Genomic DNA, 51,355 nt, shown 5'->3' with positions numbered 1-51,355 from the left:
GGCCCCGCCCGCGCCCGCCGACCCGGCCCCGGCCCCGCCCGCGCCCGCCGACCCGGCCCCGGCTGCCGACGCCGAACCGGCCCCGCTAGCCGCCTCGGCGGCTCCGCGGCGGGTGGTGCTCTGGCCCGACACCTTCACCGAGCACCTCGCCCCCGAGACGGGCCGGGCGGCCGTCACGGTCCTGCGCGCCGCCGGGCTCGACGTGGCCCTGCCCCCGCAGGGGGTCTGCTGCGGGCTCACCTACGTCTCCACCGGCCGCCTCGACCGCGCCCGCGCCGTACTGCGCCGCACCCTCGACGCCATGGGCGACGTACGAGGGCCCGTGACGGTCCTCGAACCCAGCTGCGCCGCCGCCCTGCGCACCGACCTCCCCGCCCTCCTCCCCGACGACCCGCGCGCGCGGCGGCTCGCCGACGCCGTGCGCACCTTCGCCGAGACGCTGGAGGAGTGCGCCCCGCACTGGCGCCCGCCCCGCCTGGACCGCCCGGCCGTCGGCCAGACCCACTGCCACCAGCACGCCGTCCTCGGCGACGCCGCCGACCGGCGGCTGCGCGAGCGCGCCGGGCTCACGGGCGACCTCAGCGGCGGCTGCTGCGGCCTCGCCGGGAACTTCGGCTTCGAGCCGGGCCACCGCGAGGTCTCCGTGGCCTGCGCCGAGGAACAGCTGCTCCCCGCCCTGCGCGCGGCCCCGCCCGGGGCGGCGGTCCTGGCGGACGGGTTCTCCTGCCGTACGCAGATCGCCCGGCTGTCGGACGGCGGCCGGGCCCGCCACCTGGCCGAGCTCCTGGCTGACGGTTTGGCCGAGGGCCTACCCGAGGGCTTGGCCGAAGGGCCGTCCGCGGGCCCGGACCGCGGCTTGCCCGAGGGCGGGTCCGGGGAGGAGCAGGCCGACCGACACGTGTAAGCCAACACGCGCCGCCGCGGCCCTTACGCACCCCTTAGTCTGGATTGATGCCCGCAACTTCCCCCACGTCCGACCGCGCCGCGCCGCCCGCCGACCTCACGACGACTCCGGTGCCTTCGAGGCCCGCCGCCCCGTCCCGCTTCGGCCCCGTCGCCCTGGTCATCGCCGCGGGTGTCTCGGTGCAGTTCGGCGCCGCCCTCGCGGTCATGATCATGCCGCGGACGGGCGCCGCGGGCGCGGTCACGCTGCGGCTCGCGGCCGCCGCGCTGGTGCTGCTGCTCCTGTGCCGCCCCAAGGTCCGCGGGTACGCGCGCGCCGACTGGGGCACGATCGTCGCCTTCGGCGTGGCCATGGCCGGCATGAACGGGCTCTTCTACCAGGCCGTCGACCGGATCCCGCTCGGCCCGGCCGTCACCCTCGAAGTGCTCGGCCCCCTCGCCCTCTCGGTGATCGTCTCGCGCCGTCTGGTCAGCCTCCTGTGGGCCGGCCTGGCCCTCGGCGGCGTCGCTCTGCTCGCCGGTCACGGTGGTGGCGAGGGCTTCGGCGGCCTGGACCTCCTCGGCGCCGCCTTCGCCCTCGGAGCGGGCGCGATGTGGGCGGTGTACATCGTGTTCAGCGCGCGTACGGGCCGCCGCTTCCCGCAGGCGGACGGGCTGGCCCTGGCCATGGCGGTGGCGGCGGTGCTCTCGCTCCCGCTCGGCGTGATCGAGGCCGGCCCGGCGCTCCTGGTGCCGAGCACGCTGGCGCTGGGCGTCGGCGTCGCCGTCCTGTCCTCCGTCCTGCCGTACACCCTGGAGCTGCTGGCGCTGCGGCGACTGCCCGCCCCGACGTTCGCGATCCTGATGAGCCTGGAGCCGGCGATCGCGGCCACGGCCGGGTTCCTGCTCCTGAACCAGGCGATGTCGGCGCTCGACGCGCTCGCGATCGCGCTGGTCATCGCGGCGAGCATGGGCGCGGTCCGCTCGCAGACCCGCACGAAATCCGACTGACGCGGACGCACGGCGCACGACGCACGCGCGGGCCGTACGCCCGGCCCGCCGGCCACGGGGGTGCTCGGCGGGGCGGGCGCCGGGCGCCCGGCGCTCAGCCCAGGGGCAGGTCCAGGTACGAGGGCGTGGCCTCCGGGGAGGTGAACGCCAGCGTCGCGCGCGGCAGGTTGGCGTCCCCGTAGAACGGATCGCGGGCGTCGATCACCAGCATCAGCCGGTGCCCGCGCGGGACGTCGTACGCCGTCGCCTGGAGCTCGATGTCGGCGCTGACCAGGCTGTCGGGGGCCGCGTCGAGGTGCGCGTACGGGGCGTGCGTGACGATGTGGGCCGTACCGTCGGGCGCCACCGCGAGCAGGTACGCGACGAACGAGGAGTCGGGGTTCGCGGCGCGGTACGTGACGCGCAGCCGCGGCGTGCCGCGCAGCCGGGCGGTCTCCGCCTCGGGGTCGGCGCTCCACACGGCGGCGACGGTGCGGTCGATGTCGCCCGTCCGGTAGGTCTTCGGGCGGCCCGCGATCTCGTCGTACCCGGAGCGGACGATCTCGTCGGCGACGGTCGCCGGGGTGTCCACCCCGCACAGGATGTCCGTGCTCCAGCCGGCCTCGGGCCGCTCGCTGAACTCCCCGCCGCTCGCCAGGTGCAGCCGGCGTACCTGCTCGGTGACGGAGTCCCAGGTGGGGCGGGGTTCCAGGGTCTGGCCCCACATCACCTCGCTGAGCACCTGGCCCTCCTCGGCCATGCCGTTGTCGACGCCCTTGAGGTGCTGGTCGAACCAGCGGTGGGCGTTCGTCCAGATCCGGTTGGGCAGGCCGATCATGCCCGTCATCTCGGGCCCGGAGTGGTCGCCGATGGAGAGGTCGAGGCGTTTGGGCCCGGTCAGCTCGTTGAACAGCTTCAGCGTCTGGTTGCCCGGGAAGAGCGTCTCGTGCCAGGCGTGCGAGAAGTAGACGGGGACCTGACGGCGGTTGAGCTCCTTGACGTGGGTGAAGGGCGAGCGCTGCTCCGCCCAGCGCAGGGTGCCCTGGATGTCGCGGCCCGCGAGGACGTTCTCGAAGACGCTCTGGGTCTGCGGGCTCAGCCTGGCCTTCGCGGCCGCCTTGAGCAGCGCCTCGACGGCGGCCACGTGCCGCGTCCGGTTCTCGTAGAAGGCCTCGCCGAGGTCGCCCCAGGTGCTGAGCGCGACCACCGCGTCGACGCGGGTGTCGTGCGCGGCGACGAGCTGGCCGATGCCCGATCCGTACGAGTCCCCCAGGAAGCCGATCTTGGTGACCGGGCCGGCGGTGCGGTCGATGAGGTGGTCCAGGGCCCGGCTGCCGTCGGCGACGTCGAGCGGGCCGGCCACGTCGACCTGGCCCTCGGAACCGGCGAAGCCGCGGGTGCTGTAGGCGAGCACGTTGTAGCCGCGGGCCGCGAACACGCCGGCCTGGACGGCGTACGGGAGCCAGCCGTGGTTCGTCCACGGCGAGGGCATCACGATCACCGGCCGCGGCTGGGCCCCGCTGTGCCGCCACAGGGCGGCGTCGAGCAGGTCCCCGTCGCAGCCGGCGACCTTGGTGCGGCTGAAGACGGCGACGGAGCGGGCGTTGGCGACCTCGGCGGCGCGGGCGGGGGCGAGGCCCGTGACGTCTCCGGTTTCGAGTGCGGCGACGAACGCGGTGAGGGCGTGCGCGTCGAGTTCGGGATAGAGCGAGAAGGCGGCTGAGATCACGTCGGTTCATCCTCTTCGTCGGGTGACGTTCGGCGACTGTCTGCTGCGCGTGGGGGCGGCTCCGCGGGACTTCGCTGGCGACGAAGCGTTCAGTATCGGCGCGACGCCCGGCGGGGATCCCGCGCTTTGCCGCGTACGGCCAGAATCGCGCCCTCCGGCCCCGGTGTCCCGGGCCTCACTGACCTGGGATGAGATGCAGCCCGACGTCAAATCCCGCCCTGTCCGGGGGACTTGGCGGCGCTGGCGGGAAGGGTGCGCAGGAGGAATCGCCGTTCGGCCAAATCATGCAAGCATGCTTGATTGTTTTGTGCGCGGCTGCCAGTCTTCCCCTCACGCCGAAAGGGGAGCCCGCCGTGCCCGATCCGTCAGCTGCCGCCGTCCTGGCCGTCTACGCCGATCTGCGCGAGGAAGGCCTCGCGCTCGAAACCCTGGTGCGGGACCTGCCCGACGCCGGCTGGGCCGAGCCCACGCCCGCGCCCGGCTGGACCGTCGCCCACCAGATCGCCCACCTGCACTGGACCGACCGGGCCGCACTGATCTCCGTCACCGATCCGGAGGGTTTCACCGCCCTGGTCGAGGAGGCCGTCAAGTCCCCCGACTCCTTCGTGGACGAGGGCGCGGAGGAGGGCGCCGCGCTGGCGCCCGCCGAGCTGCTGGCCCGCTGGCGGGCCGGGCGCGGCGCCCTCGACGCGGCGCTCGCCGCGGCGTCTCCCGACACCCGGTTCCCCTGGTACGGGCCGCCGATGAAGGCCGTTTCCATGGCCGGCGCCCGCCTCATGGAGACCTGGGCACACGGCCAGGACGTCGCGGACGCCCTCGGCGTACGCCGTACCCCGACCGCGCGGCTGCGGCACGTGGCGCGGATCGGCGTACGGGCCCGCGACTACGCCTTCGCCGTACGGGGACTGCCCGCGCCCGCCGCGGAGTTCAGGGTGGAGCTCGCAGCGCCGGACGGCGGGGAGACGTGGAGCTACGGTCCGCCGCAGGCTGCGGACCGGGTCACCGGACCGGCGCTCGACTTCTGCCTCCTGGTGACCCAGCGGGCCCACCGCGCCGACCTGGACCTGACCGCGACCGGTCCCGGCGCCGACCGCTGGCTGGACATCGCCCAGGCTTTCGCGGGACCGGCGGGCCCGGGCCGCGCCCCGGGGACGGCCCGATGAGCCGCGGCCGGCGGCCGCTGCGCATCGGCAATGCCTCGGGGTTCTACGGGGACCGCTTCAGCGCCTTCGAGGAGATGCTGACCGGGGGCCCGCTGGACGTGCTGACCGGCGACTACCTCGCCGAGCTGACCATGCTGATCCTGGGCCGCGACCGGCTGAAGAGCCCCGAGCTCGGCTACGCGAAGACCTTCCTGCGCCAGCTGGAGCAGAGCCTGGGCCTCGCGCGGGAGCGGGGCGTGCGGATCGTCGCCAACGCGGGCGGCCTGAACCCGGCCGGACTGGCCGACGCGATCCGCACGCTCGCCGCCGGGGCCGGGGTCCCGGTCTCGGTCGCCCACGTCGAGGGCGACGACCTGATGCCGTTCGCGGAGGGTGCGCTCACGGCCAACGCCTACCTCGGCGGGGCGGGGATCACGGCCTGCCTGCGGGCCGGAGCGGACGTGGTGGTCACGGGCCGGGTCACCGACGCGGCCCTGGTCAGCGGGCCGGCGGCCTGGTGGTTCGACTGGGCGCCGGACGATCACGACCGGCTGGCCGGTGCGGTGGTGGCCGGGCACGTCCTGGAGTGCGGAACCCAGTCCACCGGCGGCAACTACTCCTTCTTCACGGCGCACGACGTCCGCCGCCCCGGTTTCCCGCTGGCGGAGATCGCGGAGGACGGTTCGTCGGTGATCACGAAGCATCCCGGTACGGGCGGGGTCGTCTCGGTGGGCACGGTCACGGCCCAACTCCTGTACGAGACCCAGGGCCCCCGCTACCTGGGCCCGGACGTGACGGCCCGCCTGGACACGGTCCGCCTGGCGCAGGAGGGCGAGGACCGGGTGGCGATCACGGGCGTCGTCGGGGAACCCCCGCCGCCCACCCTCAAGGTGGGCGTGACCCGCATCGGGGGCTGGCGCAACGAGGTGGTCTTCGTCCTGACGGGCCTGGACATCGAGGAGAAGGCGGCGCTGGTCCAGGCCCAGTTGGCGGACGCGCTGTCGCAAGTGGCCACGGCGGACTGGACGCTGGGCCGTACGGACCACGAGGACGCGCGGACCGAGGAGACGGCGAGCGCGATGCTCCGCCTGGTGGTGCGCGACCCGTCTCCGGACCGGGTGGGCCGCACGCTCACCTCGGAGGCCGTCGAACTCGCCCTGGCCAGCTACCCGGGCTTCCACGTGACGTCCCCGCCGGGTCCGGCCCAGCCGTACGGCGTCTTCACCTCCTCGGCCGTCCCCTCGGCCACGGTCCCCCACGTGGCGGTCCTCCCGGACGGCACCCGCCACCCGGTCCCCCCGGTGCCGGCCCTTCCGGTCCCGGCTCCTGCGGTCCCGGCCCTTCCGCTCCCGGGCGCCCCGGCCGTACCGGTGAGCGGAGCCGAAGGCCGGCCTACGGCCGTGGCCGGGGCCGCCCCCGCCGGACCCACCCTGCGCGTGCCCCTGGGGCGGCTCGCCGGGGCCCGCAGCGGGGACAAGGGCGGCGACGCCAACATCGGGGTCTGGGTCGAGAGCGACGAGGCCTGGGAGTGGCTCCACACCACCCTCACCGCCGAGGAACTCCAGGTCCTGCTCCCCGAGACGGCGGGGCTGGCGGTCACCCGCCACCTCCTGCCCCACCTCCGCGCGCTCAACTTCACCGTCACCGGGATCCTCGGCGACGGCGTCGCCTCCGCCCACCGCTTCGACCCCCAGGCCAAGGCCCTCGGCGAATGGCTGCGCGCCCGGCACGTCGACATCCCCGCCCGCCTCCTGCCGACGCACCTCCCGCTCACCCCGGAGGGGACCGCCCCATGACCCGCCTCACCACCACCGTCGATCCGCACGCCCCCGACCACCTCGCCCACCGCGCGGCCGCCACCGCCCGTCTCGCCGAGATGGACGCCGAGCACGCCAAGGCGCTCCTCGGCGGCGGCGAGAAGTACACGGCCCGCCACAAGGACCGCGGCAAGCTGCTCGCCCGCGAGCGCATCGAGCTGCTCCTCGATCCGGACACCCCCTTCCTGGAGCTGTCCCCGCTCGCGGCCTGGGGCAGCGACTACCCCGTCGGCGCGTCCATGGTCACCGGCATCGGCACGGTCGAGGGGGTCGAATGCCTCGTCACCGCCAACGACCCCACCGTCCGCGGCGGCGCCTCCAACCCCTGGACCCTCAAGAAGGCCCTCCGGGCCCATGAGATCGCCCGGCAGAACCACCTGCCCTGCGTCAGCCTCGTCGAGTCCGGCGGCGCCGATCTCCCCTCCCAGAAGGAGATCTTCATCCCGGGCGGCGCGATCTTCCGCGACCTGACCCGGCTCTCGGCGGCCGGCATCCCCACCGTCGCCGTCGTCTTCGGCAACTCCACCGCCGGGGGCGCGTACATCCCGGGGATGTCCGACCACACCATCATGATCAAGGACCGCTCCAAGGTGTTCCTCGGCGGTCCGCCGCTCGTCAAGATGGCCACCGGCGAGGAGAGCGACGACGAGTCCCTCGGCGGAGCCGACATGCACGCCCGCACCTCCGGACTCGCCGACTACTACGCCCTCGACGAGCACGACGCGATCCGCCAGGCCCGCCGCGTCGTCGCCCGCCTGAACCACCGCAAGGCGCACCCCGATCCACAGCCCGCAGAGGAACCGAAGTACGACCCGGAGGAACTCCTCGGCATTGTCCCCGCGGACCTGAAAACCCCCTTCGACCCCCGCGAGGTCATCGCCCGCATCGTCGACGGCTCCGACTTCGACGAGTTCAAGCCCCTCTACGGCACGAGCCTGGTCACCGGCTGGGCCACCCTGCACGGCTACCCGGTCGGCATCCTCGCCAACGCCCAGGGCGTGCTGTTCAGCGCCGAGTCGCAGAAGGCCGCCCAGTTCATCCAGCTCGCCAACCAGCGCGACATCCCGCTCCTGTTCCTCCACAACACCACCGGCTACATGGTCGGCAAGGAGTACGAGCAGGGCGGCATCATCAAGCACGGATCGATGATGATCAACGCGGTCGCCAACTCCCGCGTCCCGCACCTGTCCGTGCTCATCGGCGCCAGCTACGGAGCCGGCCACTACGGCATGTGCGGCCGCGCCTACGAGCCCCGCTTCCTCTTCGCCTGGCCCAGCGCCAAATCGGCCGTGATGGGCCCGGCCCAGCTGGCCGGGGTGCTCTCCATCGTGGCCCGGCAGTCCGCCGCCGCGAAGGGGCAGCCGTACGACGACGAAGCCGACGCCGGGATGCGCGCCTTCGTGGAGGCGCAGATCGAGTCCGAGTCCCTGCCGATGTTCCTGTCCGGGCGGCTGTACGACGACGGGGTCATCGACCCGCGCGACACCCGTACCGTCCTCGGCCTGTGCCTGTCCGCCGTCCACAACGCCCCCGTCGAGGGCGCCCGCGGCGGCTTCGGCGTCTTCCGGATGTGAGCCCGCACATGACTCAGCAGCCCATCACCTCCCTCCTCGTCGCCAACCGCGGCGAGATCGCCGTACGGATCTTCCGTACCGCCCGCGCCCTGGGCCTGGCCACCGTCGCCGTCCACTCCGACCCGGACGCCGGCGCCCTGCACGTGCGGGAGGCCGACGCGGCCGTGCGCCTGCCCGGCGCCGCCCCCGCCGACACCTACCTGCGCGGCGACCTCCTCATCGAGGCCGCCCTCGCCGCCGGCGCGGACGCCCTCCACCCCGGCTACGGGTTCCTCTCCGAGAACGCCGGCTTCGCCCGCGAGGTCGCCGCCGCCGGACTCGCCTGGATCGGCCCGCCGCCCCGGGCCATCGAGGCCATGGCCTCCAAGACCCGGGCCAAGGAGCTGATGCGCGCCGCCGGGGTCCCGCTCCTGGAACCCGTCGACCCGGCGGCCGCCACCGCCGCCGACCTGCCCCTGCTCCTCAAGGCCGCCGCGGGCGGCGGGGGGCGGGGCATGCGCGTCGTACGGGACCTCGACGCCCTCAAGGAGTCCCTCGACGCCGCCTGCGCCGAAGCGGCCTCCGCCTTCGGCGACGGCGAGGTCTTCGCCGAGCCCTACGTCGAGCGGGGCCGCCACGTCGAGGTGCAGGTCCTCGCCGACTCGCACGGGACCGTCTGGGCCCTCGGCACCCGCGACTGCTCCCTCCAGCGACGCCACCAGAAGGTCATCGAGGAGGCCCCGGCGCCCGGCCTGCCGGACAGCCTGCGCGAGAGCCTGCACGCGGCCGCCGTCGCCGCCGCCCGCGCCGTCTCCTACCAGGGCGCGGGCACCGTCGAGTTCCTCGTCACCGCCGAAGGGCGCCCGTACTTCCTGGAGATGAACACCCGCCTCCAGGTGGAACACCCCGTCACCGAGGCCGTCTTCGGCCTCGACCTCGTCGCCCTGCAACTGCGCGTCGCCGAGGGCGCGGCGCTGCCGCTGACGCCCCCGGAGCCCGCCGGGCACGCCGTCGAGGCCCGCCTGTACGCCGAGGACCCCGCCCGCGACTGGCGCCCCCAGAGCGGCGTCCTGCACACCCTCGACGTCCCCGGTGCGGTCCGCGTGGACACCGGCTTCGCCGACGGGGACGCCGTCGGCGTCCACTACGACCCGATGCTGGCCAAGGTCATCGCCCACGCCCCGACCCGGGCCGAGGCCGTCCGGACGCTGGCGGACGCCCTCGCGCGGGCCCGCGTCCACGGCCTGACCACCAACCGGGAGCTCCTCGTACGCTCCCTGCGGCACCCGGAGTTCGCCGCCGGGCAGCTCGACACCGGGTTCTACGAGCGCCACCTCGCCGCCCTCACCGAGCCCGCCCCGGACGCCGCCGCCCGGACCGCGCTCGCCGCGCTCGCCGGAGCCCTCGCCGAGGCGGCTCCGGCGCCGGGCGCGCCGCTGGCCCGGCGGCTCGGCGGCTGGCGCAACCTCCGCTCCCGGCCGCAGACCCGCCGCTACACCGTGGCCGGCACCGAGCACGAGGTCCGCTACCACCCGGTGGACCCCGAGGAGCACCCCGGCGTCCGCGTCCTGTCGGCCGAGCGCCACCGGGTCGCCCTCGAAGTCGACGGCGTCCGGCGGTTGTTCCACGTGAAACACAATTCGAACAAGCCCGAGGTGTACGTGGATTCGCCGTTCACCGGCGCCCACACCCTCACCCCCGTCCCCCGGTTCGCCGATCCCCAGGACCGCACCGAACCCGGATCCCTGCTCGCCCCCATGCCCGGCACCGTCGTCCGCGTCGCCGAGGGCCTCGCCCCCGGCGACACCGTCACCGCCGGGCAGCCCCTGCTCTGGCTGGAGGCCATGAAGATGGAGCACCGCATCGTCTCGCCCGCCTCCGGCACGCTCACCGCGCTCCACGCCGCCCTCGGCCGCCAGGTCGAGTTCGGCGCCCTGCTCGCCGTAGTCCAGGAGGAAACGCCAGCATGAGCCCCGCCATCGCCACCACCGTCGAGACCGAAGAGCACGAGGCCCTGCGCGCGGCCGTCGCCGCACTCGGACAGCGGTACGGACGCGAGTACCTCGCCCGCGTCGCCCGTGAGGGCGGCCACCCCGACGAACTGTGGGCCGACGCCGCCAAGCTGGGCTACCTCGGGGTCAGCCTCCCCGAGGAGTACGGCGGTGGAGGCGGCGGCATCGCCGAACTCTCCATCGTCCTGGAGGAACTGGGCGCCGCCGGCTGCCCCCTGCTGATGATGGTCGTCTCGCCCGCCATCTGCGGCACGGTCATCTCCCGCTTCGGCACGGACGCCCAGAAGCAGGCCTGGCTGCCCGGCCTCGCCGACGGCAGCCGCACCATGGCCTTCGGCATCACCGAGCCGGACGCCGGCTCCAACTCCCACCGCATCACCACCACCGCCCGCCGCGACGGCGACACGTGGGTGCTGAGCGGACGCAAGGTCTTCATCTCCGGCGTGGACATCGCCGACGCCACCCTCATCGTCGGACGGACCGAGGACGCGCGGACGGGGAGCCTCAAGCCCTGCCTGTTCATCGTCCCCCGCGACACCCCCGGCTTCTCCCGTTCCGTCATCGACATGGAACTCCACGCGGCGGAGAAGCAGTTCGAACTGGTCCTGGACGAGGTACGGCTGCCCGCCGAGGCCCTCGTCGGCGACGAGGACGCGGGCCTGCTCCAGCTCTTCGCCGGGCTCAACCCCGAGCGGATCATGACGGCCGCCTTCGCCATCGGAATGGGCCGTTACGCCCTCGCCAAGGCCGTCGACTACGCCAAGACCCGCCAGGTCTGGAAGGAGGCCATCGGCACCCACCAGGCCATCGCCCACCCCCTCGCCGCGGCCCACATCGAGCTCGAACTCGCCCGCCTGATGATGCAGAAGGCCGCCCACCTGTACGACGCGGGCGACGACATGGGCGCCGGCGAGGCCGCGAACATGGCCAAGTACGCCGCCGCCGAGGCCTGCGTGAAGGCCGTGGACCAGTCCGTCCACACCCTGGGCGGCAACGGGCTCACCCGCGAGTACGGGCTGGCCGCTCTCATCACGGCCTCCCGGGTGTCCCGCATCGCCCCCGTCAGCCGCGAGATGATCCTGAACTTCGTCTCCCACCAGACCCTGGGCCTCCCCAAGTCTTACTAACCTGGGCGACGGAGCCGCCGCCCGGCCGCCATCCGTCCCGGCGGGCACCGCCACCCCGCTCGCCGGACCCGCACGACCTCCGGAGGATCCCGCATGACCCGCCCCGTCGGCGCCGCGCGAGCGCTCGGCATCACCACCCTCACGCTCGACTCCCCGGCCAACCGCAACGCCCTCTCCGCGGACCTCGTCGGTGAGCTGCGTGCGGCCCTCGCCGCCGCGGCGGCGGACCCCGGGACGCGGGCCGTCCTCCTCACCCACACCGGCAACACCTTCTGCGCGGGCGCCGACCTGAAGTCCCCGTGCGAGCCGGCCGACTTCCTCGCCCTGCTCCGCGAGATCGCCGAGCTCCCCAAGCCGGTCGTGGCCCGCGTCACCGGCCACGTCCGGGCGGGCGGCCTCGGCCTCCTCGGCGTCTGCGACATCGCCGCCGCGGGTCCCGCCTCCACGTACGCCTTCACCGAGACCCACCTGGGCGTGGTCCCGGCCGTGATCTCCGCGCCGCTGCTCCCGCGCCTGGACCCCCGCGCCGCGGCCCGGTACTTCCTCACCGCCGAGGCCTTCGACGCCGCCGAGGCCGTCCGCATCGGCCTGCTCACCCTGCACGCGCAGGACGTGGACGAGGCCCTGGCCCCCGTACTCGCGGGCCTGCGCAAGGCGGGCCCGGGGGCCCTCGCCGCCACCAAGGAACTGCTCACCGCCCCGGTGCGGGCCGTCCTGGCGGCCGAGGGCGGCGCGCTCACCGAGCTCTCCGCGCACCACTTCGGCTCGGCCGAGGCCCGCGAGGGCATCACCGCCCGCTTCGAACGCCGGGACCCGTCATGGGCCCTGTGACCGGCACCCGCCCGTCCGGGGACGCCCGGCCCGCCGAGGAGGAGCCGGCGTCACCCGACACCCCGTCCGGCCCCAAGCAGGCCCGCAGCCGCGTCACCCGCCGCCACCTCCTGGAGGCGGCCGTGGCCTGCCTCGCCGAACAGGGCTGGGCCGGCTCCACCGTGGCCGTCGTCGCCGAACGCGCCGGGGTCTCCCGCGGCGCGGCCCAGTACCACTTCCCGACGCGCGAGGACCTGTTCACCGCAGCCGTCGCCTACGTCTCCGAGGAGCGGTCCGCCGCCCTGCGCGACCTCTTCCACGCCGGACCCGCCGCCCGCCCCGCCGTCGTCGAAGCCATCGTCGACCTCTACACCGGAGCCCTCTTCCGCGCGGCCCTCCAGCTGTGGGTCGCCGCCTCCAACGAGGAGCAGCTGCGCCCCCAGGTCACCGAACTGGAGGCCCGCCTGGGCCGCGAGACCCACCGCATCGCCGTGGAGCTCCTCGGCGCGGACGAGTCGGTCCCCGGCGTCCGCGAGACCGTGCAGGGCCTCCTCGACATGGCCCGGGGCCTCGGCCTGGCCAACGTCCTCACCGACGACACGGCCCGCCGTGCCCGGGTGGTCGCCCAGTGGTCCCGGATCCTGGACGCCGCCCTCGGCTGAGGCCGGGGCCCCGCGCACACCGAGGGCGCCGCCCCCCGTGTTCCCACGGGAAGCGGCGCCCCTGACCGGTGTGCGCCGCGGACTCAGGCCGTGTCGGCGATGTCGGCGTAGCCCTCGATCTCGCGCGGGTCGCGCCGCCCCGGTCCGATGTAGCGCGCCGACGGCCGCACCAGACGGCCCGTGCGCTTCTGCTCCAGGATGTGCGCCGACCAGCCGGCGGTCCGGGCGCAGGTGAACATGGACGTGAACATGTGCGCGGGGACCTCGGCGAAGTCCAGCATGATCGCGGCCCAGAACTCCACGTTCGTCGCGAGCACCCGGTCGGGGCGGCGCGCGTGCAGCTCCTCCAGCGCGGCCTTCTCCAGCGCGGCGGCCACCTCGTAGCGCGGCGCGTCCAGCTCCTTGGCCGTGCGCCGCAGCACGCGGGCGCGCGGGTCCTCGGCCCGGTACACGCGGTGCCCGAAGCCCATCAGCCGCTCGCCCTTGTCCAGGGCCTTCTTCACGTACGCCACGGCGTCACCGGTGCGCTCGATCTCCTCGATCATGCCGAGGACGCGGGAGGGCGCACCGCCGTGCAGCGGCCCGGACATGGCGCCCACGGCGCCGGAGAGGGCGGCGGCCACGTCCGCACCGGTCGAGGCGATCACGCGCGCGGTGAACGTCGAGGCGTTCATGCCGTGCTCGGCGGCCGAGGTCCAGTACGCGTCGACGGCCTTGACGTGCTTGGGGTCCGGCTCGCCCCGCCAGCGGATCATGAACCGCTCGACGACGGACTCGGCCTTGTCGATCTCGCTCTGCGGAACCATCGCCCGGCCCTGCCCGCGGGCGGACTGCGCGACGTACGACAGCGCCATCACGGCGGCGCGCGCGAGGTTGTCGCGGGCGGTCTTCTCGTCGATGTCGAGCAGCGGTTTCAGACCCCACACGGGGGCGAGCATGGCCAGGGCGGACTGCACGTCGACGCGGATGTCGCCCGAGTGCACGGGGATGGGGAAGGGTTCGGCGGCGGGCAGGCCGGGGTTGAACGCCCCGTCGACCAGCAGGCCCCAGACGTTGCCGAACGAGACGTGCCCGACGAGGTCCTCGATGTCGACCCCGCGGTAGCGGAGCGATCCGCCTTCCTTGTCCGGTTCGGCGATCTCGGTCTCGAACGCGACGACCCCTTCGAGCCCGGGTACGAAGTCGGACATCAGGCGGCTCCTCAGATAGTGCGAACACGCGCGGCTCCCGGCGTGACTCGCGGTCCGGCGCGGTCATCCCCGTTGATGCCCGGCACGGCCGTAGGTCACCCGTGTGGGGACCTCCGGACCGGCCCCAAGATTTTGGCTGTTCCGGATGGCAGGCGGAAGCGTGACATACGGCACACTGCCGCGAGCACTCCTGCGGCAGGATGGCACGCGTGACCGATCAGGACATTGACCCCGCCACGATGCGCAAGCAGTACCGCTCGGAGATCGTCCTCGAGGAGGGACTCGCCGAGGACCCCATGCGGCAGTTCGCCGAGTGGTTCCGGCAGGCCGCGGACTCGCACCTCTTCGAACCCAACGCGATGGTCGTCTCCACCGCGACCCCCGACGGCCGCCCCAGTTCCCGCACCGTGCTGCTGAAGCAGTTCGACGAGCGGGGATTCGTCTTCTACACGAACTACGGCTCCCGCAAGGGCCGCGAGATCGACGCGAACCGGCACGTCGCCCTGCTCTTCCCCTGGCACCCCATCTCCCGCCAGGTCATCGTCACCGGCACGGCCTCGCGGACCGGCCGCGACGAGACGGCGGCCTACTTCCGCTCCCGCCCGCACGGCTCGCAGCTGGGCGCCTGGGCGAGCGAGCAGTCCCGGGTGATCGGCTCCCGCGCCGAGCTCGACCGGCGCTACACGGAGCTCGCGGAGCGCTATCCCGAGGGCGAGCAGGTCCCCGTACCGCCCGAGTGGGGCGGCATCCGGGTCGTCCCCGACGGGATCGAGTTCTGGCAGGGCCACGAGAACCGCCTGCACGACCGGCTGCGCTACGTCCTGGAGGACGGGAAGTGGCGCCTGGAGCGGCTGTGCCCGTAGCGGTGCGGCGGCGTGCCGGCCGCGTCACCGGCGGGCGTGCCGGCCGCCGTCACCGGCGCCGACACGCAGACGACCCGCGAGCTCGGGTTTCTCTCCTGCAGTGAGAGAAGCCGGCCGGACGTACCGGCGAGCTCGCGGGTCGGGTGACTGCTTGGGATTGGCGCCTGGCTACCCGCCGGGCACCGCACTGGGTGCGTGCGACGACGGGCCCTTAGCCCGCAGCCACCTCACGCGTCCGGTTTCCGTACATTTCGGGAACCACCTCCCTTCTCGTGTAATGCAGAGCCTAGAACCGCTCCCCGGGGTCCTCAAGTGATTTATTTCGGGGCGATTCGGGGAATGCGGTGTGGGCTGCGTCACGTTCCAGTTGAATGATCCGACGTGCCGCACACGCGAACACCTGCAGGGGGTGCCAGGTGAGTGCTTCCGGACGTGGTGAGACCACCGACGATCTGCTCGCAGCGCTGCTCGACGGGATGGACGCGGCCCTGTGCGCGTTCGACGCCGACGGCGTGATCACGCACTGGAACCGCGAGGCCGAGCGGATCCTGGGCTGGAGCGCCGCCGAGGCGGTCGGGCGCAAGGGCTTCGCCGGGTGGGCCGTGCGCGCCGCCGACGCGCAGGACGTGGAGGAGCGGCTCATGTCCGCCCAGGACGTCCCCGGGCGGCAGGTGCACGAGTTCGCCCTGCTGACCAAGGAGGGCGGGCGGGTGCTGGTGCGCACCCAGTCCGCCGGAGTGCCCGGCGCGGACGGGAAGCCCGCCGGGGTGTACTGCGCCTTCAGCGAGGTGCACGCCCAGATCGACCTGGAGCGCTCCATCGCGCTCAGCGAGGCGCTGATGGACGACGCCTCGTGGGGGGTCGTCCTCGTCGACGTGGACCTGCGGCCCGCCGTGGTCAACGCGCACGCGGCCCGCGCCTTCGGCTCGGGGCGCACCGCGCTGCTCGGGCGGCCGCTGGGGGAGCTGCTGGCCCAGGGCGTCGAGGAGCTGGAGGGGGCCTTGCAGCACGTGCTCGCCGAGGGCTCCCCGCCGCCGGCGCCCATGGAGCTGTGGGTGTCGGTGCGTACCCCCGAAGGGGTGCGGCGGCGGTGCTGGCGGTCCGGGTTCCTGAGGCTGGGCTCGCCGCTGGCGGAGGAGCCGGTGCCGCTGGGCGTCGGCTGGCTGTTCCAGGACATCACCGAGGCCCGGCAGGCGGCGCTGGACACGGCGCAGCTGCGCTTCCGGGCGGGCCAGCTGCACCGCTCGGGCCGGGCGGCCGCCGAATGCGAGGACCCGGTCGAGGCGGCCGCCGTACGGCTGGACTTCGCGCTCGCGGGCTTCGCCGAGCACGCGCTGCTCGACGTGCTGGAGAGCTCGGGCGATCCGGACCGGCCCCGGCTCGTGCGGACGGCGGCGTCGCCGCCGCTGCTGCCGGGCGCGGGGGCGGGCGCGGCCCGCTACGCGCCCGGGCACCCGGCGCTCCAGGCGCTGGACCGGATCGGCTCGGTGCGTACGAGCGCTCCGCGCGGGGAGCCGGCCGGGGACTGGGCGCGGGAGCGGCAGTGGCCCGAGGACGCGGTGCACGCGCTGTGCACGGTGCTGCGCAGCCGCGGGCGGACCGTGGGCGCCCTGACCTTCGTACGGGCCGCCTCGCGGGCTCCCTTCGAGCAGGCGGACGCGGCGTACGCGGAGGAGGTGGCGGCCCGGGTGGCGGCCGACCTCGACCTGGCGGCCTGCCCCCGCCCGCCCAAGGACGGGGACACCCCCTAGGGTCCGGGGCGCCCCCGGGGTGTCAGTGGCGGAAGAAGATCCGGTCGCCGTACTCCTTGAGGACGCGGCCGTTCCATTCGTGGCCGCCGTCCACGTTGCCCGAGCGCAGCAGCGGGGGCTCCAGGCCGCGGGCGGCGAGCTCGCCGGCGGCAGCCGCCATCACGGCCTGCATGATCGCGCTGGTCACGACGGTGGAGGCGGGGGCGAACGGGGCGTCGATGCCGTCCAGGCTCAGCTCGGCGTCGCCCACCGCGATCTTGCTGTCGAGGACGATGTCGCAGTGGTCCTTCAGGAAGGTCCCGGAGGCGTGCCGCGACTTGGTCCCCGTCGCGTACGCCACCGAGGTCACGCCGATCACCTTCAGGCCGATCGCGCGGGCGTTCATGGCCATCTCGACCGGCAGCGCGTTGCGCCCGGAGAGGGAGATGATCACGAGTACGTCCCCGTCGGCGGCCGGGCTGCTGTCGAGGACGGCCCCGGCGAGGCCGTCCACCCGCTCCAGGGCGCTGCCGAGGGTGGCCGGCATGACGTCGATCCCGACGGTGCCGGGAACCGCGAGGAAGTTCACCAGCGCGAGTCCGCCGGCCCGGTAGACCACGTCCTGCGCGGGGAGCGAGGAGTGCCCGGCGCCGAAGGCGAAGAGCCGGTTCCCGGCGGCGACGGCGTCCGCGACGGCGGCGCCGGCCTCGGCGATGTGCGCGGCCTCCTCGGTCCGCACCCGCTCCAGCAGCCCGATCGCGGCGTCGAGGAACTGACCGGCCAGCTTGCTCTCGCTCATACGCCGATGGCCCTTCCAGAGGTGGGGTTCGTCCGTGTCCGCCGCTCACCGTGCGGTCTGGACCAAGGGCGTGTCAATACGAACGTCAATCCCGGGGCCGGGCTGTCCGGGGATGTCCTGTGCGGGGCTTGACGTCAGGCACGGGACGGTTGTCGGCGCGATGCGTCAGAATTGGGTGCAGGGCCAGCGCACGATATCCGAGGGGCACGAATGTCCGGACTGATCGATACCACGGAGATGTATCTCCGCACCATCCTCGAGCTGGAAGAGGAAGGCGTGGTCCCCATGCGCGCCCGCATCGCCGAGCGGCTCGACCAGAGCGGCCCGACGGTGAGCCAGACCGTGGCGCGCATGGAGCGCGACGGCCTGGTGGCCGTGGCGAGCGACCGCCACCTGGAGCTGACGGAGGAGGGGCGCCGGCTGGCGACGCGCGTGATGCGCAAGCACCGGCTCGCCGAATGCCTCCTCGTCGACGTCATCGGCCTGGAATGGGAGCAGGTGCACGCCGAGGCCTGCCGCTGGGAGCACGTGATGAGCGAGGCGGTGGAGCGGCGGGTGCTGGAGCTGCTGCGCCACCCGACGGAGTCGCCGTACGGGAACCCGATCCCGGGGCTGGAGGAGCTGGGCGAGAAGGCCGAGGCCGATCCGTTCCTGGAGGACGGCATGGTCAGCCTGTCGGAGCTGGACCCGGGCGCCGACGGCAAGACGGTGGTCGTGCGCCGGATCGGGGAGCCGATCCAGACGGACGCCCAGCTGATGTACACGCTGCGGCGGGCGGGCGTGCAGCCCGGCTCGGTGGTCAGCGTGACCGAGTCGCCGGGCGGGGTGCTGGTCGGCAGCGGCGGCGAGGCCGCCGAACTGGATGCGGAGATCGCCTCGCACGTGTTCGTGGCCAAGCGCTGACGGTCTCGACGCGGGCGGGCACGCGGCACGGTCGGTGGCGGTACTGCCGATGGTGGGTGTGGGTGGTCCCGGCGCCTTGCGGCGCCGGGACCGATCCTCCCCTTTGCTGACCCGGAGCCCCGAGCTCTCAAGGTCATCCCCTCGGACCGTCTTCCCCGAGCGGCCCGCCTCCCTGTTGAAAGGATCTCCATCGGCAGGGGCGGCCAATCCTTGAGCAAGGTCACTCGAAAGAGCGGTGTTGAAGGCGAGAACCCCGTTTTCGAATACGGGTTCGATAGTCTGGCCGCGAGCGAAGGGGGTGCATCTGCCGTGGTACAGCGCATCGATGTGACAGGGGCAGACGGTGTGCGCCTGGCCGCCTGGGAGTTCAGGGAATCACCCGCGAGTGCGCCCCCGGATCCGGACGTGCCCCGGGTGCTGTTACTCCACGGTCTGATGGGCCGGGCGTTCCACTGGGCAGGCACCGCCCGCTGGCTCGCGGAGACCCGCCGCGTCATCGCCCTCGACCAGCGCGGCCACGGTCAGAGCGAGCGCCCCGCCGCCGGCCCGGGCGCCACGACCCCGCTGGGCCGCGATGCGTTCGTGGCCGACGCCGAGGCCGTCATCGAGCAGCTCGGCCTGGCCCCCGTGACCGTGGTCGGCCACTCCATGGGCGCCCTCACCGGCTGGCAGCTCGCCGCCCGCCGCCCCGACCTGGTCGAGGCCCTGGTGATCTGCGACATGCGCGCCTCCGCCCTCGGCCAGGCCTCCCAGCAGGAATGGGAGGAATGGTTCCGCCGCTGGCCCCTCCCCTTCCCCACCCAGGACGCCGCCCGCCGCTGGTTCGGCGAGGACGACCCCAGGGTGGAGCGCCCCGACCCCGGCCGCGGCGCCTTCTTCGCCGACGTGATGCACCAGGCCACGGACGGCTGGCGGCCCTTGTTCTCCCGCCGCCAGATGCTGACCGCCCGGGAGACCTGGGTGCACGACGCGCACTGGGAGGAGCTGGCCCAGGTCCGTTGCCCGACCCTGGTCGTCCGCGGCCTCGACGGCGAGCTGGGCCGCGCGGAGGCCCAGGAGATGGTCCGCGTCCTCCCGGCGGGCCGGTACGCCGAGATCCCCGACGCCGGCCACTACCTCCACTACGACCAGCCGGCCGCCTGGCGCGCCGCTCTCGAACCCTTCCTGGACGAGATCAGGAGCGCCGCCCGCTGAGGAACGCGGAGACGCGGAGACGCGGAGACGCGGAGGGGGTGGCGGGCCGCAGCCCTCCACCCCCTCCCGTACGGCGCTCCGTACGCCCGCCGCTCAGCCCTTGCTGACCGCCACGAGGATCTCCGGCAGCGTCCTGGCCACCCTCGGGGCCGCGATGCGCAGCCCCGCCCACGCCGCGAACGTGCCCCAGGCCGCGCCCAGCGGGAGCACGATCCACGTCAGCGACTGCTGGTCCGTCACGTTGAGGAAGATCGTCAGTGCGATCACCGGGGAGCAGATCAGCGCCGATGCCAGCATGCCGCCGAAGATGCCCGCCCACGCGAGCCCGGCCTGGCCCGGCGCCACGTTCTTGAACGCGCCGTCCGTCGGGATCGAGTACGGGAACCGGGCCGAGGCCAGCGCGCCCGTGCACAGCATCGAGCCGAGCAGCGCCAGGGCCACGCCGAGGGCCGCCGGGTAGCCGCTCCAGTCGTGCACGAGCAGCCCCGTGACCGTCGTCAGCACCACCGTGTACGGGACGGTCACCAGCGCCAGGGCGTACGCGCGGGCGCGTAGCTCCTCGAACGCGTCCCGCGGGGTCGAGATGGTCTGCGCGACCATCCAGAACGCCGAGGTGTCCTGCCCGAACTGGTTGTACATCTGGATGCCGAGCATGCCCGCGCCGAAGCAGGCCAGGTACAGCGAGCCCGTGCCCTGGAGGGCGTTGAAGACCGGGACGATCACGCCGACCGCCAGGGCCGTCACCCACGCCGACTTCGTCTTCGGGTCGCGCACCACGTAGCGCAGGGTGCGCTGCATGACGGCGCCCGTCCGCCCGGCCGGCAGGAATCCCCAGGCACCCGTGCCGCCTGCGGACTCCCGCTTCCCCGCCGGCCCCGCCGCCGCGATCGTCGACCCGTCCGGGGTGACCATCAGCGAGGTCAGGCTCCGCTCCCAGAACCACAGGAGCAGCGCCAGGGCGAGGACGGTCACGGCCAGCTGGCCCGCCGCCACCCCGTACGCGCCCTCGCTCGCCGAGTCCACCATGCCGACGGCGCTCGCGGGCGGCAGCCACCGCACCACGGCCTCGGCCGGCTCCAGCCGCGCCAGCCCGCCCGCCTGGAACAGGCGCTGGCTCGCGAAGTTCGCCAGCTGCGCACCGACCGCGATCACGAGACCGCTGAGCACCGCGAGGTCGCGCCCCTTGCGGCTGCTCAGCAGCCGGACGTTGGCCGTGGCCACCGAGCGGGCCAGCGCGACGCAGCCCAGTACGAGCAGCGGCACGGCCACCACGGCGGCCGCGATGCCCGCCGCGCCCCGCGCGACGGCCACCACCGAGCCCACCGCCAGGCAGAGCGTGAAGAGCGGGCCGATGCCGACCAGCGAGGAGGCCAGCAGGGCCCGGACGAGCGGCCGCGGCCGCAGCGGCAGCATGACGAGCCGGCTCGGGTCGAGCGTCTCGTCCCCGCTGGGGAAGAACAGCGGCATGAAGGTCCAGCCCAGCGCCAGGATCGCCGCGAGCAGCACCACGACCGTGCCCGCGTGCGCGTTGCCGTGCAGCACGGCCAGGCCGAGCATCGCGAGGCAGGCCACCGCCAGCGACAGCGCCAGCGAGGTGAAGTAGGCGGCCTTGCGCTTCGACGAGCCCTTGAGCCCGTTGCGGATCAGCGAGAGCTTGAGGCGGACGAAGACCGGGGTCAGGTTCACCGCGGGAGCGGCGGCCGGGGCCGCGGCCGGCGCGCGGCCGGCCGTCGGGGCGGGGGCGGACGCGGCGCTCATCGGGCGGCCTGCCCGCCGAGCCAGTCCAGGGAGTCGCCCGCGTCGCGCCCGCCCGCGCCGACCAGCTCCAGGAACGCGGCCTGCAGCGAGGGCGCGTCGCCCCGTACGTCGGCCAGCGGGCCCGCGGCGCGGATCCGGCCGGCGGCCATGACGGCGACCCAGTCGCACAGCGACTCGACCAGCTCCATCACGTGGGAGGAGAAGACGACCGTGGCGCCGGAGGCCGTGTACCGCTCCAGCACCCCGCGGATGGTCTGCGCCGACACCGGGTCCACGCCCTCGAACGGCTCGTCCAGGAAGAGCACTTCGGGGTTGTGCAGCAGGGCGGCGGCCAGACCGATCTTCTTCCGCATGCCCGTCGAGTAGTCCACGACCAGCTTGTGCTGGGAGCCCGCGAGGTCCAGTACGTCCAGCAGCTGCGTGGCCCGCTTGTCCGTCTCCTCGCCCGGCAGCCCGCGCAGCCGGCCCATGTAGCCGAGCAGTTCGCGCCCCGACAGGCGCTCGAACAGCCGCAGGCCCTCGGGCAGTACGCCGATCCGTGACTTCACCTCGACCGGGTCGCTCCACACGTCGTGCCCGGCGACGAGGACCCGCCCCATGTCGGGGCGGAGCAGCCCGGTCACCATCGACAGCGTCGTCGTCTTGCCCGCGCCGTTCGGCCCGACCAGGCCGATGAACTGGCCCGCGGGCAGCTCCAGGTCGATCCCCGCGACCGCGACCTGCTCGCCGAAGCGCTTCCACAGGCCCTCGACCCGTACCGCCGCGCGTCTGGTGGACGGCGCGGATCGCGCGCCGTCCCGTCCGTCCGCCCCACCCGTCGCAACTGCCTGGTCCGGCATGTGCGCCTGCCTCTCGTCCTGTTCCCCGTGGTCTTGCCCTCTCACCATAGGAGGGCGGGGAAAGGCCGGGCAGTTACTTATGTCATGAGTTTCCGGACACGAACATCCCGGGTCCGACCTGCGATCTCGCCGACTCGGCTCAGGCGCCCCGCCGGTCCCGGTCCGCCGCCGCCTCGCGTCCGCACGCGTACGCCAGCGCCGCGATCAGCTCCTCCGTGTCCGGCAGCCACCGGTTGGCCGGGGTGGGCCGGCGCGCCCACTGGACCGAGCCCCGGCCGCCGAAGCGGGTGGGCGGAGCGGCCACGTACTCGCCCTCGCCCCGCGCGGCCAGGTCGAGCGAGGCGGGCGACCAGCCCAGCTTGCGCACCAGGTCCGGCACCTTCGCCCCGGCGCCCGGCAGGACGAAGAACAGCATGCGGTGGTCGGGCGTCAGGGCGACCGGCCCGAGGGTGCGCTCCATCCGCTCCAGGCGCGCCAGCGCCAGGAACCCGGCGGAGTCCGGCACGTCCAGCGCGTCGAACGTGCGGCCCGTCGGCAGCAGGATCGAGGCCTCGGGCCGCTTCGCCCAGATCCGCCGCACCTGGACCGCGCTGCCCGTGGCCAGAGCCGCCCAGTCCTTCACCGTGGGGTGCGCCCCCGGAGCCGGGCAGTCCTGGGCCCCGCAGGAGCACACCTCGCGCCCGTCCGCGGACTCCAGCCAGGTGCCGGCGAAGACGTCCCAGTGCCGTTCTTCCGCGTACCGCACGGCATGGTCCAGCAGCTGCTCGCCGCGCTGCTTGGGGATGGGTGCGGTCTCCGTGACTGCGATGGTCTCTTCCACGCCCATCACAACTCTCGGGTTCACTCGTGGTTACGGGCGTAAACCGGCCGGTGGCCGGAGCATCGATCCTGCATGCGGGGCGCACTGGAGCACGCGCGGGGGCGCGTAGGAGGTCGGGGCGCCGGAGTTGGGTAGCGACACGACGCAGAGCGGATGATTCTCCGCAACTCAGGCGGGAAGTGATCATTCCAACGATCACCCGCGGCTACTGGGGGTTTTCATGGCAGCCAGGCCTCTCGTCGCGCGCCAGCCGAATGAACGGCTTCAGGCGCTCATCCAGGAAGCCGGGTGCTCGAACGCCGGGCTCGCCCGGCGCGTCAACATGTGCGGGGCCGAACACGGCCTCGATCTCCGCTACGACAAGACCTCCGTCGCCCGGTGGCTGCGCGGCCAGCAGCCGCGCGGCCGGGCGCCGGGCATCATCGCCGAGGCGCTGGGGCGCAAACTCGGCCGGACCGTCACCATCGACGAGATCGGAATGGCCAACGGCAAGAACCTCGCCTCCGGCATCGGCCTGCAGTTCTCTCCGACCGTCGTCGGAGCCATCGAGCAGGTCAGCGAGTTGTGGCGGAGCGACGTGGGCCGCCGCGACTTCCTTTCGGGGTCCAGCGTGGCCGCCTCGGCGCTCGTCGAGCCGAGCCGTGACTGGCTGATCACCGGCGCGGACGCGCAGGTGGCGCGCAGCGGCGGCTCGCGCGTCGGGATGCCGGACGTGGAGGCGGTACGGGCGACCACCGACGCGCTCAAGGACCTCGACCACCGCTTCGGCAGCGGGCACGTGCGGCCCGTCGTCGTGCACTACCTCAACTCCGTGGTGTCCGGGCTGATCGGAGGCTCGTACCGGGAGCCGGTCGGGCGGGCCCTGTTCGCGGCGGTGGCCAGACTGACCGAGCTGGCCGGGTACATGGCGGTGGACACCGGCCAGCCGGGTCTGGCGCAGCGCTACTACATCCAGGCGCTGCGGCTGGCGCAGGCGGCCGGGGACCGGGCGTACGGGGGCTACGTGCTCGCGGCGTCCATGAGCCACCTCGCGGCGGAGCTGGGCAATCCGCGGGAGATCGCGCAGCTGGCGCGGGCCGCGCAGGAGGGGACCCGCGGGCAGGTCACGCCGCGGGTGGAGGCGATGTTCTACGCCGCCGAGGCGCGCGGGCACGCGCTGCTGGGCGACGCCCGCGCCACGGCCGTGCTGTCCTCGCGGGCGGTGACGGCGCTGGAGCGGGCGGAGCCGGAGTCGGGCGACGACCCGGTGTGGATCCGGCACTTCGACGCGGCCTACCTCGCGGACGAGCTGGCGCACTGCCACCGGGACCTGGGCCAGGCGGACGCGGCGGCCCGGCAGGCGCAGGAGGCGCTGGCGGCCCTTCCGGCGGGCAAGGAGCGGCGCCGGGCGATCGGGCTGCTGCTGCTGGCGGCGGCGCAGGTGCAGCAGCGCGAGGTGGAGCAGGCGTGCCAGACGGCCGCGAAGGCGGCCGAGCTGCTGTCGGGGCTCCGCTCGAACCGGGGCGCGGAGTACCTGGACGACTTCCGGGCCCGGCTCGCCCCGTACCGGGACGAGCCGGCGGCGCGCGAATTCACCGCACGGCTGGAGGTGGTGGCGTAGGCCGTCCCCACGAGAGCGCCCGGGGGGCCTCCGGCGGCGGGGGGTGACCGGGTAGCGTGAGCCGACGGTTCGGAATACCGGAGCAGTCGGCGAAGGAGTCCCGGTGACGGAGAGCGGACAGGGCGGCAGCCCGCAGGCGGGCACGCCGTGGGGCCCCGACCCGGCGTACCCGCAGCCAGGCTACGGCTACCCGCCACCGGCGCAGCCCGAGCCGGGCCGGCCGGCGTACGGCTACCCGCCGGAGGCGGGCCAGGTCCAGCCGGGCCAGGCACAGCCGCAGGGCCCGGAGCAGGCCGGCCCGCCCGCGTACGCCCAGCCGCCCGTGCCGGGGCAGGCGCCGCCCGGGCACGTGGTGGGGCCCGGCTACGAGGGGCCGGGGCAGCCGCACGGGTACGGGTACCCCCCGCTGCCCGAGGCGGTCACCCAGTACATCCCGCCGGTCCCGGCCGGGCCCGCGCCCGGCGAGGGGGCGGGCCCCCACCCGCCGGGGTTCGGCACGTCCGCGCACGACGAAGGCGCGACGCAGTACATCCCCCCGGTCCCGGCAGGCGACGAGGGCGCGACCCAGTACATCCCGCCCGTGCCGTCCGGCGCCGCGCACGAGGAGGCGGCCACCCAGTACATTCCGCCCGTCCCGGGCGGGGCGGGGCCGGGCGAGGCCGCCACGCAGTACATCCCGCCCGTCACCGACGGGTTCGACGCGCTGTTCCGCGAGGAGGGCGCCGACGCCGGGCACACGCGGCAGATGCCGCCCGTTCAGGAGCCGGTGCTGCGCCCGCAGCCGCCGCAGGGGTATCCGCCGCGCGGGCAGCGACCCGTACCGCCGCAGCCCCGGCCGCAGTTCCCGCAGCCCCCCCAGCCCCAGGCCCAGCACCCGCAGTACGCGCCGCCGCCGGCGCAGCCGGAGGCCGGCCGCCGCGTGCCGGCCTGGGTGATCGCCGCCGTCGTCATCGGCCTGGCCGTCGTCGGGCTCGGCGTGGGCGCGCTGCTCAGCGACGGCAAGAAGCAGAACAACGACCCCGCGGCGGCGGCCGCGCCCCCCAGTGCCGGGAGCTCGGGGGCGGCGCCGGCCGCCGAGGCGCCCGTGGACCCGGCCCGCTCCCAGGCCGTCCAGCTGGACAAGCTCCTCGCGGACAGCAACGACAGCCGGGCGGCCGTGATCCGCGCCGTCGACGACATCAAGGGCTGCCGCAACCTCGGCCAGGCGGCCGCCGACCTGCGCGACGCGGCCCGCCAGCGCGAGGAGCTCGTCACCCGGCTCCAGGACCTGAAGATGGACCAGCTCCCCGACAACGCGAAGCTGGCCGCCGCGCTCACCAAGGCCTGGCAGTCCTCCGCGGCCGCCGACAACAGCTACGCGGCCTGGGCGGACGACACCGCCGGCGACAAGAAGGGCTGCAAGGACGGGCAGGCCAAGGGCACCGGCAACGCCAACGAGGGCAACAAGGCGAGCGGCGAGGCCACCAAGGCGAAGGAGTCGGCCGCGAGCATGTGGAACGCGATCGCGGCCAAGTACACCCTCACCAAGCGGGACAAGTCCCAGCTCTGACCGGCGGGCGGGGCGCTACGCGGCGCGGGACGCTACGCGGCGCGGGGCGCCTGCTCCAGGGTCTCCGTCATGTCCATCGAGGACTCGCCGCCCTGCTGGGCGACGAGCCGGCCCGCCTGGACGACCTGGAAGTTGACCCGCCCGTTCACCATGCGCGGGAAGCCCGCGACGGCGCGCATGTCCTTGTAGCGCCAGCTCAGGTCCGGGGTCAGCCCGCCCGTCTTGACGGGCTCCCCCTGGTTCAGCATGCGCGCCACCTTGCGCGCCGTGACGTCCTCGTCGGACTTGAACCGCTTCAGGACCTCGCTGAGCACGGTGTACGCGATCCAGGTCGTCTGGGTCCCGCTGTCGTCCGCGTCGACGGCGCTGTTTCCGAAGGCGTGCGCGGAGATCACCTTCCGCATCGGCTCCCACAGCGCGTCCGCGGACACCGGGTACCAGCTGGTGACGTACGCGCCCTCGAAGGGGCTCTCCCGGCCGCCGGTACGGTCGACCACGGCCTGGCTGACACTGCCGAGGACCGAGGAGATCTGCGGGCTCTTGTGCTTGGCGTCCTCGCGCCGGAAGGCGTCGAAGAAGGTCTCGGTGCGCTCGCCGAGCACCGCGGTCACGCAACCGCGGTCCTTGCCGGCGGAGGAGTCGGCCAGTGCCTCGCGGGCCTGCGCGATGTAGTCCGCGGAGTCCTCGGCGGCCCGGATGTCGTTGGCCTCGGGCGCCTTGTTGAGCTTCAGGCCGGCGTTGAGCAGGATCGGCATGGAGTCACCCGCGAGGGTGTCGGGGCGGACGATGGCCACCTGGCTGCAGGCCTTGCCCAGCTGCTGTCCGGCGCCGGCGAGGAGCGCGGGCTGGCCCCCGTTGACGGGGTAGGACAGGGTGCTCTGGAACTCCTCGGAGGAGACTCCGTAGCCGCCGATGAAGGGGATGCCCTCGGCCTCCAGCGGGGCCATGAACGCGCGTCCGTGCTGGCTGTAGGAGCCGACGACGGCGACGGCCTTCTCGTCGATGGCCTTGCGGGCGCAGTCGGCGGCGCCGGTCGGGGTGTTCTTCTCGTTGCAGGTCAGAACGCGCAGTTTGCGGCCGTTTATACCGCCCTTGGAATTGACCCAGGCCTCATAGGCCTTGGCCATCCCGGGCATTCCCGGCATGTTGGTGGCGTTGGTGTTCTGCGGCGCGAAGGTCATGACCGTGATGGTCGACCCGGAACCCCCGGAGCCGCCGGAGAGAACTCCGCATCCCGCGACGAGACACGCTCCCATCGCCGTTGCCGCCAGGGTGCGGGTCAGTGGGGCCGTGCGTCGCCATTCGGTCATGTCCACGCACACTTCCGCCCCCGGGGTAACTGGAGAGTGAGAGGGGCGCAACAGCGGGTGACGCGAAGGTGAATTGCGGGGGAGGGGTTGCGCACAGGTGCTTCAAGATCGCGCAAGTCGTGAACGTAACATCGCAAGCGTGACATTCGCCCAAGGTTCGAAGAACCCTTCCCGCCGCGGTGGCCGCTCCTCCACCATGGGCGGCATGCCCCTGAACGACATGCCCTGGTGGCGCTGGCGCAGCAACGTGCGCTCGGCGCTCCACATGCTTTCCGACCCGGTCTTCCACGAGGAGACCTGGCTCGCCGGCGGCGAGGGGTACGGGGACGTCACCGACGCCGTGTACCGCCTCGTCGAGGACACCTGGCTCGACAGCTGGTCCGCCGAGAAGTACGTCGGCACGATCTTCCGCGACTCCCAGGAGGCCGCGCTCGTGGACCTCGCGGTGTTGCGGGTGCTGCGGATCCTGCATCAGGTCGGCCCCGACGCCCCCGTCTCCGCCTACCTGGAGCACCACGCCTGGCCCGAAGCGGTGCGCGCCGCGCGCGAGGCGCACGTACGGCTGGCGACGGCGGACGGGGACGAGCCGGACGCGCCCCCGCGGTCGCTGGAAGTGCTGAGGATATTGACCCGGGCGGTGTGAGCCGCGGGGTGTGAAAGGCTGTGGGGTCATGAGCGACGACCCGCAGGCCCAGGCCACCCAGCAGTACGTACTGACCCTGTCATGCCCGGACAAGAAGGGCATCGTGCATGCCGTGTCCAGTTACCTGTTCATGACCGGGTGCAACATCGAGGACAGCCGGCAGTTCGGCGACCACGACACCGGCCTCTTCTTCATGCGGGTCCACTTCTCCGCCGACGCTCCTGTGACGCTCGACAAGCTGCGGGCCAGCTTCGCCGCGATCGGCGACTCGTTCCGGATGGACTGGCAGCTGCACCGCTCCGAGGAGCGGATGCGGATCGTGCTCATGGTGTCGAAGTTCGGGCACTGCCTGAACGACCTGCTGTTCCGCTCCAGCATCGGTGCGCTGCCGGTCGAGATCGCGGCGGTGGTCTCGAACCACACCGACTTCGCCGAGCTGGTGCGCTCGTACGGCGTGCCCTTCCACCACATCCCGGTGACGAAGGAGACGAAGGCCGAGGCGGAGGCGCAGCTGCTGGCGCTGGTCCGCGACGAGAACGTCGAGCTCGTGGTCCTGGCCCGGTACATGCAGGTGCTGTCGGACACCCTGTGCAAGGAGCTGAGCGGGCGGATCATCAACATCCACCACTCCTTCCTGCCGAGCTTCAAGGGCGCGAAGCCGTACCACCAGGCGCACGCGCGCGGTGTGAAGCTGATCGGTGCCACCGCGCACTACGTGACGGCCGACCTGGACGAGGGCCCGATCATCGAGCAGGAGGTCGAGCGGGTCGGCCACGAGGTCACCCCGGACCAGCTGGTGGCCATCGGCCGCGACGTGGAGTGCCAGGCGCTGGCGCGGGCGGTGAAGTGGCACAGCGAGCACCGCGTGCTCCTGAACGGCACCCGCACGGTCGTCTTCGCCTGACGCCTGACACCTGACGCTACCCCGGGCCTAGAGGCGGCTGAGCGAGGCCGCCGCGTAGAGGACGTCGCGGATGGCCTCGCGGTCGCCGTGCTGGCCCACGGCCGCCTCCTCCGGGGAGATGTGCCCGGCGGCCAGCTGGCAGAACTCGGCGCCGTCCATCGCGATCTGCGCCACCGTGTGCTCCGCCGACGGTTTCGCCGCCGGGGAGTCCAGGGCGATGTCCCAGCTGCCGCCGCCCGCGCCCTCGATCTCCAGGTGCAGGGTCCGCCCCGGTGCGCCCGCCGCGACCAGGCCGCGCGCCGGGGCGGCGAGACCGGACCGGCGCCGGTGGGCCAGCGCGCTCGGCAGCAGCCGCGCCGCCAGGTCGATCATCCGGTGCAGGTGCGGCCCGGACGGCGGGTCGTACGGGTAGTCCACCGCCTCCGCGATGTCCCACGCGTGCACCCAGCACTCGAAGGCCCGCTCCAGGAAGGCGTCCCCGAGCGGCAGCGCGAAGGCCCCGTAGTCCACCGACAGGTCCCTGACGCCCCGGCCCGCGAACGACACCGTCCGCACCAGCGTGTGGCCCTGCTCCCGCCACGGCTCGCGGATCCGCCGGGTGATCGGCCGCTCGGCAGAGCTCCAGTAGTGCTCGGTGCGGTCCGTCGCGCCGGCCGGGGCCTCCGGGCCGAGCGGGTCGTCCAGGCCCAGCGCCGTCGCGATCAGCCCGTCCACCGTCAGCAGGTGCCCGATCACCCCGGCCACCGTGGTCCGGCGCATGCGCCGCTGCTCCTCCTCGAACCACTTCAGCCGTACGGGGGTCTGCCACTCCGAGTCGCCGAAGTCGCGCAGCAGCGCGTCGAGCCGCGCGGTCTCGGTGTCGTACGGGTTCGCCCACGCGGGCACCGGGATGCGGGCGGGCCGCTTGCCGAGGCAGTCCTCCAGGACCCGTGAGCGCAGCAGCGGTTTGAGGTCCAGGTTGTCCTCGGGGTGCAGCAGGCCCACCGCGTCGCGCAGGCGCAGGGCCTCCTCGGCGCACTGCGCGCACTCGGTGAGGTGGTCCTCGACCGCCTCGGTCTCCTCGGCGGAGCAGGCCGCCAGCGCCCACGCGCCGAGCAGGGACTTCAGCACGGCGTGGGTGCGCGGCGGCTGGGGCGGTCCGGCCGCGGGCCGCCCGGTGGCCGCGGGCCGCCCGGTGGCGGCGGGCGGCTCGGGGAGCGGCCCGGGGTCGGCGGGCGGCTCGGGCGGCGGCCCGGGGGCGTGCCGCGGATCGAGGTCGTCGGCGGCCCCGCGCGGACCCGGTATGCGCGCAGGCCCCCCGGGGCGCTGCTGCTCGTATCCCTCGTCGGACGGGTCGGCGGGGCCGTTCATCGGGGCGATCCATATCCTGGCGGGCCGTATCCGGGCGGAGCGGCGTCCTCCGGGGGGAGGACGTTGGCGGTGGACAGCAGCTGGAGGCCCAGGCGCAGCCGGCGCCGGGCCTCGTCCTCGCTGATGCGCAGGTCGGCGGCGGCCTGCCGGTAGTCGCGGCGCTTGAAGTAGGCGAGTTCCAGCGCGGCGCGCAGCGGCGCCGGCATCGAGGTGACGATGTAGTCGGCGCGGGCGGCGGCGCTGGCCCTGCGCACCTTCTGTTCGAGCTCCTCGCGCGAGCCGCGGCCGAGTTCGGCCTGACGCAGCCGGGCCCTGGGTGATCCGGGCGACCCAGGAGCGCATGGAGCCCTGTTTGGGGTCGTACGCGTCGGGGTTCTCCCAGATGTAGCCGAACACTTCGCGGGTGATCCGGTCCGCCGCGCCCTCGTCGCCGAGGACGCGGTGCGCCAGGCCGTGCACGAGCGAGGCGAAGCGGTCGTACAGCTCTCCGAGCGCGGCGGCCTCGCCGCGGGCGAGGCGCTGCTGCATGCGGCGGTCCCAGCGCGGTGGTACGTCCTTCGGCATAACTGCCCCCAGCCGTGTGTCGACGCCTCGAATGTAGTCGCAGCAGGCGGGTTCGCGCCCGTTTTGGGGGAACGGGATCCAGGAGGAGCGCCCTGCGTGATAGGTGCGGTGCGGGGTGTGAACGGTGTGGCGGGGTCGGGCACATGGGCACTGGTGTACGCGCCCCGCCGCGCTTCCCGTGCGCGGGTTCGATGCGGCCGTCTGCTTGACGGCTTCGCTTAACGAGCAGGCCACGTAGGCCTTACGCTCCTGCCTTGTCTTGAACTGAACTCCACCGCACATGTGAAGGCGGAACGCCGCATATGGACAGCGCAGAATACGAGCGCAAGATCGCCGCCCGGTTTGCCACCTTCGACCAGGACGGGAACGGATACATCGACCGCGAGGACTTCAGCGCGGCCGCGAAGGCCGTCCTGGCCGAATTCGGCACCACCGCGCGGTCGGACAGGGGCCAGGCCGTCTTCGCCGGCGCGGAGGCCTTCTGGCAGGGGATGGCCGGGATCGCGGACGTCGACGGGGACCAGCGGGTGTCCCGCGAAGAGTTCATCACCGGCGCCGCGAAGCGGCTGCGCGACAATCCGGAGCGGTTCGCGGAGATCGCCCGGCCGTTCCTGCACGGGGTGATCGCCGTCGCGGACGAGGACGGCCGCGGTACGACCCCGCAGGCGGCGGCCCGTGTGCTGCGGGTCCTGGGCACCCCGCCCGAAGTCGCCGACCACGTGGCGAAGGCCCTGGACGCCGACGCCGACGGCCGCATCACCGAGGACGAGATCCTGACGGCCTTCGCCGCGTACTGCGGCGTCGAGGCCCCGGACGCGTAGCCCGCGCCGTCCGGGAGGCCGAACCCCCGTGCGGCCCGTACGAGGTACGCCGCACGGCGGTCCGCCGCGCTCGCGCGAACGCCCCGCGCGCCCTACGCGAAGCGTTCGCGCAGCTTGTACTTCAGGACCTTGCGGAGGGCTTCGTTGCGGGGCAGGGCCTCGACCAGTTCCAGTTGTTCCGGGAGCTTGTGCGGGGACAGGCCCTGGGCGCGCAGGTGGGCCGTCAGCTGCGCCAGGGTCAGGGAGGCGGCGCCCGGCGGCTGTTCCACCACCGCGCAGACGCGTTCTCCGCGCTCCGGGTCCGGGAGGCCGATGACGGCGACGTCGCCGATGCCCGGGAGCAGGTGCAGCAGGTCCTCGACCTCCTTGGCGGAGATGTTCTCGCCCTTGCGGATGATCACGTCCTTGGCGCGGCCGGTGAGGACGAGGTAGCCGTCCCGCGTCAGGTGGCCGAGGTCGCCGGTGATCAGGTAGCCGTCGGCGTCGAAGGCCTCGGCCGAGCGGGCCTCCCGGTTCAGGTACCCCCGGCAGACGGCCTCGCCGCGCAGCCGGACCTCGCCGTCGGTGTCCGGGGGCAGGGGCTCGCCGGCGGGGGTGGTGATGCGGATCGACATGCCGGCCGGGGGGCGGCCCTCGGTCGTGGCGAGGTGCTCGGGGGTGTCGTCGGGGGAGCCCATCGTGATCATCGGGACCTCGGTCATGCCGTAGCCGTGGGTCAGCCGGCAGCCGAGTTCGCGGACGACCGCGTGGTAGATCTCGGGGGGCTTGGGCGCGCCGCCGCCGGCGAGCAGGCGCAGGCTCGGGATCAGCTTCACCGCCGGGTCCTTGCGCTGCTCCGCCAGGAACATCGAGTAGAAGGCGGTGGAGCCGCCGGCCACGGTGACCCCGTGGCGCCGGTAGCCGTCCAGTGCGTCCGGCAGCGCGAACTTCTCGAAGAGGACCGCGGGGAAGCCGTACAGGAGCAGCATCACCAGGTAGTCCGGGCCGCCTATGTGCGCGTACGGGAAGGCGATCGAGCCGACGTCCGCCGGGCTCAGCCGCAGGGCGTGGGCCAGGCAGGAGCCGCCCGCGATCAGTGAGCGGTCGGTGTGCAGGACGCCCTTGGGGTCGGAGGTGGTGCCGGAGGTCCAGTAGATCCACCGGACGTCCGTGCCGTTCGCGGGCGGGGCCGGGAGTACGGCCGGATCGCCCGCCGGCAGGCTCGCGTACGCCTCGAAGACGCCGCGGGCGCCGAGCCGCTCGGCCATGGCGGTGTGGTCGAAGCCCCGCCAGACGCCCGGGACGGCGAAGAACTCGGCCTTGGACTCGCGCAGCGCGAAGCCCGCCTCGCGGTCCCGGTAGAAGGGGATCACCGGGGTCTGGACGGCCCCGATGCGGGCCAGGGCGAGGGAGAGCAGGACCGTCTCGATCCGGGTGGGCAGCTGCCAGGCGACGACCGTGCCGGGCCGCACGCCCATGCCGTAGAGCCCCGCCGCCACCTGCTCGGAGCGCTCGCGCAGCTCGGCGAAGGTGAGCGTCCGGTCGTCCGCGGGGTCCTCGGCCGCCTCGATCAGCACCGTGGCGCCGGGGCTCAGCGCGGCCCGCGCCGCGACCAGCTCCCACAGGGTGGGGGAGTGGCCCAGCCGTACCGCCGTGTCCTTGGTGTCCGCCATTCCCAGCCTCCCGTAACTGACGCACAGTCAGATGCAGCGCAGAGCGTAGGCCTCCGACGCTTGTCGGTCCAGGGGTGGCGGGGCTAGCGTGCTTTCTGACGCTCCATCAGATCTACCGGATTCATCGGCTCGCGAGGGGACACCATGGAACTGGAACTGCCTCGGATCATCAGCGTCGACGACCACGTCATCGAACCCGCGCACCTGTTCGACGTCTGGCTGCCGGCCAGGTACCGAGACCGTGGGCCCAAGGCGGTCACCGCCGGGATCGGCGAGCTCCGGTACACCGGGGGCAAGTACGTGATCTCCATGGACCCCGACGGCCCGCCGACCGACTGGTGGATCTACGAGGACCTGAAGTTCCCGTACAAGCGCAACATCGCCGCCGTCGGCTTCGACCGCGACGACATGACCCTCGAAGGCATCACGCGCGAGGAGATGCGGCGCGGCTGCTGGGACCCCACGGCGCGCCTCGCCGACATGGACCTCAACCACGTCGAGGCCTCGCTCTGCTTCCCGACCTTCCCGCGCTTTTGCGGCCAGACCTTCGCCGAGGCGCACGACAAGGAGGTCGCCCTCGCGTGCGTGCGCGCGTACAACGACTGGATGGTCGAGGAGTGGTGCGGCGACAGCGGCGGCCGGCTCATCCCGCTGTGCATCATCCCGCTCTGGGACATCGACCTCGCCGTCGCCGAGATCCGCCGCAACGCCGCCCGCGGGGTGCGCGCCGTGACCTTCTCCGAGATCCCCACCTACCTGGGGCTCCCCTCCATCCACTCCGGCTACTGGGACCCCTTCTTCGCCGTGTGCCAGGAGACGGGCACCGTCGTCAACATGCACATCGGGTCCAGCTCCCAGATGCCCGCCGCCTCGCCCGACGCCCCGCCCGCGGTCCAGGCCTCGCTCAGCTTCAACAACGCCATGGCCTCGATGATGGACTTCCTGTTCAGCGGGGTGCTGGTGAAGTTCCCGACGCTGAAGCTGGCCTACAGCGAGGGCCAGATGGGCTGGATCCCGTACGCCCTCGAACGCGCCGACGACGTCTGGCAGGAGCACCGCGCCTGGGGCGGGGTCCGCGACCTGATCCCCGAGCCGCCGTCCACGTACTACTACCGGCAGATGTTCTGCTGCTTCTTCCGCGACAAGCACGGCATCGCCTCGCTCGACGTCGTCGGCCGCGACAACGCCACCTTCGAGACCGACTACCCGCACGTGGACTCGACCTTCCCGCACACCAAGGAAGTCGCCCTCGACCACGTGAAGGGCCTGGACGACGAGACCGTCCACAAACTGATGCGCGGCAACGCCATCCGCATGCTCGGCCTGGACCTCGTCTGATGGATCTGACCTACACCGACGAGGAGCGGGAGTTCCGCGCCCGGCTGCGCGACTGGCTCGGCAAGACCCTGCCCGAGCTGCCCGCCAAGCCGTCCCCCGACGACTGGCCGGGCCGGCGCGCGTACGACGCGGGCTGGCAGCGCCGGCTGTACGACGCCGGGTACGCCGGGCTGCACTGGCCCGTGGACGCGGGCGGGCGCGGGGCCACCCCCACCCAGCACCTGATCTTCCTGGAGGAGACCGAGCGCGCCGGGGCCCCGTACGTCGGCGCCAACTTCGTCGGGCTCCTGCACGCCGGCCCGACCATCGCCGCCGAGGGCACGGCCGCGCAGCGGGCGCGCTGGCTGCCGCCCGTACTGCGCGGGGACGAGGTGTGGTGCCAGGGGTTCAGCGAGCCGGAGGCGGGCTCCGACCTGGCCGCGCTGCGCACGCGCGCCGTGCGCGACGGGGACGACTACGTGATCACCGGCTCGAAGATCTGGACCTCGCACGCGGAGGTCGCCGACTGGTGCGAGCTGCTCGTGCGGACGGAGCCCGTCAGCGAGGCCGTTCCCAAGCACCGCGGGATCTCCTGGCTCGCCATGCCCATGGACGCGCCCGGGGTGACGGTGCGGCCGCTGCGCACCCTCGCCGGGTCGGCCGAGTTCGCGCAGGTGTTCCTCGACGAGGTGCGCGTCCCCGTGGCCAACCGGGTCGGGGAGGAGAACGACGGCTGGCGCGTCACCATGGTCACCCTCTCCTTCGAGCGCGGGACCGCCTTCGTCGGCGAGGTCGTGGCCTGCCGCCGCACCTTGGGCGGGCTCGCCCGCGCCGCGAAGGCGAACGGCCGCTGGGACGATCCGGTGCTGCGCCGCCGCCTCGGACGCCTGTACGGGGAGTTCGGCGCCCTGTGGCGGCTCACCCAGTGGAACGTCAGCGAGGCGCAGGCCTCGGGCGGGGTGCCGGGCGTCGGCGGGTCCGTCTTCAAGCTGGCCTACTCGCACGCGCGGCAGGAGCTGTACGACGCCGCCGCGCAGGTGCTGGGCGCGGACTCCCTCGCGCTGGACGGGGAGTGGATGCTCGACCGGCTCTCCTCCCTCTCGTACACGATCGCGGCGGGCACCTCGCAGATCCAGCGGAACATCGTCGCCGAGCGGATCCTCGGCCTCCCGAAGGGCCGGTGAGGGCCGTGGACTTCCGCTTGACGCAGGAGCAGGGCGACCTGCGGGCGGGCGTACGGGACCTGCTGGCGGGCCGGTACGGACGCGAGGCGCTGCGGGCCTCCGTGGAGGCGGGCGGGGCCCTGGACCGGGGGCTGTGGCGGGAGCTCGGAGCGGCCGGGTTCTTCGCGCTGCGGCTGCCGGAGGCGGCGGGCGGGGTCGGGCTCGGGATGCCCGAGGCGGTCCTCGTCTTCGAGGAGGCGGGGCGGGCGCTGCTGCCGGGGCCGCTCGTCGCCACGCACCTGGCGGCCGGGGTGGTCGCGGGGGCGGCCGAGGGGGCGGCGGTGGTCACGGCGTTCGACCTCGGCGGAGCCCTGGTGACCCACCTCGGGGAGGCGGACGCGGTGCTCGGTGCGCCGTCGCTCCCCGCGGGTGAGCCGGTGCCCTCGGCGGACCCGCTCACCCCGCTGCACCGGGTGGCCTCCCCGCCGGCCGCCGCGCAGGCGGCGGCGTACCGCGACGAGGGCGCGCTGCTGACCGCCGCCCTCCAGGTGGGCAGCGCGCTGCGGACGGTGGAGCTGGCGGTGCGCCACGGGGGCGAGCGCGAGCAGTTCGGGCAGCCGATCGGGGCCTTCCAGGCGGTCAAGCACCTGTGCGCGCAGATGCTGGTGCGCGCGGAGGTGGCCCGTACGGCCCTCTACGCGGCCGCGGTGACGGCGGATGCGGGGGAGGCGGCCGGGGCCAAGCTGCTGGCCGACGAGGCGGCCGTGCGCAATGCCCGCGACTGCCTCCAGGTGCACGGCGGGATGGGCTTCACGTGGGAGGCGGACGTGCACCTGCACCTCAAGCGGGCCTGGGTGCGCGCCGAGCAGTGGCGGAGGGCGGAGGAGGCGCAGGAGCTGCTGGCGGCCGAGCTGGCCTCGGCCGCCACGTAGCTCACCGTCACGAAAAGGGGTGGAGCGGGGGTGGGGCGGGGCACGGTCGGGACGGCCCGGGACGCATGTCCGATTACGGAGAGTTGATATCGGTTTGTGTCCTTGCCCCGGCCCCTTGCGGCCCGGTCCCGGGGGCCCGCTCCGGTACGCTCCCGGGAATGCGAGCGGCACGGCAGCGCGGGCGACGCGCAGTATGCACCACGCCTACTCCTTCGCGCTGGAATATGCCCGAAGCGCTTGTTGTGGTGACTGTACGTCAACCATGCTGCTCGGCAAGGGGATCACAGTCGGTGATCCCGTCCTGTCGCGAGGCGAAGTGTCCGCCGGTTCGGATGGTGTGAGCGGTGCAGGTGCTTCAGGTACAGCTGGAGGTAGGGCCGGACCCCGCCGAGGTCGGCCGGGCCCGTCGCTGGGCGCGGTCCAGGCTGGCCGGGTCGGGCATAGGGGAGGACGAACCGCTCGCCGAGACGCTGATCCTGCTGATCTCCGAGCTGGTCACCAACGCGGTCGTGCACACCGGCTGTCCGGCCGTCCTGCGAATGCTCTTCGGGGAGCCGGGCGTGCGGGTCGAGGTCGCCGACACCAGCTCCCGCGGACCGGCCCGGCGGCAGGCCGCGGGGGACGACACCGGCGGGCGCGGGCTGGAGCTGGTCGACGGACTGGCCGACCGCTGGGGCTGGCAGCGCGAGGGGGCGGGCAAGCGGATCTGGTGCGAGGTCGACCGCGCCGACAAGCCCGAGAACTGCCGGGCGACGTGGGAACCGCGCGTGTACCTCTAACGAGGTGTTGACGGTTCGTCAACTGTTGATCACCCTTGTACTGAGCGATTCGTCGCGAGGGGACGCCAAGGGCAGACCTTGACGAGTGCGGGTCGTGGGGTGGCGGCTGCCGTGCCGCGCTCGGGGCGCGCACGACCCTGCGCCGCCACCCACTGGTTCGCGTGCCGCCCCCGTCGGCGCCTCCCGGCGTCTACGGGGGCGGCGCGACCAGGCTCGGTTCGAGGCCTTGATGACCAGGTGCACCCGGTCCCGGGCGACCGGACGCCCGGCGCGAGGAGGGCATCGCCCGCCGCGACCACGCGCACGGCGGCGAGGAGGCCGTCCGGCGCCATGTCCTCCACGGCGAAGCCGCTCGCGCCGGCGCGCAGCGCCCCGTACGCGTGCTCGTACGCGGCCGGTGACGCCGGCCACCCTGCCGGGCGGCCGCTTCGGGCCGGCCCACGGCCCGGGGGGGGGCTTCCGCGTGGCGGCCGCCCTGCCCGCCGGAGCGTCCGGGGAGCGGTGAACGGCGGCCCGCGACCCGCCACCGGAACGCCGTCGGGCCCCCGGCCACCTGCCTTGACGAGGTGTTCTCGCCGCGACCCTGAGGACCCCCGCACGGGCGGACGTCCGCCCGCGGGATGCGGCCCGCGGGAAGGTTTCGGACCCGGTGGTAACAAGGCATTCCACTTTCGAGGACAATTGGGGCGCACTCGACGTTACTCAGCAGTAGGAGCAAGCGCGTGAACCAGGACCGGCACCGCCAGGCCGAGGACTTCCTGCAGCCCGACGAGCGGTTGATCGCCGTATGTGCCTGCGAGCCGGGTCCGGGTGTGCCTTCCCCGCCGGAGGACCTGCTCGCGCCCCAGGAGCCGGCGGCGCTCGGCCGGCGGCTGGAGGAGAAGCTCCCCCGCCCCCTCCAGCAGTTCTTCAAGGCCCGCGCGCACGAGGAGCGCCGGGACCAGGCCGCCGACCGGCTCCCGGACCCGGCGGCGGGCCCCGGCATGGAGGGCGGCTGGCAGAGCGAGGCCGGCCGCTTCCTGATCGGCCGGGCCGGTGCGCGGGGCTCGGGGGCGGACCTCCTCGTCGTGACCGACCGCCGCTGGTTCGCCCTGGCGGACGTCTCGCCGGTCTGGCAGTCCACGCCCGTCATGAAGCAGTACTGGGAGGTCCCGCGCTCGGCTGTCACCGTCGTCCGCGCGCAGGCCTCGCTCCTGCAGGGCCGCATGGACATCGAGTTCGCCGACTTCTCCTGGGTCGCCGTCGAGGCGCTGACCCCGGCCGAGGCGGCGCCCTTCGCGGCCTCTGCGGCCCGCTACCGCTGAGCCGCAGCCGCAGCCGCAGCCGCAGCCGCCACAGCCACCGCTGCCGCCACCGCTGAGCCGCCTCCCGCTGCCGCGCCGGCCCGGACGGCCGGGCCGGCGCGGCAGCGGGGCCGGGCGGCCTATTCGGGCGTGGCTCCGGTGATCACCGCGAAGGTGCCGCCCTGGGGGTCGGCGAGGACGGCCATGCGGCCGGCCGCCATGTCGAACGCAGGGGCCTTGACGGTGCCGCCGGCCCGGACCAGGGCCGCCTGGACGCTGTCGACGTCGTCGACGGCGAAGTACGGGAGCCAGTGCGGCGGAACGCCGGTCGGCATGGAGGCGAGGTCCATCATCCCGCCGATCGCCCGGCCCCCGACCTGGAACTCCGTGTACTCCTCGGCGCCCGGCATCTGCGACTTCGCCGTGGTCAGCGGCAGCACGGCGGAGTAGAACGCGGCCGCGGCGTCGACGTCGCCGGTCGTCAGCTCGTTCCAGATCAGCGCGCCGTGCTCGTTGACGATGCCCGCCCCGGCGAAGGTGCCGTACTGCCAGAGGCCGACGGAGGCGCCGGTCGGGTCGGTGATGACGGCCATCCGCCCGAGGTCCATGACGTCCATCGGGCCCATCACCACCGTGCCGCCCGCTTCGGGGACCGCCTTGAGGGTGGAGTCGATGGAGTCGGTGGCCAGGTACGTGGTCCACATGGTCGGCGGCATCGGGTCCGGGACGGAGCCGTCCGGGTCGGACGCGCGCATGATCCCGGCCACCGGCTTGCCCTTGAGGGTGCAGACGGAGTAGCCGCCGGTCTCCGGCGGGCCGATCTCGCCCTGCCAGCCGAAGAGGTCGCGGTAGAAGTCGAGGGCCGCCTGCTGGTCGGGGACCATCAGGTCGATCCAGCAGGGGGTGCCGGCCCGGTAGGGGCCGTTCATGTCGGGCACGGATGCCTCCGGGGCTGCCGATGAGGAGGGGACGGGCGCTCCCTACCCCGCCCCCACCGCCCGAATCGGGCCGTACGGCTGAACGCGCTCAGAGGACGGCCACGGGGGCGACCGGGGTGCCGACGCCGCCGACGAAGGGCTCCGGCATGGCCGACAGCAGGAAGGCGTACCGGTTCTCTTCTGCACAGGCTGTGGACAACTTTTCGAGGTTCCAGTTCTGGCCCTGGTGCATGCCCATCTCCACCAGGTCCAGCGCGTGCACCGGCAGCCACAGGTTCTCGATCTCCGGGGGGAAGATCTCGAAGGTCAGGGTGTCGTTCGCCACCGCCGCCACGTCGCGCGCGTGGAACCACTGCGGGGTGCGGACGGACAGCCCGGGCGAGGGGAAGCCGTAGCCGTGCTTGTCGCCCGCCAGGTAGACCTGGATCTGGCCGGTGCGCACCAGGACGATGTCGCCGGGGCGGACGGTCACCCCGCCGAACTCCTCCGCCTGCGCCAGGTCCTCCGGGGTCACCGCGTGGCCGCCCGGCAGCCGGTCCAGGCCCTTGGCGCGGGCCACGTCCAGCAGGACGCCCCGCGAGACGATGTGGCCGGCCTTGTCGATGCCGCTGAACTCGGCGCGCGCGTGCGCGGTGATCGTGGACGCGGGGCGGCCGTTGTAGATGCGGCCCGAGTGCGAGACGTGCGTGAGGGCGTCCCAGTGGGTGGCCGACTGGAGCCCCATCGTCACGGCGTCGTCGCTGCACGCCACCGTGCCCGGCCCGAACAGCTCCTGGTTGATCTGCACCATCGTGTGCAGGGGGTTGACCCGGCCGGGGATCAGGCCGGCCTGGACCCCGTCCTCCTTGAGCGGGAGCGCGAGCGGGATCCGGCGGCCCGTGCGGATCTCGGCGGCGGCCGCCCGTACGACCTCGTCGGTGATCAGGTTCAGGGTGCCGATCTCGTCGTCGGCGCCCCAGCGGCCCCAGTTGTTGACGCGCTTGGCGATGTCGTGGAACTCGGGGGGCATGGTCATGGCTTCCATCAGCTCCTGGGGTGCGCCGGGGCAACTGTGGCCGACTGGGGCTTGTGTCTTGGCATCCGCCTGGTCATAGAATCTAACGGACCGTCAGAAAACGCGGGAAGGGGTCGGGCGTGGGGAACTTCTTGGCCGGCAAGGTCGTGGCCGTCACCGGCGCGGGCCGGGGCATCGGGCGGGCCGTGGCCCTCGCGGCGGCCGCGGAGGGCGCCAAGGTCGTCGTCAACGACTACGGCGTCGGCATCGGGGGCGGGGAGCCGACGAGCGAGGTAGCCGACGGCGTCGTGAAGGAGATAGTGGCCGCCGGCGGCGAGGCCGTCGCCGTCGCCGACGACATCTCGACCATGGCGGGCGGCCAGCGCATCGTCGACACCGCCCTCACGCGGTTCGGCCGCGTCGACGGCGTCGTGTGCGTCGCCGGCATCCTGCGCGAGCGGATGCTGTTCAACATGTCCGAGGAGGAGTGGGACCCGGTCGTCGCCACCCACCTCAAGGGCACCTTCACCGTCTTCCGCGCGGCCTCGGCCGTCATGCGCCGCCAGGGTTGCGGCACCCTCATCGGCTTCACCAGCGGCAACCACCAGGGCTCCGTCGCCCAGGCCAACTACAGCGCCGCCAAGGGCGGGATCATCTCCCTCGTCCGCTCCGCCGCGCTCGGGCTGGCCAAGTACGGGGTCACCGCCAACGCCGTCGCGCCCGTCGCCCGGACCCGGATGTCGGCGGGCGTCCCCATGGAGCTCAAGGAGATCGGCGAGCCCGAGGACGTCGCGGCGCTCGTCACCTACCTGCTCTCCGACAAGGCCGTGGCCGTCGGCGGCGAGAGGATCACCGGGCAGGTCTACACGATCGCCGGACCGAAGATCGCCGTCTGGGCACAGCCGCGCGAACTGCGCGCCGGCTACGCCGAGGGCTCATGGACCCCCGAGAAGATCGCCGACTTCCTGCCCGGGACGGTGGGCACCGACCCGATGCCGATGCTGGCGCAGCTGGAGGCCATGGCCAAGGCGGCGGCCGCCAAGGACCGCCCCAACGCGTAGGGGGGCCCGGACGACATGGACTTCAGCTTCGGGGCCGAGGACGAGGAGCTGCGCGCCCGCGCCCGCTCCTGGCTCACCGGGCACCTGGTGGGCCCGTACGCGGACGCCCTCGGCCTCGGCGGGCCCGGCAGCGAGCACGAAGGGGTCGGGGCCCGGCGCGCCTGGGAGCGCGAGCTGGGCCGGGGCGGCTGGATCGGCCAGGGCTGGGAGCTGCCGTCCGGGGCGTACGGGCAGCAGCGGCTCTCGCTGACCGGCCAGGTGGTCTGGGCCGAGGAGTACGCGGCGCTGCGCGCGCCCGGCCGGGTCGGCCACATCGGGGAGAACCTGCTCGCGCCGACCCTGATCGCGTACGGGTCCCCGGAGCAGCGGGACCGCTTCCTGCCGGGCATCGCGCGCGGCGAGGAGCTGTGGTGCCAGGGGTACAGCGAGCCGGACGCCGGGTCCGACCTCGCGGGGATCCGTACCACCGCGGTACGGGACGCGGCCGACGGGCTGCTGCGGGTCACCGGGCAGAAGATCTGGACCTCGCTGGCCCGGGAGGCCGACTGGTGCTTCGTCCTGGCCCGGACCGAACCGGGCTCGCGCCGTCACCGCGGACTGTCCTTCCTGCTCGTGCGGATGGACCAGCCGGGGCGGGTCGAGGTCCGGCCGATCCGCCAGATGTCGGGGACGAGCGAGTTCAACGAGGTGTTCTTCGACGGGGCGGTGGCGGCCGAGGTCGTCGGGGGTGAGGGCAACGGCTGGACCGTGGCCATGGGACTGCTCGCCCTGGAACGCGGGGTCTCGACGCTGGTCCAGCAGATCGGGTTCGCGGCGGAGCTGGAGCGGGTGGTCGGGGCGTACGTGGCTGCGTGCGGCCCGGGCGGCGCGGGCGGCCCGGGCGGCGCGGGCGGGTCCGGGGATCCCGTACTGCGCGAACGCCTCGTACGGCAGTGGGCCGAGCTGCGCGCGATGCGCTGGAACGCCCTGCGCACCCTCGGCTCCGCCGGCGATCCGGGCGCGCCCAGCGTGGCCAAGCTGCTGTGGGGCGGCTGGCACCGGCGGCTCGGCGAGCTGGCGGTGGCGGTCCGCGGGGCCGGGGCCTCGGCCGGGCCGGCCGACTGGGGGCCCGGGACGCCGTACGAACTCGGACTCGACGAGGAGCAGCGCCTGTTCCTGTTCACCCGCGCCGACACGATCTACGGCGGCTCGGACGAGATCCAGCGGAACATCATCGCCGAGCGTGTGCTCGGCCTGCCTAAGGAGCCCAGGTGAGAGGCGTCGTCTTCGACGGAAAGCAGGTCCAGGTGGTCGAGGATCTGGAGATCCGCGATCCGGGGCCGGGGGAGGTGCTGGTCGCGATCTCGGCGGCCGGGCTGTGCCACAGCGACCTGTCGGTGATCGACGGGACCATACCCTTCCCGCCGCCGGTGGTCCTGGGGCACGAGGGCGCGGGGGTGGTGGAAGCGGTCGGTCCGGGTGTGACGCATGTGGCGCCGGGCGACCACGTCTCCCTGTCGACGCTGGCCAACTGCGGTGCCTGCGCCGACTGCGACCGGGGCCGGCCGACCATGTGCCGCAAGGCGATCGGGATGCCGGGGCAGCCGTTCTCGCGGGGCGGCAGGCCGCTGTTCCAGTTCGCTTCGAACTCGGCCTTCGCGGAGCGGACGATCGTCAAGGCCGTCCAGGCCGTGAAGATCCCGGCCGACATCCCGCCGACGTCGGCGGCGCTCATCGGCTGCGGTGTCCTGACGGGCGTGGGCGCCGTACTGAACCGGGCCCGCGTCGGCCACGGCGAGTCGGTGGTCGTCATCGGCACGGGCGGCATCGGACTCAACGTGATCCAGGGCGCGCGGATCGCGGGCGCGGGCACCATCGTGGCGGTGGACGCGAACCCGGCGAAGGAGGCGGTGGCCCGGCAGTTCGGGGCCACGCACTTCATCGACGCGTCGGCCGTACCCGACTCCCCGGCGGCGGTGCGCGAGATCCTCCCGACGGGTGCCGACCACGCCTTCGAGTGCGTGGGCAGCGTCAAGCTGATCCGCCAGGCCGTCGACCTCCTGGACCGGCACGGGCAGGCGATCCTGCTCGGGGTGCCGGGGTTCAAGGAGGAGGCCTCCTTCATGGTGTCGTCCATGTACCTGGACAAGACGATCATGGGCTGCCGGTACGGCTCCTCCCGTCCGCAGCGGGACATCGCCCTGTACGCGGAGCTCTACCGGCAGGGCAGGCTGCTGCTCGACGAACTGGTCACGGAGACCTACCCGGTCGAGGACTTCGCCAAGGCCGTGGACGACGCCCGGCACGGCCGGGTGGCGCGGGGCGTGCTCACGTTCTGAGCGCGTGCGGCGCGAGGGCCGAAGACCCCGCCTCCGGCCGTCCGGAGGCGGGAACTTCGCTCGTCGCGCAGTACGCGGGGTCAGTCGGCGGCGAGGCGGCCGAAACGGCCCTTGTGGAACAGGAGCGGGCCGTCCTCGCCGGCGGCGCCCATGGCCTCGACCCGGCCGACCACGATCAGGTGGTCCCCGCCGGTGTGCACGGCGTGGACGCGGCAGTCGATCCAGGCGGGCACGGCGTCGAGCTGCGGTGATCCGGTCACGGGGGCCGGGGTGTGCGCGACGCCCGCGAACTTGTCGGCGCCGCTGACGGCGAAGGCCCGGCACAGTCCGCCCTGCTCGGCGCCGAGGATGTTGACGCAGAAAACCCCGGCGCGGGCGATGCGGGGCCAGGTGGTCGAGGTCCGGGCCACCATGAACGTGACCAGCGGCGGGTCGAGCGACAGCGAGGCGAAGGACTGGCAGGCGAACCCGGCCGGGCCGTCCTCGCCCTCGGCCGCCGGGGCGGTGATGACGGTGACCCCGCTGGCGAAGTTCCCGAGTACGGACCGGAACTCGGCGGGGCTGACGGGTGCGCGCTCGTCCTCGCCGACGGCCCGCAGATCGGGGCGCGGCAGCGCGTCGACGCGGCCGGCGTCCGGATCCCGCTCCGAGGGGGCGGAGGTGGGGGAGCCGACGGACCTGAGGTATCGGACGACGGTGGCCGCCATCCCTGCGTGTCCCATCACGCCACCGATTGAAGCTGACGCTCCGTCAGATGGGAAGGGGCGCGGACGGGTGACTCGGAAAGGGGGAAGGTGTATCGTCCCCATGAATTGAACGCGTTCAATCCATGGGGGCGGGGGCATGGGGATACCGGACGTGCACACGGAACCGGCCGCGCGCGCGGGCGGCCGCCCGCGGCTGTCGACCGGATCGGAGCTGGCCTTCACCGGGCAGTGCGTCGTGGCGGGAGCGCTCTTCCTCGCCACCTCCGGCATGCGCGACGACCACGGCCTCGGCATCGGTTCCGCCGTCTTCGCCGCGGCGGCGCCGATGTTCCTCGTGGTGGTCCTGGCCGCGTACCTGCACCGGGTGCTGTTCACCCTGCCGGTGATGGCGCTGACGCGAGCGCTGGGCGACCCGCGGTGGGCGCCGCTCTTCGCGGCCGGTCTCGCGGCCGCCTACGCGGGGTGCGCGGCGGCCGGCTGGGACCTGCCGTACGGCCGGACACTGCTGTGGATCGCGGGCGCCGGGGTGCTCCCGGTCGCCGCGGCCTCGTACGCGCACCACCGGTCGCTCGGCTGGACCGGGATGGCGGCCCGAGTCGGCGCCGTCACCGGGGCGGCCCTGCTCCTGTGCGCGTTCGGCGCCTTCCTCCAGGACCGTACCGGGCTCGGCGCGTACGAGCCGCCCCGGCTGGAACGGGGGCAGTACGCCGGGGAGTGGACCGGCGGCGGGGGCGCGTACCGGCTGCGGCTGGGGGAGCGGGGCGAGGCCGTGGCCGAGAACCTGCCCCTGGTCGCGCCGGCCGGGCTGTGGGGCACGTGCTCGGGGACCGGGACGTGGGAGTTCGAGCCGGGGCGGGAGGCCGGCGGCCTCTTCGACCGGACGCGCGACCGCGTCACGCTCACGATCGAGGGCTGCGGCCCCCTGCGCGACTGGCAGGCGGCCGGCACGGCCGAACGGCCCGAGGTGTTCTGCGTCATGGGCGATCCGGACGACCTCCACCCCCGGTACGCCGAAACCCTGCACCGCCGGTAGCCGGGGCGGGGCGGTCCCCGCGCAGGCGCCCGTACGGGTGAATCCACTGCCCCGCCTGGACCCGTACGCCGGGCCGCCCCGCGGCAGGTCGGCATCGTGGCCCCCGGCCCGATCCCGATCCACCCGTTCCTCAGGAGGACTCCCATGCTCGGCACCGACTACCGTCTCGGATCGCCCGTCTGGCTCGACCTCGGCAGCCCCGACACCACCGGCGCCGCGGGGTTCTACAGCACCGTCTTCGGCTGGACCTTCACCGACCTGGGCCCGGACGCCGGCGGGTACGGGTTCTTCCAGTCGGACGGCAAGACCGTCGCCGCCCTCGGGCCGCTCACCGAGGAGGGGGCGAGTTCCGCCTGGATGCTGCACTTCAAGGCCGACGACATCCAGGCCACGGTCTCGGCCGTCCGGTCCGGCGGCGGGAAGATCCGGATGGAGCCCATGGACGTCATGGGCGAGGGCTGGCTCGCCCAGGCCACCGACCCGCAGGGCGCCGAGTTCGCGCTCTGGCAGCCCGGCAAGACCGCCGGACTGGGGAAGGTCTCCGACGAGAACAGCCTGGTGTGGGCGGAGCTGCACGTGCCGGACCCGGCCGCGGCCATCACCTTCTACAACGGTGTCTTCGGCTGGCGCAGCCAGGACATGCAGACGCCCGGGATGACGTACCGCGTGCTGAGCCTCAAGGACGGCGACCAGCAGCAGACCTCCTTCGGCGGGGTCGCTCCCATGGGCGACGGGGCGGGCGACGGCGTCGAGAAGCCGCGCTGGGTCCCGTACTTCAACGTCGCGGACGTCGACGCGACGGTGGCGGCGGCGGGCGGCAACGGCGGTTCGGTGCTCATGCCGGCCGTGGACGTGCCGGGCGTCGGCCGGATCGCGTGGGTCGCTGACCCGTCCGGAGCCGTGTTCGCCCTGCTGAAGCCGGACCCGATGATGTGAGGCACCCGGTCAGCGGCCGAGGTACTTGGGCGAGCGGCGCTCCACGAACGAGGCCACGCCCTCGTTCGCGTCGGCGGTGGTCATGTTGATCTCCTGAGCGATGGCCTCGGCGGCCAGCGCGGCCGCCCGCCCGCCGTCCAGGGAGGCGTTCACCAGCTGCTTGGTCAGGGCGACGGCGCGGGTCGGGCCCTGCGCGAGGCGCTCGGCCCACGAGCGGGCGGTCGCCTCCAGCTCCGCGTCGGGAACGACCCGGTTGACGAGGCCGAGGCGCGCGGCCTCGGCCGCCGGGACGGCGTCGCCGAAGAACATGAGCTCCTTGGCCTTCTGCGGTCCGACGAGGCGCGGGAGCAGGTACGCGCCGCCGCCGTCGGGGACCAGGCCGCGGCGGACGAACACCTCGATGAAGCGCGCCGATTCGGCGGCGATGACGAGGTCGCAGGCGAGCGCGAGGTGAGCGCCGATGCCGGCGGCCGTCCCGTTGACGGCCGCGAGCACCGGCTTCTCGCAGTCGAGCACGGCGGTGATCAGGCGCTGCGCGCCGAGCCGGATCATGCGGGCGACGTCGCCGGCGAGGCGCTCGCCCGGTGCGGCGGGGGCACCGCGCAGATCCGCGCCCGCGCAGAAGCCCTTGCCGGGGGCGGGACGACGACGGCCCGCACGCCGGGGTCGGCGCCGGCCTCGGCGAGCAGCCCGATGACGCGCTCGCGCTGGTCCCAGGTGACGGCGTTCATGGCGTGCGGCCGGTTGAGGGTGATCCACGAGACGCCGCTCTCGATGCGGTGCAGCACTTCTTCGGCGGGGGCGCTGGTCATGGGGTGGACTCCCGTTCGGAAGGGGGACGGTCGGTGCGGCCCCGCGCGGCGGCGGATCAGCGGCAGACGGCGAGTGCGTCCAGGGCCACCGCGCCCTGGCCGCGGGGGAGGACCATCAGCGGGTTGATGTCCAGTTCCGAGAGGACGCCGTCCAGTTCGAGCGCCATCCGCTGGACCCGGAGCACCACCTCCACCAGCGCGTCCACGTCGGCCGGCGGGGCTCCCCGCACGCCCTCCAGCAGGGCGTGGCCGCGCAGCTCCGTCAGCATCGCCCGCGCCTGGTCCTCGCCGAACGGCGGGACGCGGACCGCCGCGTCGTGCAGGACCTCCACCAGCACCCCGCCCAGGCCCACCGTCACCGTCGGGCCGAAGAGCTGGTCCTGGGTGACGCCGACGACCATCTCGACGCCCCGCTCCACCATCTGGCAGACGAGGATGCCGTCCAGCGGGACGTTCTCGTAGCGGGCGATGTCCGTGAGCTCGCGGTAGGCGTCGCGGATCTGGCTCGCCGAGGTCAGGCCGATCTTGACCAGGCCCAGCTCCGTCTTGTGCCCGAGCTGGGGCCCCGAGGCCTTCATCACCACCGGGTAGCCCACCAGCCCCGCGGCCCGTACCGCCGCCGCCGCGCTGGTCACGAGCTGCTCGCGGGGCACCCGTATCCCGTACGCCCGCAGCAGCTGCTTCGCCGCGTGCTCGCTGAGCTGCTGGCCCGGCCGCATGAGCGCCTGCGCCTTGCGGTACGAGGGGGACGGGGTCCGCGGCGCCTCCTCGAAGGGGGAGCGGTAGCCGGCCGTGAAGCGGTGGTGGCCGAGGTAGGCGCGTACGGCGGTGATGCAGTTGCCGAACGTACGGAACGTGGCGACGCGGGAGGAGCCGAGCAGGGTGGTGCGGTAGGCCTCCTCGGTGCCGACCGGCGAGCCCCAGACCACGCAGATCAGCTTGTCCGTCCGCTCCGCCGCGTCGACCAGGTCCTGGGCCAGCTTGTCGCTCATCGGGGGGAAGGGCCCGGTGATCGGGCAGATCAGGATTCCCACGGCCGGATCGGCGAGGATCGCGTCGATGATCTTGCGGCCGCGCCAGTCGCCGACCGGGTGGCCGCCGTTGTCCACGGGGTTGGCGACGTTCAGGTACTCCGGGATCCACTGGTGGAGTTCGTCCTGCCGGGCCTGGGAGAGGGTGGGCAGCGTCAGCCCCGCCTCGGTCGCCAGGTCGCAGAAGTGGGCTCCGGTGCCACCGGAGATGGAGTACACGACGACCCCGTCGGCCAGCGGCTTGCGGGCCCGGGCGAGCAGCGCGGCGGTGTCCTGGAGCTCGTCCAGCCCGTCGACGCGGATGACGCCGAACTGGCGCATCGCGGCGTCCACGACGGTGTCGGCGCCGGTCAGCTTCCCGGTGTGGGAGGCGGCCGTGCGGGCGCCGGTCTCGGTGCGGCCGACCTTGACGGCGACGACGGGGACGCCGGCCCGGGCCGCGCGGTCGGCTGCCAGGAGGAACCGGCGGCCGTCCTTGAGGCCTTCCACGTAGCAGGCGATGGCGCCCACCTCGGGCCGCTCGGCGAAGTAGGAGATGAAGTCGGAGGTCTCCAGGTCGGCCTCGTTGCCCGTCGGAGCCCAGTGGGAGAGCCGGATGCCCAGCTCCTGGAGGGTGTAGACGGGCCGGCCCTGGTGGCCGGACTGGGTGATCAGCGCGATCGCCGGGCCGTCGAGGTCCTCACGGAACTCCTCGAAGGCATTGAGGTTGGTGTTGGGGCCGAGGAGGCGCAGGCCCGAGCGGCGGACGGCCGCCGCGAGCCGCTCCTGGGCGGCGGCGCCGGCCGCGCCGGTCTCGGCGAAACCCGCGGCGAAGGCGACGGCGAACTTCACCTTGGCCTCGGCCAGTTCCTCGATCACCGGCAGCGGATCGCCGACGAGGAGGACGGCGAGGTCCACCTGTTCGGGCAGGTCGGCCACCGACGCGTGGCAGGTCAGCCCGAAAACGGTGGGGCGGGTGGGGTGCACGGGGTGGATCCGGGCGCCGACGCGCTCAGCCCAGGCGATGAGGCGGCGGGTGATGCCGGTGTTCGGTCTGCCGTCGGCGTCGGAGGCGCCGATGACGGCCACCGACTCGGGCCGGAAGAACCGGTCCAGGTCGGGGACGTCGGCGTGCAGGGGCCGTCCGCTGACGTCCACCGCGACCGCGTCCGCGGCGGAGGGGGCCGCCGTGGAGTGGACGGCCGACCTGGGGGTCTCCCCGCAGGCCTCGACACGTGCGCGGAAGTCGGTGGTGAGGGTGCCGTGAGTAGATCCAAGCATCGTTCCGCCCGCTCCTGCTCGATGAACCTCAATAACTGACGCGTAGTCAGATTACTGAACTGACGCGTCGTCAGGAACAGTGCTGCGCAGGAAAGCTGGTGGAGGTGGTGTGTGGAACGGTGACAGATCCCGCCGGGAGCGGTCCAGGGCGCGATTCGGCCGCGCCCGTACGCGTCTCAGGCGAGGGGGTCGACCGGACGCAGGCCCGTGTCCGGGAGGGGCGCGGCCGGCGGGAGGCCGGTGCGGGGCCCCACGCGGCGGGCCACGGCCTTGGCGATCTTCTCCGCGTCCAGGGCCATCTCGCGGAACATGCCGCTGATGGGGTTGGAGAAGCCGGTGAAGTACAGGCCGGGGGCCTGTGCGGGGGTGCGCGGTCCGTGCGTACGGGGACGGCCGCGCCCGTCGAGCACGTCCAGGTGCCCGACCAGCCCCTCCAGGCCGCGGCGGTATCCGGTGGCCGCCACCACCGCGTCGGGGGTGATGTGCGAGCCGTCGGCGAGCATGACCCGCGCGCCCTCGAAGGAGGCCACGGCCGCGACCGGTTCCACCCGCCCCGCGCGGACCGCGTCGATCAGGCCGACGTCCTGGACCGGGATCGCGCCCTCCTTGACCCTGCTGTACAGGCCGGTGTCGGGGCGGGGGAGTCCGTGTGCCGTCAGATCGGGTACGGACGCCTTGGCGACGAGCGCGCCGACCCGGTCCACGAGCCGTACGGGCAGCCGCCGCACCAGGATCCCGGTGCGCTGCGCGGGCCAGCCCGCGGTGGAGCGGCGCACGATGTGCGGGGCGGTGCGCACGGCGAGCCGCACCCGCGCGGCCCCGCCCTCGGCGAGGTCGACGGCCAACTCGGCGCCGGTGTTGCCGGCGCCGACGACGAGTACGTCCCGACCCTCGTACGGCGCGGCGTTGCGGTACTCGCGGGCGTGCACCAGCTCCCCGGTGTACGTGTCCCGGCCCGGCCAGTCGGGGAGCGCGGGCGTGTGGTTGAACCCGGTGGCGACGACGACGGCGCGGGCGTCGAGCACCCGGCCGCCGCTGGCGTGCAGCAGCCAGCCGTCCCCGCCGGGGGCGGGGTCGATGCGGGTCACCTCGACGCCGGTGACGAGCTCCAGCTCGTGGAACTCGGCGTACTTCTCCAGGTACCGCACCACGTCGTCCCGCGACACCCACCGCCCGAACCGGCGCGGCATGGCGAGCCCCGGGAGGGCGGAGAGCCGGCGCGTGGTGTGCAGGTGGAGCCGGTCGTAGTGCCCCCGCCAGGAGGCGCCGACGACGGCGGACTTCTCGACGACCACCGCGCGCACCCCGCGGGCGCGCAGCGCGGCGGCCGCCGCGAGGCCGCCGGGCCCGGCGCCGATCACGTAGACCGGGCGGGGCTGGGTGGACATGTCGGGGGTTTCGGGGACTGCGGGCATGAGGGGTGAGCGTATCGACACACAGCGTTGATGGGTCTCGGACGAGCGGGGAATCGATTGCGGATCGATCACGGCCGCCGGCGGGGTGCACGGCGGGCCGTGGGCCGGTGGGCCGGTGGGCGGGCGGGCCGGCGGGCCGGTGGGCCGGGGCGGGTCGGCGGGC

Annotated in this window: 42 protein-coding genes and 2 pseudogenes; 28 read left to right on the top strand and 16 right to left on the bottom strand. The window is 73.8% G+C overall.

Annotated elements, in window-relative coordinates; translation table 11 throughout:
* Positions 1 to 904: (Fe-S)-binding protein (locus tag ACS04_RS09875; protein ID WP_048476166.1), on the top strand; the 904-nt coding region annotated here is incomplete at its 5' end.
* Between the two features lie 47 nt (positions 905 to 951).
* A complete protein-coding gene (locus tag ACS04_RS09870; protein WP_078864599.1) occupies positions 952 to 1,893 on the top strand; it encodes an EamA family transporter in 942 nt (313 codons plus the stop codon).
* A 94-nt stretch (positions 1,894 to 1,987) separates the two neighbouring features.
* Here the strand turns inward: ACS04_RS09870 and ACS04_RS09865 are convergent, their stop codons facing one another.
* Positions 1,988 to 3,601 carry an alpha/beta fold hydrolase gene (locus ACS04_RS09865; protein ID WP_048476164.1) on the bottom strand — a complete coding sequence of 538 codons (1,614 nt, stop codon included), beginning with the start codon at positions 3,599 to 3,601 and terminating at the stop codon, positions 1,988 to 1,990.
* Between the two features lie 353 nt (positions 3,602 to 3,954).
* Here ACS04_RS09865 and ACS04_RS09860 point away from each other — a divergent pair, with 353 nt between their 5' ends.
* From ACS04_RS09860 to ACS04_RS09830, 7 genes are all read left to right on the top strand, one after another.
* Positions 3,955 to 4,764 carry a TIGR03084 family metal-binding protein gene (locus ACS04_RS09860; RefSeq protein WP_245236340.1) on the top strand — a complete coding sequence of 270 codons (810 nt, stop codon included), beginning with the start codon at positions 3,955 to 3,957 and terminating at the stop codon, positions 4,762 to 4,764.
* The gene (locus ACS04_RS09855) at positions 4,761 to 6,539 is read left to right on the top strand and encodes an acyclic terpene utilization AtuA family protein (RefSeq protein ID WP_048476163.1); all 1,779 of its coding nucleotides are present in this window, start codon (positions 4,761 to 4,763) and stop codon (positions 6,537 to 6,539) included. The genes ACS04_RS09860 and ACS04_RS09855 overlap by 4 nt, the downstream gene beginning before the upstream one ends.
* Positions 6,536 to 8,134 (top strand): acyl-CoA carboxylase subunit beta, encoded by a 1,599-nt coding sequence (locus ACS04_RS09850; protein ID WP_048476162.1) that lies wholly within the window; start codon positions 6,536 to 6,538, stop codon positions 8,132 to 8,134. Before ACS04_RS09855 ends, ACS04_RS09850 begins: the two co-directional genes overlap by 4 nt.
* 8 nt (positions 8,135 to 8,142) lie before the next feature.
* Positions 8,143 to 10,083: an acetyl/propionyl/methylcrotonyl-CoA carboxylase subunit alpha gene (locus tag ACS04_RS09845; RefSeq protein ID WP_048476161.1), complete on the top strand. Its 1,941-nt coding sequence runs from the start codon at positions 8,143 to 8,145 to the stop codon at positions 10,081 to 10,083.
* Positions 10,080 to 11,252, top strand: coding sequence for an acyl-CoA dehydrogenase family protein (locus ACS04_RS09840; protein ID WP_209441669.1), 1,173 nt, complete (start codon positions 10,080 to 10,082; stop codon positions 11,250 to 11,252). The genes ACS04_RS09845 and ACS04_RS09840 overlap by 4 nt, the downstream gene beginning before the upstream one ends.
* Before the next feature lie 93 nt (positions 11,253 to 11,345).
* Complete coding sequence (locus ACS04_RS09835) at positions 11,346 to 12,083, top strand: enoyl-CoA hydratase family protein (protein ID WP_048476160.1); 738 nt, start codon at positions 11,346 to 11,348, stop codon at positions 12,081 to 12,083.
* Positions 12,071 to 12,724: a TetR/AcrR family transcriptional regulator gene (locus ACS04_RS09830; RefSeq protein WP_078864596.1), complete on the top strand. Its 654-nt coding sequence runs from the start codon at positions 12,071 to 12,073 to the stop codon at positions 12,722 to 12,724. The genes ACS04_RS09835 and ACS04_RS09830 overlap by 13 nt, the downstream gene beginning before the upstream one ends.
* Positions 12,725 to 12,807: 83 nt before the next feature.
* Here the strand turns inward: ACS04_RS09830 and ACS04_RS09825 are convergent, their stop codons facing one another.
* Complete coding sequence (locus ACS04_RS09825) at positions 12,808 to 13,914, bottom strand: citrate synthase 2 (protein ID WP_048476158.1); 1,107 nt, start codon at positions 13,912 to 13,914, stop codon at positions 12,808 to 12,810.
* A gap of 200 nt (positions 13,915 to 14,114) precedes the next feature.
* Here ACS04_RS09825 and pdxH point away from each other — a divergent pair, with 200 nt between their 5' ends.
* Positions 14,115 to 14,777 (top strand): pyridoxamine 5'-phosphate oxidase, encoded by a 663-nt coding sequence (gene pdxH, locus ACS04_RS09820; protein ID WP_245236339.1) that lies wholly within the window; start codon positions 14,115 to 14,117, stop codon positions 14,775 to 14,777.
* 416 nt (positions 14,778 to 15,193) lie between these two features.
* Complete coding sequence (locus tag ACS04_RS09815; protein ID WP_048476156.1) at positions 15,194 to 16,528, top strand: PAS domain-containing protein; 1,335 nt, start codon at positions 15,194 to 15,196, stop codon at positions 16,526 to 16,528.
* A gap of 22 nt (positions 16,529 to 16,550) precedes the next feature.
* Here ACS04_RS09815 and ACS04_RS09810 read toward each other — a convergent pair whose 3' ends face one another.
* Complete coding sequence (locus ACS04_RS09810) at positions 16,551 to 17,306, bottom strand: SIS domain-containing protein (RefSeq protein ID WP_048476155.1); 756 nt, start codon at positions 17,304 to 17,306, stop codon at positions 16,551 to 16,553.
* 210 nt (positions 17,307 to 17,516) lie between these two features.
* On the opposite strand from ACS04_RS09810, the gene ACS04_RS09805 reads away from it, so the two are divergent.
* Positions 17,517 to 18,209, top strand: coding sequence for an iron-dependent transcriptional repressor DtxR (locus ACS04_RS09805; RefSeq protein WP_030156851.1), 693 nt, complete (start codon positions 17,517 to 17,519; stop codon positions 18,207 to 18,209).
* A 309-nt stretch (positions 18,210 to 18,518) separates the two neighbouring features.
* Positions 18,519 to 19,403 carry an alpha/beta fold hydrolase gene (locus tag ACS04_RS09800; protein WP_048476154.1) on the top strand — a complete coding sequence of 295 codons (885 nt, stop codon included), beginning with the start codon at positions 18,519 to 18,521 and terminating at the stop codon, positions 19,401 to 19,403.
* Between the two features lie 93 nt (positions 19,404 to 19,496).
* Here the strand turns inward: ACS04_RS09800 and ACS04_RS09795 are convergent, their stop codons facing one another.
* The 3 genes from ACS04_RS09795 to ACS04_RS09785 form a co-directional block, all read right to left on the bottom strand.
* Positions 19,497 to 21,161: a hypothetical protein gene (locus ACS04_RS09795; RefSeq protein ID WP_048476153.1), complete on the bottom strand. Its 1,665-nt coding sequence runs from the start codon at positions 21,159 to 21,161 to the stop codon at positions 19,497 to 19,499.
* The gene (locus tag ACS04_RS09790; protein WP_048476152.1) at positions 21,158 to 22,000 is read right to left on the bottom strand and encodes an ABC transporter ATP-binding protein; all 843 of its coding nucleotides are present in this window, start codon (positions 21,998 to 22,000) and stop codon (positions 21,158 to 21,160) included. The genes ACS04_RS09795 and ACS04_RS09790 overlap by 4 nt, the downstream gene beginning before the upstream one ends.
* Positions 22,001 to 22,139: 139 nt before the next feature.
* Entirely contained in the window at positions 22,140 to 22,820 is a 681-nt protein-coding gene (locus tag ACS04_RS09785; protein WP_048476170.1) for a bifunctional DNA primase/polymerase, read from the bottom strand.
* A 220-nt stretch (positions 22,821 to 23,040) separates the two neighbouring features.
* Between ACS04_RS09785 and ACS04_RS09780 the strand changes: the two genes are divergently transcribed.
* Both ACS04_RS09780 and ACS04_RS09775 read left to right on the top strand, forming a co-directional pair.
* Positions 23,041 to 24,420: an NsdA family TPR-like regulatory protein gene (locus ACS04_RS09780; RefSeq protein ID WP_048476151.1), complete on the top strand. Its 1,380-nt coding sequence runs from the start codon at positions 23,041 to 23,043 to the stop codon at positions 24,418 to 24,420.
* A gap of 103 nt (positions 24,421 to 24,523) precedes the next feature.
* Positions 24,524 to 25,969 (top strand): hypothetical protein, encoded by a 1,446-nt coding sequence (locus tag ACS04_RS09775; protein ID WP_048476150.1) that lies wholly within the window; start codon positions 24,524 to 24,526, stop codon positions 25,967 to 25,969.
* A gap of 32 nt (positions 25,970 to 26,001) precedes the next feature.
* Here ACS04_RS09775 and ACS04_RS09770 read toward each other — a convergent pair whose 3' ends face one another.
* The gene (locus ACS04_RS09770) at positions 26,002 to 27,279 is read right to left on the bottom strand and encodes an ABC transporter substrate-binding protein (protein ID WP_048476149.1); all 1,278 of its coding nucleotides are present in this window, start codon (positions 27,277 to 27,279) and stop codon (positions 26,002 to 26,004) included.
* A gap of 196 nt (positions 27,280 to 27,475) precedes the next feature.
* Between ACS04_RS09770 and ACS04_RS09765 the strand changes: the two genes are divergently transcribed.
* Together ACS04_RS09765 and purU are read left to right on the top strand one after the other, a co-directional pair.
* Complete coding sequence (locus ACS04_RS09765) at positions 27,476 to 27,922, top strand: SCO4402 family protein (protein ID WP_048476148.1); 447 nt, start codon at positions 27,476 to 27,478, stop codon at positions 27,920 to 27,922.
* A gap of 28 nt (positions 27,923 to 27,950) precedes the next feature.
* A complete protein-coding gene (purU, locus tag ACS04_RS09760; protein WP_048476147.1) occupies positions 27,951 to 28,826 on the top strand; it encodes a formyltetrahydrofolate deformylase in 876 nt (291 codons plus the stop codon).
* Positions 28,827 to 28,853: 27 nt separating this feature from the next.
* On the opposite strand, the gene ACS04_RS09755 is transcribed toward purU, so the two are convergent.
* Together ACS04_RS09755 and ACS04_RS09750 are read right to left on the bottom strand one after the other, a co-directional pair.
* Positions 28,854 to 30,176 (bottom strand): maleylpyruvate isomerase N-terminal domain-containing protein, encoded by a 1,323-nt coding sequence (locus ACS04_RS09755; protein ID WP_048476146.1) that lies wholly within the window; start codon positions 30,174 to 30,176, stop codon positions 28,854 to 28,856.
* A pseudogene (locus ACS04_RS09750) lies at positions 30,173 to 30,740 on the bottom strand (sigma factor). Before ACS04_RS09750 ends, ACS04_RS09755 begins: the two are co-directional and overlap by 4 nt.
* A 302-nt stretch (positions 30,741 to 31,042) precedes the next feature.
* Between ACS04_RS09750 and ACS04_RS09745 the strand changes: the two are divergent.
* On the top strand, positions 31,043 to 31,561 hold the full coding sequence (locus ACS04_RS09745; protein WP_048476145.1) for an EF-hand domain-containing protein: 519 nt from the start codon (positions 31,043 to 31,045) through the stop codon (positions 31,559 to 31,561).
* Positions 31,562 to 31,653: 92 nt separating this feature from the next.
* Here the strand turns inward: ACS04_RS09745 and ACS04_RS09740 are convergent, their stop codons facing one another.
* Positions 31,654 to 33,213, bottom strand: a complete 1,560-nt coding sequence (locus tag ACS04_RS09740) for a class I adenylate-forming enzyme family protein (protein ID WP_048476144.1) — start codon at positions 33,211 to 33,213, stop codon at positions 31,654 to 31,656.
* A 144-nt stretch (positions 33,214 to 33,357) separates the two neighbouring features.
* On the opposite strand from ACS04_RS09740, the gene ACS04_RS09735 reads away from it, so the two are divergent.
* From ACS04_RS09735 to ACS04_RS09715, 5 genes are all read left to right on the top strand, one after another.
* Positions 33,358 to 34,551 carry an amidohydrolase family protein gene (locus ACS04_RS09735; RefSeq protein WP_048476143.1) on the top strand — a complete coding sequence of 398 codons (1,194 nt, stop codon included), beginning with the start codon at positions 33,358 to 33,360 and terminating at the stop codon, positions 34,549 to 34,551.
* On the top strand, positions 34,551 to 35,714 hold the full coding sequence (locus tag ACS04_RS09730) for an acyl-CoA dehydrogenase family protein (RefSeq protein WP_048476142.1): 1,164 nt from the start codon (positions 34,551 to 34,553) through the stop codon (positions 35,712 to 35,714). Before ACS04_RS09735 ends, ACS04_RS09730 begins: the two co-directional genes overlap by 1 nt.
* 5 nt (positions 35,715 to 35,719) lie before the next feature.
* The gene (locus tag ACS04_RS09725; RefSeq protein ID WP_048476169.1) at positions 35,720 to 36,625 is read left to right on the top strand and encodes an acyl-CoA dehydrogenase family protein; all 906 of its coding nucleotides are present in this window, start codon (positions 35,720 to 35,722) and stop codon (positions 36,623 to 36,625) included.
* A gap of 344 nt (positions 36,626 to 36,969) precedes the next feature.
* Positions 36,970 to 37,404: an ATP-binding protein gene (locus ACS04_RS09720; protein WP_048476141.1), complete on the top strand. Its 435-nt coding sequence runs from the start codon at positions 36,970 to 36,972 to the stop codon at positions 37,402 to 37,404.
* A gap of 722 nt (positions 37,405 to 38,126) precedes the next feature.
* Positions 38,127 to 38,708: a hypothetical protein gene (locus ACS04_RS09715; protein ID WP_048476140.1), complete on the top strand. Its 582-nt coding sequence runs from the start codon at positions 38,127 to 38,129 to the stop codon at positions 38,706 to 38,708.
* Positions 38,709 to 38,827: 119 nt separating this feature from the next.
* Here the strand turns inward: ACS04_RS09715 and ACS04_RS09710 are convergent, their stop codons facing one another.
* Positions 38,828 to 39,616, bottom strand: a complete 789-nt coding sequence (locus tag ACS04_RS09710; protein ID WP_048476139.1) for a VOC family protein — start codon at positions 39,614 to 39,616, stop codon at positions 38,828 to 38,830.
* A gap of 97 nt (positions 39,617 to 39,713) precedes the next feature.
* A complete protein-coding gene (locus ACS04_RS09705) occupies positions 39,714 to 40,640 on the bottom strand; it encodes a cyclase family protein (RefSeq protein ID WP_048476168.1) in 927 nt (308 codons plus the stop codon).
* A 119-nt stretch (positions 40,641 to 40,759) separates the two neighbouring features.
* On the opposite strand from ACS04_RS09705, the gene ACS04_RS09700 reads away from it, so the two are divergent.
* The 3 genes from ACS04_RS09700 to ACS04_RS09690 are packed head-to-tail and all read left to right on the top strand — an operon-like array spanning position 40,760 to position 43,998.
* The gene (locus ACS04_RS09700) at positions 40,760 to 41,680 is read left to right on the top strand and encodes an SDR family oxidoreductase (RefSeq protein ID WP_048476138.1); all 921 of its coding nucleotides are present in this window, start codon (positions 40,760 to 40,762) and stop codon (positions 41,678 to 41,680) included.
* A 15-nt stretch (positions 41,681 to 41,695) separates the two neighbouring features.
* Positions 41,696 to 42,934, top strand: a complete 1,239-nt coding sequence (locus tag ACS04_RS09695) for an acyl-CoA dehydrogenase family protein (protein ID WP_048476137.1) — start codon at positions 41,696 to 41,698, stop codon at positions 42,932 to 42,934.
* A complete protein-coding gene (locus ACS04_RS09690; RefSeq protein ID WP_048476136.1) occupies positions 42,931 to 43,998 on the top strand; it encodes a Zn-dependent alcohol dehydrogenase in 1,068 nt (355 codons plus the stop codon). Before ACS04_RS09695 ends, ACS04_RS09690 begins: the two co-directional genes overlap by 4 nt.
* Positions 43,999 to 44,078: 80 nt before the next feature.
* Here ACS04_RS09690 and ACS04_RS09685 read toward each other — a convergent pair whose 3' ends face one another.
* On the bottom strand, positions 44,079 to 44,705 hold the full coding sequence (locus tag ACS04_RS09685) for a flavin reductase family protein (protein ID WP_048476135.1): 627 nt from the start codon (positions 44,703 to 44,705) through the stop codon (positions 44,079 to 44,081).
* Positions 44,706 to 44,841: 136 nt separating this feature from the next.
* Between ACS04_RS09685 and ACS04_RS35250 the strand changes: the two genes are divergently transcribed.
* Positions 44,842 to 45,738: a hypothetical protein gene (locus ACS04_RS35250; RefSeq protein ID WP_053080731.1), complete on the top strand. Its 897-nt coding sequence runs from the start codon at positions 44,842 to 44,844 to the stop codon at positions 45,736 to 45,738.
* Positions 45,739 to 45,882: 144 nt separating this feature from the next.
* The gene (locus ACS04_RS09675; RefSeq protein WP_048476134.1) at positions 45,883 to 46,674 is read left to right on the top strand and encodes a VOC family protein; all 792 of its coding nucleotides are present in this window, start codon (positions 45,883 to 45,885) and stop codon (positions 46,672 to 46,674) included.
* 9 nt (positions 46,675 to 46,683) lie between these two features.
* Here the strand turns inward: ACS04_RS09675 and ACS04_RS09670 are convergent.
* From ACS04_RS09670 to ACS04_RS09660, 3 genes and pseudogenes are all read right to left on the bottom strand, one after another.
* A pseudogene (locus ACS04_RS09670) lies at positions 46,684 to 47,486 on the bottom strand (enoyl-CoA hydratase/isomerase family protein).
* Between the two features lie 56 nt (positions 47,487 to 47,542).
* Positions 47,543 to 49,777, bottom strand: a complete 2,235-nt coding sequence (locus ACS04_RS09665) for an acetate--CoA ligase family protein (protein WP_048476133.1) — start codon at positions 49,775 to 49,777, stop codon at positions 47,543 to 47,545.
* Between the two features lie 176 nt (positions 49,778 to 49,953).
* On the bottom strand, positions 49,954 to 51,192 hold the full coding sequence (locus tag ACS04_RS09660) for a flavin-containing monooxygenase (RefSeq protein WP_048476132.1): 1,239 nt from the start codon (positions 51,190 to 51,192) through the stop codon (positions 49,954 to 49,956).
* Between the last annotated feature and the right edge of the window lie 163 nt (positions 51,193 to 51,355).

This window comes from Streptomyces roseus (assembly GCF_001044425.1).
GTDB classification, from domain to species: domain Bacteria; phylum Actinomycetota; class Actinomycetes; order Streptomycetales; family Streptomycetaceae; genus Streptomyces; species Streptomyces roseus.
Note: the sequence above shows the minus strand (reverse complement) of the source record. Positions and strands in the feature narration are given on the sequence as shown.

What these genes read in the sequence shown, in the direction of transcription:
- ACS04_RS09710 (WP_048476139.1), bottom strand. Translation starts at nt 39,616, where the DNA reads ATGAACGGCCCCTACCGGGCCGGCACCCCCTGCTGGATCGACCTGATG.
- ACS04_RS09770 (WP_048476149.1), bottom strand. Translation starts at nt 27,279, where the DNA reads ATGACCGAATGGCGACGCACGGCCCCACTGACCCGCACCCTGGCGGCA.
- ACS04_RS09695 (WP_048476137.1), top strand. Translation starts at nt 41,696, where the DNA reads ATGGACTTCAGCTTCGGGGCCGAGGACGAGGAGCTGCGCGCCCGCGCC.
- ACS04_RS09870 (WP_078864599.1), top strand. Translation starts at nt 952, where the DNA reads ATGCCCGCAACTTCCCCCACGTCCGACCGCGCCGCGCCGCCCGCCGAC.
- ACS04_RS09850 (WP_048476162.1), top strand. Translation starts at nt 6,536, where the DNA reads ATGACCCGCCTCACCACCACCGTCGATCCGCACGCCCCCGACCACCTC.
- ACS04_RS09810 (WP_048476155.1), bottom strand. Translation starts at nt 17,306, where the DNA reads ATGAGCGAGAGCAAGCTGGCCGGTCAGTTCCTCGACGCCGCGATCGGG.
- ACS04_RS09740 (WP_048476144.1), bottom strand. Translation starts at nt 33,213, where the DNA reads ATGGCGGACACCAAGGACACGGCGGTACGGCTGGGCCACTCCCCCACC.
- ACS04_RS09665 (WP_048476133.1), bottom strand. Translation starts at nt 49,777, where the DNA reads ATGCTTGGATCTACTCACGGCACCCTCACCACCGACTTCCGCGCACGT.
- ACS04_RS09795 (WP_048476153.1), bottom strand. Translation starts at nt 21,161, where the DNA reads ATGAGCGCCGCGTCCGCCCCCGCCCCGACGGCCGGCCGCGCGCCGGCC.
- ACS04_RS09660 (WP_048476132.1), bottom strand. Translation starts at nt 51,192, where the DNA reads ATGCCCGCAGTCCCCGAAACCCCCGACATGTCCACCCAGCCCCGCCCG.
- purU (WP_048476147.1), top strand. Translation starts at nt 27,951, where the DNA reads ATGAGCGACGACCCGCAGGCCCAGGCCACCCAGCAGTACGTACTGACC.
- ACS04_RS09730 (WP_048476142.1), top strand. Translation starts at nt 34,551, where the DNA reads ATGGATCTGACCTACACCGACGAGGAGCGGGAGTTCCGCGCCCGGCTG.
- ACS04_RS09755 (WP_048476146.1), bottom strand. Translation starts at nt 30,176, where the DNA reads ATGAACGGCCCCGCCGACCCGTCCGACGAGGGATACGAGCAGCAGCGC.
- ACS04_RS09780 (WP_048476151.1), top strand. Translation starts at nt 23,041, where the DNA reads ATGGCAGCCAGGCCTCTCGTCGCGCGCCAGCCGAATGAACGGCTTCAG.
- ACS04_RS09745 (WP_048476145.1), top strand. Translation starts at nt 31,043, where the DNA reads ATGGACAGCGCAGAATACGAGCGCAAGATCGCCGCCCGGTTTGCCACC.
- ACS04_RS09765 (WP_048476148.1), top strand. Translation starts at nt 27,476, where the DNA reads ATGGGCGGCATGCCCCTGAACGACATGCCCTGGTGGCGCTGGCGCAGC.
- ACS04_RS09735 (WP_048476143.1), top strand. Translation starts at nt 33,358, where the DNA reads ATGGAACTGGAACTGCCTCGGATCATCAGCGTCGACGACCACGTCATC.
- ACS04_RS09830 (WP_078864596.1), top strand. Translation starts at nt 12,071, where the DNA reads ATGGGCCCTGTGACCGGCACCCGCCCGTCCGGGGACGCCCGGCCCGCC.
- ACS04_RS09805 (WP_030156851.1), top strand. Translation starts at nt 17,517, where the DNA reads ATGTCCGGACTGATCGATACCACGGAGATGTATCTCCGCACCATCCTC.
- pdxH (WP_245236339.1), top strand. Translation starts at nt 14,115, where the DNA reads ATGGCACGCGTGACCGATCAGGACATTGACCCCGCCACGATGCGCAAG.
- ACS04_RS09855 (WP_048476163.1), top strand. Translation starts at nt 4,761, where the DNA reads ATGAGCCGCGGCCGGCGGCCGCTGCGCATCGGCAATGCCTCGGGGTTC.
- ACS04_RS09675 (WP_048476134.1), top strand. Translation starts at nt 45,883, where the DNA reads ATGCTCGGCACCGACTACCGTCTCGGATCGCCCGTCTGGCTCGACCTC.
- ACS04_RS35250 (WP_053080731.1), top strand. Translation starts at nt 44,842, where the DNA reads ATGGGGATACCGGACGTGCACACGGAACCGGCCGCGCGCGCGGGCGGC.
- ACS04_RS09825 (WP_048476158.1), bottom strand. Translation starts at nt 13,914, where the DNA reads ATGTCCGACTTCGTACCCGGGCTCGAAGGGGTCGTCGCGTTCGAGACC.
- ACS04_RS09845 (WP_048476161.1), top strand. Translation starts at nt 8,143, where the DNA reads ATGACTCAGCAGCCCATCACCTCCCTCCTCGTCGCCAACCGCGGCGAG.
- ACS04_RS09685 (WP_048476135.1), bottom strand. Translation starts at nt 44,705, where the DNA reads ATGGCGGCCACCGTCGTCCGATACCTCAGGTCCGTCGGCTCCCCCACC.
- ACS04_RS09790 (WP_048476152.1), bottom strand. Translation starts at nt 22,000, where the DNA reads ATGCCGGACCAGGCAGTTGCGACGGGTGGGGCGGACGGACGGGACGGC.
- ACS04_RS09840 (WP_209441669.1), top strand. Translation starts at nt 10,080, where the DNA reads ATGAGCCCCGCCATCGCCACCACCGTCGAGACCGAAGAGCACGAGGCC.
- ACS04_RS09705 (WP_048476168.1), bottom strand. Translation starts at nt 40,640, where the DNA reads ATGACCATGCCCCCCGAGTTCCACGACATCGCCAAGCGCGTCAACAAC.
- ACS04_RS09835 (WP_048476160.1), top strand. Translation starts at nt 11,346, where the DNA reads ATGACCCGCCCCGTCGGCGCCGCGCGAGCGCTCGGCATCACCACCCTC.